This is a genomic window from Acidobacteriota bacterium (assembly GCA_022340665.1).
Taxonomy (GTDB): domain Bacteria; phylum Acidobacteriota; class Thermoanaerobaculia; order Thermoanaerobaculales; family Sulfomarinibacteraceae; genus Sulfomarinibacter.
The window spans coordinates 1-47382 of sequence record JAJDNM010000032.1 but is presented as its reverse complement, the minus strand read 5'-3'; the positions used below and the strand labels follow the sequence as shown (position 1 = coordinate 47382).

Genomic DNA, 47382 nt, shown 5'->3' with positions numbered 1-47382 from the left:
GATGAGGTGATGGGCGCAAGTTATGAGTTTTGAATTATGAGTTTTGAGTTCCCGCCCGCTCCTAAAACCCGGGTGGGTGGGTGTTTGGAAACTCAAAACTCAAAACTAAGAACCCAAAACTTGCGATGATGTGATGACAAGGAAGTGGCCAATGAGGAGCACATTGTTGAAAGTCCTCGTCGCGATCGGTGTTGTGATGGTCATCGCGATCATCGCGAGTGTGTGGATGGTCTGGAAGCGGCCACTTTCGGTGGACGCGAGATTCAGCCGCTTCGCGCTCGGCAAGCTCGGGATGGAGGAGGTTTCGGTCCCGTCTCCGGACGGCCACGTCAACGTATGGATCGGCGGTGAGGGCCCGTGCATGGTGATGCTGCACGGTGCCGGTGACCAGGCTGGAGCCTGGGCGCGGATGCTGAAGCCGCTGCTTGACGATTACCGCGTCGTCATTCCGGACCTTCCCGGCCACTGGAAGAGCGACCCGCGTGAGGGCCCGCTCGGCATCGATCAGCTCCTGTCGGGTGTCGAGGTGGTGATGGATTCGGTGTGCGCCGGTGAGGAGGTGATGCTGGTCGGTAACTCGCTCGGCGCCTGGCTCGGGATGCTCTACGCCCACGACTATCCGGCCCGGGTGTCGCGGCTGGTGGCAATCAACGGTGGCGCGATCAAGGAGGACGATCCTGCCGTCAATCTCTTCCCACAGAACCGCGAAGAGGCGCTGGAGACGATGAAGGGCCTGATGGGTCCGGCCACCCTGCCGCCGCCAGACTTCGTGCTCGACGACATGGTTCGCCACATGAATGAAGGTCCTGCGAGCCGCCTGGCGGGGCGTCTCGCGGATCCGAACGAGAACATCGAAACCTATCTGCTCGACGATCGCCTCGATGAGGTCGTCGTGCCGGTGGAGCTGGTGTGGGGTGATGCCGACGCGTTGTTCACCCTGGATTACGCCCAGCGCCTGCTCGACGGTCTGCCGAGGGCGCGGCTGCACCTCGTTCACGGGTGCGGCCACGTGCCGCATCGCGAGTGCCCCGACAAGACCCTGGAGGCGCTCGAGGCAGCGCTGGCGATGCCGCCGCCTGCAATTGAACCCGAGGAGGAAGCCGGAGAATGATCTGTGCAGATATCGTCGGTGAGCGGAGCCGGTTGTCACCGGACCGTACGGCTCTCGTCGATGTGGCTACCGGTCAGCGCTTGAGCTACAGCGAGCTCGACCATCGGGCGGCGACCTGCGCACGGGCGTGGCTCTACGGTCTGGGCCTGAAGCACGGGGACCGCATCGGCATTCTGTCGGGCAACCGGCTCGAATTCCTCGACGCGTTCTTCGCCGCCGCCAAGTCGGGCGTCATCCTGGTCCCCCTCGGCACTCGGCTGACCGCGGGCGAGCTGAGGGGGATCGCGGCCGATGCCGAGCTGTCAGCATTCATCTACAGTGGCGAACATGCCGAAACCGTGCGCGATCTGCGAACCTCGGTAGACCTGGGCCTGGTGGTGGCGCTCGACGACCCGAACGACCCGAGCGATCTCTCGTGGCACGAGCTGCTCGGCGCGGTGGGCGCAGCCGACCACGTACCTGCGCTCTGTAGTCCGGAGGATCCCTACTGCTTGCTCTACACCTCGGGCACGACCGGCAAGCCGAAGGGCGTCATCATTCCGCACCGGATGGTGGCGTGGAACGCTTACAACACGGCAGCCTGCTGGCAGCTGTCCGAGGATGATGTGAGTTCGATTTTCACGCCGCTCTACCACGCCGGCGGTCTCGGCGCCTTTCTGACGCCGATTCTGCTCGCCGGCGGCACGATCGTGCTCCATCGCGATTTCGACGCCGCCGAGGTGTGGCGAGTGATCGAGGAGGAGCGGTGCACAGTGGTGCTTGGTGTACCGACGATCTGGAAGATGTTGGCCGACGCGCCCGAGTTCGAGACGACAAATCTCAGCCATGTACGCTGTTTCTTTTCCGGCGGCGCGCCCCTGCCCCGTCATCTGATCGACATCTATCGCGACCGCGGCGTGGTGATGCGCCAGGGCTACGGTCTGACCGAGGTCGGGGTCAACTGCTTCGCGATGTCGAACGAAGAGGCGTGGGCCAAGGCCGGCTCGATCGGCCGGCCGCTGATGTTTACCGAGGCGAGGGTGATCGGCGAGACCGGGCAGGAGCTGCCGCCGGGAGAGGTCGGCGAGCTCTGCTTTCGCGGCCCCCACGTCAGCGCCGGCTACTGGAAAAACCCGACCGCAACCGCGGATTCGCGTGACAGCGAGGGCTGGTTCCACACCGGGGACATGGCGCGCACGGATGAAGATGGCTTCTTCTATATCGCCGGCCGGGCCAAGGACATGTTCATCTCGGGTGGGGTCAACGTCTATCCGGCCGAGATAGAAAATATCCTGCTGCAGCACACCCTGCTCGCCGACGCTGCAGTCGTCGGCGTGCCGCACGGTACCTGGGGCGAGGTCGGGGTCGCGTTCGTGGTGCCGGTCGAGGGCCAGAAGGTGACCGCCGATGAACTCGCGGATTTCGTCGGAGGGCGGCTCGCGCGCTACAAGATCCCGAAGGAGTTCCGGATGGTCGATGCACTTCCCCGCACGCCGTACGGAAAGGTCGTCAAGGGGGAGCTCGTCGAGCAGTGGAAGAAGGAACATGAGAGTTAGGAATTCGGAATTAGGAATGAGGAATTGTCACCCGGTCTCCCCTTTGTGTCATCCCGACCGAGGCCGAAGGCCGAGCGGAGGGATCTGTGGTTCTCCGGCAGCGCGATTCCGTGCGGCCCACAGATTCCTCGACTCGGCCGCTTCGCGGCCTCGCTCGGAATGACAAGAAGGGGGTGGGCCCTTTCGGCTTCGCCTCCGGCTACTCCGGGGAGGAGTCGGGCCCTCGGCCGGGATGAAAAAAGATCTGGCTGGTCCAAGGGAAATGCATGAGGAGTTACGAATTAGGAATTCGGATTTCCCGCCCAATCTCCCGTTTCTCGGGTGGGTGGGGGCAATTTCGCAATTCGAAATTTCAAATTCGAAATATGAATAGAAACGTGGATGGGAATCTGATCAGGGAGGTCACGTGAAAAAGATCTATATCGCCGCTTATCACCAGTCGAAGTTCGGCAAGCTCTTCGACATGACCGTGCCGGAGATCATCGCCAATGCGGTCACCGAAACCTGTGCCGAGATCGGCGCGGAGCCATCGACCATCGAAGTCGGGTCGATCGGCGCCACCTGCAACTTCTCACTCAACAAGCAGGGGCTGCTTGCCGGTTTGGTGGCGATGGTGCCGGGGCTCGGGGCCAAGCCGATCGAAGCGGTCGAAAATGCCTGCGCCTCCGGCGGCCAGGCGGTGCTGAGCGTGGCGCAAAAACTGCAGCTCGGTCTCGGCGATATCGGCATTGCAATCGGCTACGAAAAGATGCGTAACGACGAGGGCAAGATGGACGGCGCCCTGATCGGTGAGGTGCTGGGCTATTTCTCGCACCCCGACGAGCGCGAGGGCAAGGTTTACATCTTCCCCCACCTGTTTGCCGAGGTCATGCGCGATTACATGGCCGCGCACGGCACGACCGAGCGCGAGCTGGCCGAGATCTCGGCCCGCGAGTACGCCAACGCCAACCACAACCCCTACGCGCAGATGCAGAAGATCCAGGTCTCGCTCGACGAGGCGGCGACCCCGGAGGGACGCAATCGCTACATCGTCGAGGGCCTGCCGCTCAAAACCTACGACTGCTCGCAGATCACCGATGGGTATGCGGGTTTGATCCTGGCCACCGAGGAAGGTCTGGCGAAGCTCGGCGTCGCCAAGGCGGACTGTGTCGAGATCGCCGGCTACGGTCAGGCGACGGACCCGTTGATGAAGGAGGGGCGTGACATTCTCAAGCCGGCCGGGGCCTTCCGCGCGATGAACGACGCCTACGAGATGGCTGGCGTGGGACCGGATGATGTCAACGTCGCAGAGATCCACGACTGCTTCACTGTGATGGGCGCGATCGGCACCGAGGTCATCGGCAAGGCGAACTACGGTGAGGGCGCGCGTTTCTGGGTGGACGGCAAGGCCGACTCGAAGGGTGAGTGCGCCATCAACACCTCCGGCGGTTTGATCGCCAAGGGCCATCCGGTCGGTGCGACCGGGGTGGCGATGATCGGCTGGAGCGCCTGGCAGCTGCTGGGCAAGGCGCCGGACGAGCTGCAGGTCCCGGATCCGAAGATGGCGGCAACATTCAACATCGGCGGACCGATATGCGCGTCCGTCTGCACAGTTCTCCGCCGTGCGGAGAACTGAATGAGGAATGAGGAATGAGGAATTCCCACCCGTCCTCCCAAAAACCGATTAGGGCGGGTGGGCGGCATTCCTAATTCCTAACTCCTAATGCCTAATTGGAAACAGGGGGGCTCATGAATCAAGAGACCACGCCAGACTGCAGTGGTCACCTGGAAGTCGACGGGCAGCGGATTTGGTGGGAGTACCACGGCAAGGGCGACCGCGAGGCGGTGTGCCTGCTCAACGGCCTGGCGATGCACACCAAGGCCTGGTACGGGTTCCTGCCGATGTTGATGGACGAATACGATGTCATCCTCTACGACTTCCTCGGCCAGGGGGAGTCGTCGAAGGAAGACATTCCCTACTTCATCGATGAGCTCGCCCGCTATCTGGCGCTGATCATGGACGAACTCGGGATAGAGAAGGTGCACCCGATGGGCATCTCCTACGGTGGTTTCATCGCGCTCGAGTTCGCCCGACTCTACCCGGAGAGGCTGCACACGCTGGTGCTGTCCGGAATCCTGGCCAGCCGCGAGAAGCTCTTCCAGATGTATCAGGACATTTCCCTGCGCTTCTATCGCGGCACCAAGGACGAATTCGAGCTCTACACCCACTACATGTACGAGAAGATCTTCTCCGAACGCTTCGTGAAGAACATCTCGGATGAGCAGCTGGCCGCCATGAGGCAGCGCTTCTACGACCGCTACATCGACTATCGCTACTGCCTGATCCGCCTCACCGAGGCGCAGGATCCGTTCTTCGAGAACATCGAGGAGCGGGTGGAGGGATACCGGAAGGTCGAGGCGCCGACCCTGATCCTGGCCGGCGCCCACGATCGCGCGATTCCACTCTGGCAGCAGGAAAAGCTCGCCGATATCTTCCCCAACAGCCGTTACGAGCTGGTGCCGGAGAGTGGGCACGTGGTGTACATCGAGCGGCCGGACGTCTTCTTCCCGGCCCTGAAAACCTTCATGGCCGTCAAGTCGGTCGACTTCGAGATGCCGGACGGCGAGGCGACGGCGTGAGCGACCGGGAGGAGGCGATACTTTTCCACCAGGTCGAGGGCGAGGGCGAGCCGCTGCTGCTCCTGAACGGGGTCTTCATGACCGGCGCCTCGTGGCAGCCCGTGGCAGAACCCCTCGCGGAGAGCTTCCGGCTCGTGCGCTGCGACTTTCGCGGGCAGCTCATGATGCCGGTGCCTCCGCCCGGTGATCTGGAGGGGCACGCCGACGATGTGGTCGCGCTGCTGGATCATCTGGAAATCGAAACCGCCCACATCGTCGGCACCTCGCTCGGCGGCGTGGTCGGCGCGATCATGGCCGCTCGCCATCCCGACAGGGTGCAATCGCTGATCACGATTGCTTCGGCAGACGGTTTTCACAGCCACAGAGCTGAAGAGCTGGACCGCTGGAAGGCGGCCTGTCGGCGAACCCTGGACGGTGGCAATCGTGGAGAGCTCTCGGACGTCATCGAGCCGGTGGTCTTTTCGCCGGAGTGGGTCGAAGCCCACAGGGATGATCGCGCCGAACGCCGTGCTCAGATCGCTGGGTTGCCCGACATCTGGTTCGAGAACGCGATCGGTCTGCTCGACGGCGCGCACTCGGTCCTCCTGCGCGACGAGCTTTCCGCGATCGGATGTCCGAGCCTGGTGGTGGCGGCTGAGCGCGATGGTTTCGTGTCGGTGGCGGAGGTGCGGGACATGGCGGACCGCATAGAAGGGGCGCGCTTCGAGGTCATCGAGGGTGCGGGCCACGCGGTGGTCGTCGAGCAGCCGCAACGAGTCTCCGATCTGTGCCTGGAGTTCCTGAAGCTTCAAGAAACTCACCGTGCATGAGTTCAGAGTTGAGAGTTTAGAATTTAGAGTTCCCGGCCGGTCACCCGGACTTCCAGTGATGGCGGGGGTAAACTCTCAACTCTCGACTCGAACCGCCTTACCGACCAGTGATCTTCTCCATCTCTGCCATAATCGAGAGGGCGCCTGTTGGAGAGACAACTGCATGAGCGATTTCCAGACATATTTGTACCACCAGAGTGAAGGATCGGGCCCGCCCCTGATTCTCCTCAACGGGATCGCGATGTCGGCGCCCGCGTGGGAGCCGGTGGCACGACCGCTGGCACGGCATTTCAGAGTCATTCGTTGTGATTTTCGTGGCCAGCTCCTGACTCCGGTACCACCGCCCGAGAGCGTCGACGAACACGCCGACGACGTTGTGGCGCTACTCGATCATCTCGGGATCGAGTCGGCGCGGGTGGTTGGGACGTCCTTCGGCGGGGTCGTCGGCACCCTGGTGGCGGCACGTCACCCGGATCGAGTGCGGGCCCTGGTCACGATCGCATCGGCCGACGGATTCGACGGTGCGATGGAAGACGAGGTGGCTCGCTGGAGAGCCGCATGCATTCGCTCTCTGGAGGGGCCGGATCGGGGGCACCTTGCAGACGCCTTCGCAACCGTCGTGTACTCACCGTCCTGGGTGGCGGCGCACAGGGCCGAGTTGGCGCAACGACGCGAGCAGATTGCGGCCCTGCCGAACAGCTGGTTCGAGGGACTCATCGGTCTCCTCGACTCCGTTCGATCGGCAAGGCTTCACCGGGAGCTGCAGGGGGTCCGTTGTCCGACGCTGGTGATCGCGGCGGAGCTCGACGGCTTCGTGCCCCCGGACAGGGCGCGCGGGCTCGCCGAGGGCATCGGCGGTGCGTGCTTCGAGATCCTCGAGGGAGCAGGCCACGCGGTCGTCGTCGAACGGCCGCGTCGACTCGTCGAGCGGTGCGTGAAGTACCTGAACACTGTGGGAGCCTAGCCCGGTCTGTTCGTGAAGCTCCTGCTGCGGCCTGCGATGCACCATACCCAGCGGTATCCGCGCCCCTCGGGCCGCTGATCCCACTGGGCACGGCACCGCGCCGCCCTCGCCACGAGACCTCATGAATATTGCGGGCTTGCCGGCTCTGCCATAATCGGCACAATGCAGAGGGTCGCGTCGTCACGGTGGGGCACCGCGTGCTGATTTCGGTCGTCACGTGGTGGGCGCTCGCGGGAGTCGCCGGTGTCGCGATGACGGCCGTGCCCATCCTGTGGTACGTGGCGCGCCTGATGCCAGCCAAGAAGGGCGCCGGCTCCTGGATGGCATGGCTGGTGGTAGGAATGGGAGCGGTGGTCGGCCTCTGCGGGCTCCTGTGGGCAGGTGCCCCCTTCGCCGTCGGGGAGGCGCTGATCGCTGCAGGGCTCGTGATGCTGGCCCTCGTCACGGAACCGTCCGACTCGGATCTCGGCCGTCACCCGTACCGCTGGACGGCTTTCACGGCCGTCGCCCTGAGCGTCGGCGCGCTTGTCCTGCCCGCGGTCGCATGGCGAGGCCTTCTCGGCATGGTGCTGTTCCTGGTCGCCATCTGGTTGGCCGTACGCGCACGCGGCGCTGATCGGCGTCCGGTTTTCGATCTTGCAGTCGCGCCGATTGCCTTTGCCGGCGTGGGACTCATGCTCGGTGTGATCCGGCCGTCGTTCGCGAGCGCGTCCGATGCAGCCATCGGTTTGCTGATGGTAGGTGGCTGCGGAGTTCTCGCGGCGGCGACGGTCATCTCGTTCGCGGGGACCGAGATCGCAGTGCTCCGCGAGTCGCTCGATAGCCTCGAAGATGAGCATGAGCATCTCCTCAGACTGGCGGAATCCGATCCGCTCACCGGCTGTCCGACCCGCCAGGCGCTGCGTGCGTGGTTCGAGCGATGGCGCGGTGACGAGCCCGTTTCAGTGGTGTTGATCGATGTCGACGAGCTCAGGCGCATCAACGAGCGCCACGGCCACGGAGCCGGGGACGAAGCTCTGAAGCTCGTTGCAGACGTGCTCAAGCAGTCGACGCGGCCCGGAGATCTGGTGGTGCGGTGGGGGGGTGACGAGTTCGTGGCGGTTCTGCAGGGTGCAGATCACGAAGCCGCCAAGCGGCGGTTCGCGGGCCTCATCCGTGTGCTCGAGGAAGCAACCGCCGCCTTTCCCTACCCGGATCCCCTGCGCGTGAACTGGGGGGTCGCCTCGTGTGCAGCGCCGTCGGATATCTCTCACGCCCTGGCCGAGGCCGACGAGCGCATGTACGCCATGCAACGCCGCCGCCGTGACGACGCCACCTGAAGCCACGCCCCGCTTCGCGCGCGATTACTGCCGCCGCCTGTAGCCGGTCAGATGAGCACGACGTGCTCGAACAGGATCCAGATACCGATCGAGATCAGGACAACTCCTCCGACGACGGCCATGCGTGAGCCGAAGCGCGCTCCCAGCGCGCGGCCTCCGAGGGTGCCCAACAGAGTCATGGCAGCGGCCGTGATGCCGATGACCGCGGCCGGCATCCACACCTGAATTCCAAGGGCGGCGAAGCTCAGGCCGACGGCAAGCGCGTCGATGCTGGTCGCCAGGGAAAGTACGACCAGGGACCATCCCCGCGTGGGGTCCGTTGGCGTCGTCACGGCGGCGTCGCCGCGAACCGACTCCAGGATCATTCGTCCACCGACAGCGCTGAGCAGGACGAAGGCGAGCCAGTGGTCCCAACCCTCGATCAACGGTCGGACGGAGGTGCCGGCCAGCCACCCGATGACCGGCATCATGGCCTGAAATAGACCAAAGTGCCACGCCAGGCGGAAGGTCTGTCGCCTCGATGTGCCACCGAGGGCGATGCTGACGCCGATTGCGACTGAGAACGCGTCCATCGCGAGACCGAGCGCGATGCCGAGCAGCATGACGAGATCCACAATTCTCCTTGCCGCGTCGGAGGATAGCGGGCCGGAAGGTCTCTGTCGACTGTGTCGGGCTCAGGACCGGGAGCTTTGTGTCGCGGGGTGGTGGGCCCTGAAATCCGGGAGGATCGAAGACAATTGGCCACAGGCCGCAACGTCCACGAGGTCGGTGAAAAGGGAGGGGTGCGACGCGAGGGTCTGGACCACGCGGCGTTTCAGCCAACCGTGGCGCTCGATGCCGAGCAGTAGTCCGGTGATAAGCCTCGGCGCCCGCTCGATGCGCCTGTGAGCCGCCGCATATTCCCCGATGCGCCCCCGTTCGAGCGCTCGAATCAATGAGTGGGCCTGGGCGAAGGCAATCGAAAGACCCTCACCGGTGATCGGGTCGAGGCTGCCCGACGCGTCCCCGAGAAGGGCGAGATTACCGCGGGCGACTGCGAGAGGGCGGTGGCCGAAGGGTCCCGCGCCCCGGTCCCGTGAAATCGATTCGGCTCCCTCGAGCCGCGCTCGGAGGTCGGGGAAGCTCTGCAGGAGCCGGTCGAAGTCGACGGGCAGCTCGCTCGACATGAGGGCGACACCGACGGTGTCCGGCCCGATCGGCGTTACGTACGCCTCCGCCGAATCGGCCCAGTGAACCTCGACGAGGTCCGACCAGGGGGCGACCGCATAGTGGCGACGTACGCCGAAGCGCCGGCGCTTCGGGGCGCTGCCCTCGAGACCTGCCCATTTTCTGACCATCGACAGTCTGCCGTCCGCCGCCACCATCCACCTCGCGCTCAGGAGACCCCTGCTGGTCTCGAGGCCGCGGGGGCCGAGCGCGACCGCTCTCTCGCCCCAGCGGATCTCGACGCCGACCTCCATCGCCCTCCGATGGAGCGCGTCGTGCAGGATCGAGCGACGGATACCGAGGCCGACTCCCCTCTTGAATAACGACTCGGCGGTCAACCTGCCGTCAAGGTAACGAATACCCCGAAATACGGCCCGGTCCAGCTCTGGAATCTCCACCCCGAGATCCCGAAGGCGCTCGACCCCCATCGGCATCAAGCCCTCGCCGCAGGCAGCGTCGACCGGAGGTCTGCATCGTTCGATGACCAGGGCGTCGAACCCCGCAAGCCGCGCCTCGATCGCCGCCGCGAGCCCGGCCGGACCGCCGCCGATAACCAGCACGTCGGTGATACTAACCCGCATTATTCATGATCCTTCTGCTGCAGGTCGCGAAGCGCCGCGCGTGGCGGCGCTGTCTCGATTCGCTCGCTCGACGTACCGCAAGTGCGCCTCCGCTCGCTCATCTTTCGAGATCGCCACCACGCTTGCACCTCGCGCCTTTCGCTACGAATCCTCATGAATAATGCGGGCCACTCGACGGCCATCTCGACGTACTCGCGCGAGCTCGAAAGACGAGCGGACGGCAGCCCCGAACAGGTGAAACGGCGTTACCCGGCGTGGCGGCGTGAGCTCGCCGTCGAGATGCCGGCGCAGGGCTTCCTGGCGTCGGAGCTTTCCTGACGACGTGCGCGGGAGCGTCCCCGGGCTCAACACCTCGACAGTGTTGGCGCTGAGCCCGGTCGCGGCACGCACGGCGTCGCGGCACTGCTCGGCGATTTCTCGATAACCGTCTTCGGGAGTTCCGCGCCTCGCTTCAACGAGCAGCAACAGCTCTTCGCCGTCCGCCCCGTCGGGTATCCAGGACACGGCCACCGAACAGCCGGTGCGCACACCCTCGACGCGGTCCACCGCCTCCTCGACCTCGGTCGGGGAGTGAGATCGGCCCCGTATCATCAACACGTCTTTCGCACGACCCGTCAGATACAGCTCGCCCCGGTAAAGGAACCCGAGGTCGCCGGTGTCGAGCCATCCACCGATGAGAGCTTCGTCGGAAGCCTCGGGCCGGCCGAAGTAACCCTCCATCACCGAGGGTCCACGGATCAACAGCCGCCCGACCTTACCTGCACGCAGGTTGCGGTATTCCGGGTCGACCACCCGCACCTCGAAGCCGTCGACCGGCGTTCCGAGGGAGACGATCTCGATTCCTTCGCGACACTCGATGGCGAAGCCATGCCGGCCGAGGGTTTCGCGGTGGAATTTGCGCGAGGTGAAGGGCTCGTCGATTCGCGAGAACGTGACGGCGAGGGTCGCCTCAGACAGGCCGTACACCGGAGTCAGCGTTTCCGGTCTGAGGCCCCACGGCGCGAATCGGCGTTGGAACGCGCGCATCACCCGCGGCACGACCTGTTCGGCGCCGTTGAGGCCGATTCGCCAGCTCGACAGATCGACGCCCTCGAGTTCCTCGTCGCGGACCTTCAGAGTGCAGAGTCCGTAGCCAAAGTTCGGCGCCACGGAGATTGTCGCGCGGTAGCGGGAGATGGCCCGAAGCCACGTTGCCGGCCGGGCCAGGAAGGTCTCGGGCGGAATCATGGTCATGGTCCCTGGCCTCTCGAGCGCGGTGATCACGCACCCGACGAGGCCCATGTCGTGATAGAGGGGCAGCCAGCTGACGCCGCTGTGGACCTGATCGCCGACGTCCGGCCAGTGTGCGTTCAGGGCCGCAGCCTGAGCAACCACCGCGCGATGGCTGAGGGCAACCGCCTTGGGGTCGATCGTGGTGCCGGACGAGAACTGGATGAGCGCGATATCATCCGCGGATTTTGCGGCAGGTTGGCCCGTTTCGACGGCGATCTCTCTCGGAGACCGGCAGCCGAGCTCGAGTGCCGCGCCGCGCAACGCCGTGCCGACGAGTCGGAGAATGCGCGCATCCGAAAGCACGAGCCGAGGAGATACCGCCGACAGCATCCGGGACGTACGCTCGAGGTACTCTTCGAGTCGCCCGAGACGGACCGGCGGGTAGAGCGGAACCGGAATGGCGCCCACGAGGAGGACTCCGAAGAAGGCGTCGAAGAATTCCACACAGGTGGGGAAGATCAGCGCGACCCGATCCCCCTGCCTGAGACCGAGGCGCTGCAAACCTCCGCAGGCATTTTCGGCCCGCTGGTACACGTCGGCCCAGGAGAACCAGGATTCCGTCTCCGAGTGGTCGAGCAGCCGGAGCCCGGCCTCGGTGCAGCCCGATGCTCGTCGCAGGAGATCGATGAGGGTCAGGCCGTCAGGGTGCAAGCTCCCTCCGTACCGTGTCCACGAGGTCGCCGACAGTCGTGAGTGCCGTTTCGATCTCCGGTTCGAGACACACCCGGAACCTGTTCTCGACCTCCACCGCCAAGGTCAGAGCTTTCAATGAATCCAGGTCCAGATCTTCGATGAGGCGCAGATCCCGACTGAGCGCACCATCCCACAGGCCGTGGTCTCGGGCCACCTCCGCGATCACCGCGAGAACCTGAGCCTCGGTCATTTGTGCCCCGGGTGGAACCGTGGACGGTCGCGCATGAGCCGGAGGTATGCGCCGCCCTCGGACAGTGCCGCCTCCTCGGTTCGTATCCGAGATGTCAGCACGAGCCCGTTGGCGATGCCAAAGACGACAGCGGTCAACCACGCCGTGTGCACGAGGGGCAGCGCCAGGAACTCGAGGATCACCGCGAGGTAGTTGGGGTGGCGAATCCGTCGGAACGGGCCGTCGGTCACCGGCGGCTCCCCGGGCACGAAGACAACCCGGGTGCTCCAGCGGTCGCCGAGGGTCGAGATGACCCACCAGCGGAGGCCGGCTGCCAACGCCATGGTACCGAGCATGGGAGCCGCGAGCAGCGGCACGAATGGCCGTTCCAGCGTCCAGACCTCTGCCACGCAGGAGACGAGGAGACCCGCGTGAACCACGACCATGAGCGGGTACAGAGAACGACCGGCCTCTGTCGCCCCACGTTGTAACAGCCGCGCGATGTTTCGCCGCGAAACGGAGAGCTCCACCACTCGCATGATGGCGACCGCCGTTACCAGGGCGGTGTACAGGATCCGTGAGTCAGGCAATTCCATGCGCATCTCCTGATCTCTTTCCCAAAAGTCCGGCATTCGTTACCACTGCAGCAGCACCAGTTCGGAACAGAAGCCGGGCCCCATGGCGAGCATCACGCCGAACGATCCCGGCTCGGGCTGTTGCCGCTCGATGGCGTCCTGAAGCACGAGCAGTACCGAGGTCGACGACAGGTTGCCCACCTCTCGCAGGCTGCGCCACGCCGCCGCCAGCGCTTCTTCCGGCAGCTCCAGCGCCTCCTGCATCGCCTCCAGGACCTTCGGACCACCGGGGTGGGAGATCCATATCGCCACATCCTCACGGGTCAGGCCGTGCTCATCGAGGAACGCATCGACGTCGTTGCGCAAATACTTTCGAATGACCTCCGGCACGTCGGCCGAGAGCACGATACGGAATCCGTCCTCGGAGATGTCCCAGCCCATCACGTCTTCGGAGTCCGGGTAGAAGATTGAGCGACTGTCCACGATCGCCGGACCGGCGGCCGCGCGCCCGTTGCCGATGACCACGGCCGCAGCGGCGCCGTCGCCAAACAGTCCCGAGGCGATCAGGTTCGGGATCGACAGATCCTGCCGCTGCAGGGTCAGCGAGCAGAGCTCGACCGACAGCAGGACAGCGACATGATCGGGGAACGCGCGCACGTAGTCGGCGGCGCGGGCTATCCCCGCGGCGCCGGCGACGCAGCCGAGACCGAAGATCGGCACCCTCTTGACCCTCGGCGGCAGCCCGAGCCTGTTCATCAGCCGGGCATCGAGCGAGGGGGTGGCCACCCCGGTGACCGTGACGGTCATCAGTGAATCGACGTCTTCGGTGGCGAGGTCGGATTTCCGCAGAGCATCCTGGACCGCCCGCTCACCGACCTCCTGGGCGACCCTGATCCAGGCGTCGTTGGACTGTCCCCAGTGCTCCAGGCGCTCGTACTCCTCGATCGGCAGTGCGAGGTGGCGACCGCCAACCAATACGTTCCGATGGAGGGCCTCGAGCCGGTCGAGGTTGTAATGGCGTTGCGCCCAATGACGCTTGAACGCGTCGAGCAGTGTGTCCTGGTCGTAATAATGGGGCGGAAAGGCTGATCCGACCGCGGCGATTCGCATGGTTTCCTCCGGTGTCGCTCCGATACAACACCCGGATGGAGCCAGGAAATCCCTGCTGGATTGTCCGAATCACCGGCAGCGCGAGAAACTTCATGGATAATGCGGGCAGGCAAAGGAGAGTGTTCTTGCTTCACGAACACCACTTCAGTCAACACCTACTCACGCCGCCCGAGGTCAAGGAGAGAATCCCGGAGGATCTCGGTATCGCTCACGTAACGGTCGAAATCCGTCACATGGGAGTTGCGCCGGGCCCGAGAGAAACGGGTGGCGCCCGGTGAGACAGCTCCACCTGCTCACCGAACGTCGCTTCTGGCCGCTCTTCTGGACCCAGTTCCTGGGCGCCTTCAACGACAACCTGTTCAAGAATGCTCTCGTCATCCTGATCGCCTACCGCTCCATGACCCTTCTCGGCGTCACGTCGAAGACAATCGTTGTCGCCTGCGCCGCCATCTTCATCTTCCCCTTCTTTCTCTTCTCGGCCACCGCCGGTCAGCTTGCCGACCACTTTCCCAAGTGGAAGCTCATGAGGTGGGTGAAGGTGTGGGAGATCGGTGTGATGGCGCTGGCGAGCGTCGGTTTCGCCACCAATAACCTGGCGCTCCTGCTGACGGTCCTGTTTCTGATGGGCATGCAGTCGACCTTCTTCGGTCCGGCGAAGTACGCCATCCTGCCGGAGCTTCTCGATGACGAGACCCTTGTCGGTGGCAACGCACTGGTGGCGATGGCAACCTTCCTTGCAATCCTTCTCGGTACGATCACCGGTGGGTTGGTGATCGCTGGCGGCGAGCTGTGGGTTTCGCGGCTCGGACTGATGGTGGTGACGGTTGCAATCCTGGGCTTCCTGACGAGCCTCTACATCAACAAGCTGTCGGCGGCGAATCCGGACCTCCCGGTGGATTTCAATCCGGTGACGCCGACGATAGATATCATTCGGGTGGCCCGTCGCGTTCGCCCGGTCTTCATTTCGATCCTCGCCGTCTCGTGGTTCTGGTTTCTCGGCGCCTCCTTTCTCTCGCTCCTGCCCAACTTTTCGAAGGATGTTCTTTCCGGGGGAGAGACGGTCGTTACCCTCTGCCTGGCCACCTTCTGCGTGGGTATCGGCACCGGATCGATGCTCTGCGGCCTTCTCTCGCGGGGCCACCTCGAGCTCGGTCTGGTGCCCCTGGGCTCGATCGGCATATCCCTCTTCGCCGTCGATCTGGCCCGATCGGGCTGGGCCTTCAGCGCTCCGGTCGCTGGCGAGCTGTCGACCGCCGCCCAATTCCTGCAGGCGCAGGGAGGCATTCATGTCCTGTTCGATCTTTTGATGATCGCGGTCTTCTCGGGCTTCTACACGGTGCCGCTGATGACCTTCATCCAGCAGCGGTCGGCGAGCGAGGAGCGCTCGCGGGTCATCGCGGGGAACAACATCCTCAACGCACTCCTGATGGTCGTATCGTCGATCATGCTGGTCGGGTTGCTGGCGGTGCCGGTGTCCATCCCGGGGATATTCCTGATCCTCGCCCTGCTCAACGCAGGTGTGGCGGCGTGCATTTTCATCGCCATGCCGGAGTTCTGGAATCGCTTCGTGGCGTGGGTTAGAAGTACCTTGCGAATTCGGAGTTCGGAAGTCTGAATTGAGAATTTCAATGGCCCTTCTCACCTTGTCATTCCGACCGAGGGCCTTTCCACCTTTTGTGTCTTTCGACCGAGTGAGCGACTTGTCACCGCGGAGCCAACAGGCGAAGCCGGGAGCGAACGAGTAGAGAAATCTGTGGCCCGGGCAGAACCGCACCACTACTTTGCCCATAGATCCCTCCGCTCGGACCCTTCGGGTCCTCGGTCGGGATGACAAAAAGTGGACCGTCTTCTGTTGGCTCGATCGAAATGACACGAGGGGTAGAAGGCGGTCGCTCGGGATGGCAATCAAAAAACCGCCCTCCGTTCTTCGGGAGGGCGGCTCGTAATTCCGGATTCCGAGCTCAGAATTCCGAATTCATCACCACATTTTGACCGCGACGCGGACTCCGTCATCGGTGGTTACGGTCACAAAGTCACCGTTCTCGGCCGCGTGCAGGACGTCGAAGACCATCTTCGGGTCGAAAGTCTCCCAATCCCAGTCTTCGAGCGCTTCGAGGACGCCGTCAATCGGTAGGTTGCACCGGACGACCGCATCGTCGGCGTCGACCTCGATACGCAGAATGTCGCCCTCCTTGTAGATATCTACGTTGGCATCGTCAGTCCTGACCTTGACGAACTCGGCGTCGGGGGTGTCAAGCAGTTCGCGCATGGTGGCCAGGACGAGTTCTTTCTGAGCTCTCGCCTCGGGCGGGATCTCCGCCTCTGCCAGTGCATCTTCCGGGATGAAGCTGGCGGCCACGTCGGCGATGATGAGCGGGAAGGGCACCTTGACGTGGACCGGTTGGTCGTCTTCGATGACGTGCACGTCGACCACCATCCAATCCATCATCAGGGTGGCGGTGAGCACCCCCGCCGTAGCGGCGAGCAACACCGCACCCACGGTAGACATGCCACGTTGGTTCTTCATCACTCGATCCAGACGCGAACGTTGGCGTCGGTCGAGGTGACCTTGACCAGCTCACCGTTTGGCAGTGCCTCGAGGCTCTGAAGCAGGGCGGCGACATCGAGGGTGTTCTCCTCGCCGAAGCTGACCGCGTCCATCAGCTCCATTGGCATCGTGACCTCGACCTGTGCCATTTCGTCTTCCTTCTGGTTGACGGTGACGTAGAAGAAGCCCCCTTGCTTGTGGACGTTGACATCGGCCTCATCCGAGGTGACGGTGACGAACTTCCCGTCGGGGGCGTCCTTGACCGCTGCCAAAATCTCGGGGAAGTTGATCTCCATGTCGTCGTCGATATCGAGGTCGACATGCCCGCCGTGAAAATTCTCCACGTCGACGTTGCGCAGCACGGTGAGGACCAGGTTGAGGGGCAGGTGCACCTCGACGTTGGTGTTGCTCGAGTTCTCGGTCACGTGGACGTTGACCCAGCGCGTATCGTCGGCCGCGCTTGCGGCGGGGGCCGCCAGGAGTGCCACGATGGCTGCGATGGCGAAAATTGCTTGTTTCATCTGCTACCTCCGTTCAGTCATCAAAACGGTTGATCGTCGTTTTTGTTAACAACCGTCTCATTCATGACAACGAATGGCGGAGGGAAAAGTTCGCTGATGAATGAGGAATTGGGAATTAGGAATGAGTAATGCCGCCCGCCCACCCATGGCAATCCGGGTCAGTGGGAGGAGGGGAGGGATTCAGAATTCAAAATTTCGAATTTCTGATTTTCCACCCGTCCAACCGAAAACGGGGGTTGGGAGGGTGGGAACTCAAAACTCAAAATCCATAATTGGGACGGGGGCCGTCAGGCCGACGTTCCTTTCGGCATCACGATCCAAAGGATGATGTAGGCGAGTGTGCCGGGAAAGCCGACCGAAAGCACCGAAATGACCACGTACAGAATACGCACCAGGGTCGGGTTCCAGCCGAGCCACTCGGCGAGCCCGCCGCAGACGCCGGCGATGATGCGATTGCTTGATGAACGATGGAGCGATCCAGCCATTGTTCCTCCTCTTGTCTACCCTACGCATGGTACTGCGATCTTGTTCCAAAATGATCAGAACGATGCTCGTGACTCGTCACTCGATGCTGGATGCTCGATGCTGGATACTCGATCCGTCCGCCCACCCGATCCTCGATACTGGATACTCGATCCGTCCGCCCACTCAATACTCGTTTCTCGATCCGCCCACCCGGCTTCGCCCTGGCTAGCGCGTTGACAATTCAGACAGCCGATATATCGATTTGAAGCATCCAGCATCCAGCATCCAGCATCCAGCATCCAGCATCAGAAAAACTTCGTCCTGAAGTACAAGGCGACGTTCACCAGCCCGATGAGTACCGGCACCTCGACCAACGGACCGATCACCGCGGCGAAGGCGGCGCCGTGGTCGATGCCGAAGGTGGCAATAGCGACGGCAATGGCGAGTTCGAAGTTGTTGGAGGCAGCGGTGAAGGAAAGGGTTGCCGATCGGCTGTAATCGGCGCCGACCTTGAACGACATGAAGAAGGAGACGAGGAACATCACGACGAAGTAGATCAGCAGCGGAATCGCGATACGGATGACGTCGAGGGGCAGCTCGACGATGACCTCTCCCTTGAGCGAGAACATCACGATGATGGTGAAGAGTAGCGCGATCAACGTGAGCGGGCTGATCTTCGGAATGAAGACCCCGTGGTACCACTCCTTGCCCTTGAGCGAGATCAGCGCGAACCGGGTCGTGATTCCGGCCAGAAACGGAATGCCGAGGTATATGAACACGCTCTTGGCGATCTGGGCAATGGTGACGTGCACCTCCGTGCCCTGGAGGCCGAAGTACGGTGGCAGCACGGTAATGAAGAACCAGGCGTAGACCGAGAAGAAGAGCACCTGGAAAATGGAGTTGAACGCGACGAGGCCGGCGCAGTACTCGCTGTCGCCCTGAGCCAGCTCGTTCCAGACGATGACCATGGCGATGCAGCGGGCGAGACCGATCAGGATCAGACCCACCATGTACTCGGGCTTGTCGGCGAGCAGGGCGACGGCGAGCAGGAACATGAGAACCGGACCGACGACCCAGTTCTGCATGAGGGACAGACCGAGAACCTTCCAGTCCCTGAAGACCCGGCCGAGTTCTTCGTACCGGACCTTGGCCAGCGGCGGATACATCATGAGGATGAGGCCGATGGCGATCGGGATGTTGGTGGTTCCGACCGTGAAACGGTTCCAGAAGCCGGCGATGCCCGGCCGCATCCAACCCAAGCCGACGCCCACTGCCATGGCGATGAAGATCCACAGCGTCAGGTAGCGGTCGAGAAGGGAGAGACGTCCCGCGATGTGCTCACCGGGGGTCATTCGCGGCATCCGTCGTGGGTGTCGCGTCGGGGGCTCGCGCCGGCCGCCTTCTTCCTCGCCGCCTCGTAGCCGTGGCGACAGAGGTCCTCCACCGGCAGGCTTCGCAGCTCCTCCACCAGGAGCCGATCGGATTCGAGCTGCGGATCACCGGAGAGAGGGGAGAGGGCTGCCTCGATCCACGATCGGGAGGCCTCGGAGTCATCGAGGTCGATGTAAACCCAGCGTCCGTCCTTGCGCTCGCCGATCAATCCGGCCTGCTTGAGCTCCTTCAGATGCGCCGACACGGTGGACGGAGCCAGCTCGAGCACCTCGGTGATCTGGCAGACGCAGAGCTCTCCAGAGGCGAGCATTGCGACCGTTCTCAGCCGGGCGGGATGGCCCAGGGCGCGGGCGGCGGCGACGGAGGAATCGAGGGTTGAGTATTTCATTTCGTCATCTCGCGAAATGTAGTATTATTCGTCCACGAAGTCAACGGGGAGCGAAGATGGCGACCAAAAAACGAGTCCTGATCCTGTGCACGGGCAACTCCTGTCGTTCTCAGATGGCCGAGGGCTGGATCAACTCCGAGCTCGGTGACACCTGGGAGGCGAGGTCGGCGGGCACCGAACCTGCCGAGGCAGTTCATCCCCTGGCTGTGCGGGCGATGCGGGAGGCCGGGGTCGACATCACCGGCGGTCGACCGAAACACGTCCGAGCGGTCTTCGACGAACCCTGGGACCTGGTGGTCACGGTCTGCGACTCGGCGAGGGAGAGCTGTCCGGTCTTTCCCGGGTCCGTCGATACTGCTCACGTCTCGTTTGCCGACCCGGCCATGGCGGAGGGAACCGAGGAAGAGAGGATGACCGTCTTCCGCGAGATCCGCGACCGGATCCGTGAACGATTGCTGCCGTTGTTGACGGGTTGACATATCCACCCGGAATGCGGATCATCCCGAGATGAATCCAGAGCATTGAGGGAGTCGAGACCTGGCGAGGCGGAGCCTCGCTCGACGGTGTCAGCAAGCTCTCGGCAGAATCGTGTCGAACTGAACGGAGGGGAGTGTCATCGATGAATGAGCTCGAATTCGAACCCCGGCTGCGGCAGCTGGTGGACTGGAGCGCCGCTGCCTGGGCGGCCCTGATCGGCGGCACGCTGTTTCTCCTGATCAACCTGATTCTGACCACCACAGCGCTCGACGGAAACCCCTGGATCGTGATCCGGCTGATCGCCTCGATCGTGATGGGGGATGGCGTTTTGGCGCCTCCGGCGACCTTCGACGCGGGTATTCTGGCGGTTGCGCTGGTGATCCACTACGTCCTGTCATTTGTGTTCGCGGCGGTGTTGGTCTTCGCCCTCCACCGCTGGGGCCTGATCGTCGGCATACTCGGAGGCGCCGTGATGGGCCTCTTCCTGTTCGCCATCAATTTCCTGTCATTCACATACTTCTTTCCCCAGTTCTTCGCCATGGCGACATGGGTGATGGTGCTCTCCCATGTCCTGTTCGGGGCCTCAGTCGGCGGCATCTACGAAGCGCTGGAGGTCGTCGTCTACGTCACTACGGACGGCGAACGAGTGACCGAGGAGGCCTGAGCCATGCGACGCCGCAGCCCAAACGTTCCGACTGCCTCGTACTACCGTCCGATGCGAAGGAAGCCCGCCCCTCGCAGCAACGGACACTGGCGTCTCTGGATCGCGTTGGCGATCGCCGGTTTCGCCTTCTTTTCCTACCAGTGCTCGACGGAGTACAACCCGGTGACCGGTGAGGAGATGCACATCAGCCTATCGCCGGACCAGGAGATCGCCCTCGGTCTCAGGGCGACCCCCGAGATGATGGCCCAACACGGTGGCGAACATCCGGATCCGCGAGCGCGGGCCATGGTCGATCGGGTCGGCACCCGGGTCGTCGAGCAGAGCGCGGCCGGCACCACTGGGTGGAATTTCGACTTCCACCTGCTACGCGATCCCCGCACGATCAACGCCTTCGCTCTTCCGGGAGGCCAGATCTTCATCACCGCCGCCCTGATGCAGCGCCTGGAGACCGAAGGCCAGCTGGCAGGCGTCCTCGGCCATGAGGTGGGTCACGTGGTGGCGCGCCACTCAGCCCAGCGCATGGCCAAGCAGCAGCTGACCCAGGGCCTGACCGGCGCGGTGATGGTCGCTTCGGGCACGCCGAGCGAGGCGAAGATGGCGGCGGCCATCGGCCAGATGGTCAACATGAAGTACGGCCGCGAGGACGAGCTCGAGTCCGATGAGCTCGGGGTGCGATTCATGTCGGAGGCCCACTACGATCCGAGGGCCATGATCGGGGTACAGCAAATCCTCGACGAGGCCGCCGGAGGGGCACAGCCGGTAGAGTTCCTCAGCACCCACCCCAGCACCGGGAACCGGATCGAGACGATCCAGGCGGCGATCGACCGCCAATTCCCGAACGGGGTTCCGCCGGGCCTGGATCCTTGACCGAGAACCGGGGCGCGCTCGCGAATACCTGCGCTCGACAGGTTTGACATCGCCGCCTTCGGAACCGATCATGGTCTGGTGAAGGCCGGCGTTCGGTGTGGACGTCAGAAGCGGGGTGTGTCGCTCTGAGGTAATGGGTATTTGTGGCGGAGAGGGAGGTCGTGATGAGGCGAAGGCATCTGGTGTTGGGCGTGACCGTTCTTTTGGTACTGAGTTGTGCGGGTCCGTCCGAGGAGCCTGTCGCGGTCGAGGAGGTGGCGGAGGTTCAGTGGGAAAAGGTCCTTCCAGGCTTGATGAGCGACACTCAGAAGGCACAGCAGGAGCTGGTGGCGACCGCCGTCAACGCGTTGGCCGCCGAGATGATGGGTGAGCTCACCGCCGCCCTCGATGCCGGTGATCCGACTGCGGCAATCGGTGTGTGCAAGGACAAGGCGCCGAACGTGGCGGCGCACGTGAGCGGCATGTACGGCGTTAAGATCGGGCGGACCTCCTACAGGCTGCGGAACCCGGCCAACGTCGCGCCGAAATGGGCCGAGGAGTACGTGTCGGAACTGGTCGACGATCCAACATTCGTTGCGGGACCCAACGGCGAGCTCGGCGCCCTTCTGCCGATCAGGCTCAAGGCTGAGTGCCAGATGTGCCACGGCCCTGCGGAGGAGATCGACGACGGCGTGATGGCGGCAATCTCGGACGTCTATCCGAATGATCTGGCGACCGGATTCGTCGAGGGCGACCTTCGGGGCTGGTTCTGGGTCGAAGCACCCCCTGGCGAGGCGGAAACCGCAGCGACCGAAATGTAGCCCACCGCCCAACCTTGAGCCCGATGCTCGGTCCTGGATCCTCGATCCACCCGCGCTGTCGACGAGGTAGCCTGAAACCGAAAATACCGGCGCATCCAACATCGAATATCCAACATCCAGCATCCAGCATCCAGCATCCAGCATCCAGCATCTAGCATCTAGGATTGAGAGTCTGTTGGGCGAGTGGAATTGACACGGGAATGGATTCGGGGTAGGTTCGCGTTTGGATTGCATATGGCAATGACTTGTCATCACCACCACCACCATCATGGACATACTCCAGCTGGGGCCAGGTGACGGTGTAGGTACATTCAGACCGAAACCACGACGCCGGCCCCGCCGGCGTCTTTTTTTGTCGGCGCCGCGCGAGGTCGGGAAAGGAAAAACATGGTTCCGACCACTCTGAAATTGGCAGTGCCAAAGGGCAGGATGTACGACGGCGTCTTCTCTCTCCTCGACGAGGCCGGAATTCACATCAGCCAGACGGCGCGGAGCTACAGGCCTCACATCAGCCTCGCGGGATGCGAGCTGAAGATCCTCAAACCACAGAACATCGTCGAGATGCTGCACGCGGGCTCGAGAGATCTCGGCTTCGCAGGGGCGGATTGGGTCGCCGAGCTCGACGGCGACCTCGTGGAGCTGCTCGACACCGGACTCGATCCGGTGCGCGTGGTGGCAGCTGCGCCGGCGTCCCTGCTGGTCGATGGTGAGCTTCCTCTGCGGCGCCTGGTGGTCGCTTCAGAGTACGAACGGCTGGCGCGAAAATGGATTGAAGGTCGTGGGCTCGACGCGCATTTCGTCAGGTCGTACGGAGCGACCGAGGTCTTTCCACCTGAAGATGCCGACTTGATTGTCGACAACACCGCAACCGGTTCGACCCTCGAAGCCAACGACCTCGAGGTGGTCGATGTTCTCGCCGAGTCCTCAACCAGGCTCTATGCCTGCCCGAGGGCACTCGATGACCCCGGCCTCAGATCGCAAATCGAAGATCTGGTGCTGCTGGTTGAATCCGTTCTCGAAGCGCGGCACAGAGTGATGGTCGAGGTCAATGTCTCCGAGGAGAAGCTTCCCGACCTGCTCGAGGTGTTGCCCTGCATGCGCCAACCGACGGTGTCGCCGCTGGCCGGCGGTGAGGGGTATGCCGTCAAGGCGGCTGTGCCGCGGGTAGACCTGCCGGGGGTCGTTCCGCGGATCAAGGCTGCGGGCGGATCGGATATCGTCGTCACTCGCCTGGCTCAGATCGTTGCGTAGGAGGTCAGATGGGAGACAAGGAATTGTTGGTCCGGCCGAACCCCATAGTCCAAGGGCTCTTCCCCTACGTCGTCGACCGCCCGGGGATCGACCCGGACCTGGTGCTCGATTTCAACGAAAGCCTTGCCCCTCCACCTGCACTCGCCGGGGACGAGCTACAGATCAATCGGTATCCCGAGTATCGGGAGATCGAAGCGGCGATCGCCGAATTCTTGGGAGTCGATTCGGAATGGGTCCTGGTCACCAACGGGGCGGACGACGCCCTCGAGAGAACCGTTCGCTGTGCGGTGGCACCGGGGCGTCGAGCGGTTCTCGCCACACCCAGCTACGGGATGATCCGGCGGTTCGCTGTTCTGGCCGGTGCCGAGATCAGCGAAATCCCTTGGTGGAGCGGCGACTACCCGGTCGACGAGGTGTGCCGCCTGGCCGGAGATGACTGCGGCCTGGTGGCAGTCGTCAGTCCTTCGAACCCGACCGGCGCCTTCGCTTCACCATCCGCGTTCAGGTCCCTGCTCGAGCGCCTGCCGGAAACCCTCGTGCTCCTCGACCAGGCGTACGTCGATTTCACGGACCCGGAAAACGACCTCGCGCCGGTTGCGAAGGAGTACCCGAACACCGTCGTCGTGAGGACCTTTTCGAAGGCGTGGGGCTGTGCGGGCCTGAGAGTGGGCTGCGCGATCGCCGACCCCCGGGTGATCGACTGGCTGCGGCGTGCCGGCCTGCCGTTTCCGGTCTCGACCCTGTCCGTGGAAGCCACGCTGTTTGCGCTCCAAGGTGGCCCGGACCGCGCCCGCGTGGCGTTGATCCGAGAGCAACGCGATGCCCTGACCGAGTTCTTGGTTGATCTCGGCGTCGAGGTACTGCCGTCGGAAGCGAGCTTCGTGTTCGCGCGGTTCGAAAATTCGGAGCTGGTTTGGCGGAGTCTCGGCGCGTTCGGAATCTCGGTGCGCAGATTCCCAGGGCGGACCGATCTCGATGGCTGGCTGCGGATCACCATGCCGGGTGACGAGGCGAACTTCGATCGTCTCAGGCGAGCTTTACAGACCGTTCTCGCCCCGGGTGCTCTGCTCTTCGACATGGATGGTGTTCTGGCTGATGTCTCGCAATCCTATCGGCGCGCCATCATCGAGACTGCGGCCGCATGGGGTGTGGATCTCTCGACCGAAGATGTAGCTCGGGCCAAGACACGTGGTAACGCGGCCAACGATTGGGAGCTGACGCGACGCCTGCTGGAGGAACGTGGAGTCAGTGTCCCGCTGGCCGAGGTCACCGAGCACTTCGAATCCCTGTATCAGGGGACTGAGGACGCACCGGGATTCCGCCGATACGAGACCTTGCGGATTGGCCGCGCCGGCCTCGAGCGGCTCGCGGCAGAGTTTCCGCTCGGTGTGGTCACCGGACGCCCCCGGTCTGATGCCCTGCGTTTCCTGGAGGAGCAGGGCGTAGAGGACCTGTTCTCGACGGTCGTGTGCATGGAAGACGCGCCGCCGAAACCGGACCCGGCGCCAGTGCATCTCGCGCTCGAGAGAATGGGAGTCTCGAGCGCATGGATGGTCGGTGATACGCCCGATGATCTCCGCGCTGCCGGTGGGGCGGGCGTGCTTCCGATCGGCCTTGCCGCGGCCGGTGACGATCCGGGGTCGGCTGAGCACGCGATGCGGACCGCGGGAGCGGCATGGGTGATGGGCGATCCACAGGAGATAGAGGAGCTGATGCCATGAAAAGGCGAACCGCGAAGATAGAACGTGCAACAGGGGAAACGATTGTCAATGGAGCGGTCACAATTGACGGTGGGCGCCAGATCTCGGTCGCCACCGGAATCGGCTTTCTCGACCACATGCTGATGAGCCTCGCGTTCCATGCAGGCTGGGATCTCGAGCTCGAGTGCAAAGGAGACCTCGAGGTCGATGATCACCACACCGCCGAGGATTGTGCCCTCGCCCTGGGCGCGGCGCTCGATCGTGCACTGGGTGACCGCGCCGGTATCGCGCGCTTCGGCTCGGCGCACGCGCCGCTCGACGAGGCGCTGGCGCGCGCAGTCGTCGATCTCTCGGGGCGCCCGTGGCCGGAAATCCATCTTGGCCTCGAGCGGGAGATGCTGGGCGGTCTGGCGAGCGAAAACGCCATTCATTTCCTGGTCTCCCTGGCTATCAGCCTGCGAGCTGCAGTGCACGTCGATGTATTGCGGGGCGAGAACGATCACCACCGTGCGGAGGCCGCGTTCAAGGCCCTGGCCCTGGCCTTCGGAGCGGCAATGGCCGCGGCCGATGACGGCAGAGTGCCCAGTACGAAGGGCGTTCTCGATGCGGGCGGCTGACGATGAGCGCAGACGTTTTGATCGTGCGCACAGGTGCGGCCAATCTCGCCTCGGTGGTGGCGGGCTTTGAACGGGTCGGCCGATCGGTGCAGGTCACGGACAACGCCTTTGCGGTGAGAAATGCGAAACGGGTCGTGCTGCCGGGCGTCGGGGCATTCGCGCCTGTCGCCGAACGCCTCGGGAAGAACGGTCTCGGCGAGGCCATCCGCTTTCGGGTCACGGAAGACCTGCCCACGCTCGCCGTGTGCCTCGGACTCCATCTGCTGGCGGAGGGCAGCGACGAGGGGATGGACACCGGCGGGCTCGGGATCCTCGAGGTGCGGGCGTCACGCTACCCGGATTCGGTCGTCGTGCCTCAGCTGGGGTGGAATTCGATAGCTGCCGACAGTAACTGCCATCTTCTGAGCGATGGAGTTGCCTACTTTGCCAACTCCTACCGGATCACCGACCAACCCCCAGGCTGGAACGTCGCCTGGAGTTCCCATGGCGGCCAGTTCGTTGCCGCTGTGGAGCGAGGCAACGTGCTCGGATGTCAGTTTCACCCGGAGCTTTCGGGGGCGTGGGGAGAGCGGCTGATCACGCGCTGGCTTGCCTGTAGGAGTGAGACGCAATGTTGATGCGAAGGGTCATTCCGTGCCTCGATGTCCACGCCGGGAGGGTCGTCAAGGGTATCCAGTTCCAGGCCTTGCGCGATGCGGGCGATCCGGTGGAGCTGGCCGAAATGTACGCCGACCAGGGAGCGGATGAGCTGGTCCTGCTGGACGTCAGTGCGACGCCGGAGGGACGGGCCAACGCGCTGGAAACCGTGCGCGCGGTGCGGCGGCGGCTGCCGATTCCGCTCACCGTCGGCGGCGGAGTTCGGGCTCTCGCCGATGCGAGGGAGCTGCTCGAGGCCGGTGCCGACAAGGTCGGCGTCAACACGGCTGCAGTGTCCCGTCCGGAGCTCTTGACCGAGATGGCGGAGGAGTTCGGTTGCCAGTGCACGGTTCTGGCGCTCGACGCGGCTCGGGTGGGCGACGGCTGGCGGGTGGTCGTCCGCTCCGGACGTGACCGGTTGGAGCTTGACGTCGTCGATTGGGCAACGACCGCGGTAGCGGCCGGTGCCGGCGAGGTCCTTCTCACCAGCTGGGATCGCGACGGTACGCAATCGGGCTACGACCTCGAACTCCTCGAGGCGGTCTGCGGCGCGGTGGGCGTTCCGGTGATCGCGTCCGGCGGAGCCGAGACTGCGGAGCACATGGCCCAGGCCCTGTTGGCGGGAGCGGACGCGGTCCTGGCGGCTTCGATCCTGCACGATGGCCACACCACAGTGTCGGCCATCAAGCGGCGGCTGGCGGCGCTCGGCATGGAGGTGAGGCTGTGATCGTTCCATCGATCGACATCATGGACGGGCAGGCGGTGCAGCTCGTGGGTGGCCGGGAAAGGGCACTTGAGGCTGGTGATCCCCTCGCGGTGGCCGAGCGTTTCGCAGTCGCTGGTGACCTGGCGGTGATAGACCTCGATGCTGCGCTCGGGCGCGGTTCGAATGCCGGCGTGATCGGCGAGATCGTGCGCCGGTTCCCGTGTCGCGTCGGCGGTGGCATCCGCACTGTGGAGTCCGCGCAGGACTGGCTCGACCGGGGCGCCCAGCGGGTGATTCTCGGGACCATGGCCACTCCGGACGTCCTCGGCCAGCTGCCCCGTGAGCGGGTCATGGCCGCCCTCGACGGTGTGGACGGTGAGGTGGTTGTCGAAGGCTGGCGGCGTGGCACCGGCGCCAAGGTCCTCGACAGGTTGGAAGAGCTGAAGGCGGACGTGGGCTCCTTTCTCGTGACCTTTGTCGAGAGAGAGGGCCGTCTCGGCGGGATCGATCTGGATGCGGCCCAACGGGTGGTCGACGCCGCAGGTGGCACACCGGTCACGATTGCCGGCGGCATCACGACCGCCGAGGAAGTAGCGGCCCTCGATCGGATGGGCGCCGACGCCCAGGTGGGAATGGCAATCTACACCGGCCGGCTCGGATTGGCCGAGGCGTTTGCAGCGCCGCTCGGCAGCGACCGGCCGGACAGCCTCTGGCCGACGGTCGTCGTCGATGAGCTCGGGGCGGCCCTCGGCCTGGCCTACTCGAGCGCTCGAAGTCTGCAGACGGCATTCGATATGCGGCGCGGCGTCTACCAGTCTCGATCGCGAGGCCTGTGGATAAAGGGGGAAACCTCGGGCGCGACCCAGGAGCTTCTGCGAGTCGATGCCGACTGCGACCGCGATGCGCTTCGCTTCACTGTTCGCCAGCGGGGAGACGGCTTCTGCCACCTGGGCACCCGAAGCTGCTGGGGGAATGACAGAGGCCTGAACGCCCTCGAGCGGCGCCTCGTATCGAGGCTCGAGCACGTCCCGGAGGGATCGTTCACCGCCCGTCTCGCTGCAGACCCGGATCTGCTTGCGGCCAAGCTCATCGAGGAGGCGGGAGAGCTGGGTGAAGCGATGAGTCAGGACGAAGTCGTGTGGGAGGCAGCAGACCTTTTCTATTTCACCGCTGCTGCGTTGGCCTGCCGCGGTGTGAGTCTGGCCGAGGTGATGGCCGAGCTCGATCGCCGCTCTCTCCAGACTCGTCGCCGCGACGGGAGCACGACGTTTGCCTCTGGAGAGAAATCATGAAGCTTCGACGAATCCGACCGGAAGACGTGAGGCACCTCGACCGCCAGCCCGTGAGTCGGGAGAGGCTTGAGGCTGCCGCCGAGATCGTGGAGGCGATTCGATCGGAAGGGGTGGCCGCGGCGCGGCGATACGCCGAGCAGTTCGGGGAGATCCGCGAGGGTGGAGCGATGGTCGTCGACCGCACACAGCTGGTCGCTGCACTCGAGGGCATCCCGCGGGCCGATCGCGACCTGCTCGAACGAACGGCTGACCGAATCGAAACCTTCGCGCGCGCCCAGCGCGAAGCCCTGTCGGAGGCCACGATCGAAATCCCGGGCGGGCATGTCGGCCATCGCATCGCTCCGGTCGGGCGGGCCGGATGTTACGCGCCGGGAGGACGATACCCTCTGCCGTCGTCGGTCCTGATGACGGCGGTGACGGCACGGGTTGCGGGCGTCAAAAGCGTGGTGGTGGCGTCTCCACGTCCGTTGCCGGTGACTCTGGCCGCAGCGGCGGTGGCGGGCGCTCACGAGGTGCTTACCCTGGGCGGGGCGCACGCGATCGCCGTGCTCGCGGTCGGTATCGACGGTTTCGAGCCGTGCGATCTTGTGGTCGGGCCGGGCAACACCTGGGTGACGGCTGCCAAGCAGCTGGTTTTTGGAACCGTCGGAATCGACATGCTGGCCGGGCCGTCCGAACTTGTGATTCTGGCTGACGACAACGCCGACGCGGCGACGGTGGCCGCCGATCTCCTGGCCCAGGCTGAACACGACCCCGACGCGCTGCCGGTGCTGGTGTCCACCTCGGAGGAGTTGGTGGCGAGTGTCGATGCCGAGATAGAGTGCCAGCTCGAAACCCTTCCAACGAGAGCGATCGCGGAGCAGGCCATGGTGAACGGTTTCGCGGTGGTCGTACCCGATCTGGAGACTGCGGCTTCGATCTGTGGCCGGTTGGCGCCCGAACACCTCCAGGTGATGACGGAACGGCCCGAAGACGTGGCATCGCAGCTCGACTGTTGGGGCGGCCTGTTCATCGGCGACGGCAGCGCCGAAGTGCTCGGTGACTACGGCGCAGGGCCCAACCACACGTTGCCAACCGGCGGTGTGGCCCGATATCGCGGCGGGCTATCGGTCTTCGATTTTCTCCGGGTTCGGACGTGGATGGAGATTGATAATCTCTCGGAGGCCGGCGAGACAGTCGAAGACTCGATCGCGCTTGCTCGCCTCGAGGGGCTGGAGGCCCATGCCCGCGCGGCCGAGTTGAGGCTGAAAGAGAGAATACGCGCGTCATCACGTTCAAACGTTTAAACGTTGAAACGTTTTAACTGCTACGTGTAGAGGCGCTTGGCCACGTACTCCTTGACCACATCGCGGGCGTACTCAAGGACCTGCTCCGGGCCTTCTCCAGGCTCGGCGTAGTCCGGAGTTTCAATGATGTCGGTCGCCATGTCAGACCACCAGTCGGATTGCAGGGTCAGTTCGACGGCCTCGGGGGTAAACCCGATCGCCTCGAAATCGTCGGCGTTCGGTTCATCGAAGGTGATTGCGATCCCGTCAGTGGCGTCGGCGAGGTGTATCCGCCCCTGGATCCACTCGTACATTCGTCTGATTTCGTCAGCGTCCATCGTGACCTCCGCGCGGCACAGCAATTGTAGCTGGTCGAGAGGAGGGCTCAACGGCCCGACGGGTTCCCCCATCCACCCGGCCACGGCGCGACGGCTCCTGCTCCCCAAATCGCCAGCGATGTACTTTGCCGTCTCGCCGTCCTGCCGTCGAGCCGTCTCGCCGTCTCGCCGTCCTGCCGTCGAGCCGTAAAGCCGTATGGCCGAAGGCATTGTTACAGTGGCGGCATGGAGAAACTGCCTTTTGACGTGAGGATTGAGTTGGACGGCTGGGAGCTGTTCTGGGCCTTCCTGACGGTCGGAGAGGACCAGAGCGGACTCGCCGGCCTGAAAACCGATGTCGTGTCAGCCGTGAGAGAGAGGTTTGCCGACACGGCCTCCATCGGCGGCCACCCGACGGTAGTGGCGATGCGTAAGCTCTTTCGCGCCGCGGGGTGCGACCCGACGCGCTATCGGCCGGCATCGGAAGCCTTATTGCGACGGCTGGCCAAGGGTTCCGACCTGCCCGCGATTCATCCACTGGTTGACGTCAACAACTGCCTGTCTGCAGAGCTCGCGGTGCCGTGCTGCGTGATGGCCGAGGGTAGTCTCGGAACCTCGCTGGTCTTTCGATCCGGAAAGGAGGGCGAGAGCTACGAATCACTGCGGGGGCCGTTCAACGCCGAGGCAAAACCTCTGCTGGTGGATGAGATCGGGCCAATCGACACGCCGATCACCGGCAGCGAGCGGGTCAAGGTGCAGTCCGGCACCACGTGTGCCTGGCTGGTGGCGTATTTGCCGAAGGACGTGGTCCCGGTCGAGGCCGCCTGGACGGCGCTCACGACCATCGCCGGCGAAGCCGGAGTCGGAGTTGTGCGCTTCGAAAGTTCCTGACGGTTTCTGTCGGCCTGCGCGCAAGTCACATATTGCCAACAGGTTTGACATCAGCAAGGCTGGGGTTCATCATGGTTCCGTGAGGCCGTTGGCCAAAATGACCGTGGTTCTCGTTGCGGCCACGCTGTTGGCGTGGCACGGGGTGATGCTGGCAACGCCCCACGATCATGCCGACACCAAGGTTCCGCAGGAAGAGCTTGCCTGCTCGGCCTCTCATCCTTCGTCGCAGACCAGCCACTTGCACCATTCGGGTCGGATGCTGTCGCGCCAAATCTGCCTTGCCTGTCTCGCCGGTACGACAGTTGCAGAAGCGCCCGAGGTCAGTGGTGTCGAATCGATAACGATCGGTGGATTGGCCACCAGCGCGGCCTCACCTGATCTGCGGTCCAGGTTGCGCACCGAGCTTCCCCTGTTGCGAGGCCCCCCCCGCAGCGCCTGAATCGGATTTGGAACCCGACCGATTTTCAGACGACAGGGGAGAAGACAATGAAAAGACAATTCAATCGTGTCGCGAGCCTCTGGCTGGCGGCTCTCATCGTGGTCGTGGGCACAACCGTCGCACAGGAATCGGAACCGACACCGGTACCGGGGCCGGCAGCGACTCCGACCGCAGAAGAGCTGCAGCGACAGATCGAGGAGCTGAACCGTCAGCTGCAGGTTGTCCAGCGACAACTGGAGGAGCTCAAAAAACAACAGGAGCTGGAGCGGAAGCAGGCCGAACTCGAAGAACTTCGCAGGGCAGCCGCGGCGGAGGCCGCGAAAACAGGGGCTTCCGACCAGGTGGACACGGCGACCAAGTTCGCGTCGGGTACCCGCATGCAGCCCCAGCTCAATCCGGAACTCTCGGTCACGGGTGACATCTTCTTCGTCGGTGGGGAACACGAGAAGGAAGAGGTGCTGGCCGATCACTTCGAGCTCGACATCCAGTCGTATCTCGATCCGTTCACGAAGATGCATGTGGTCATCGGTTACCACGGCCCCCACCACGAGACCTCCTTCGGCATGGACGACCATGAGCACGAGGGCGAGGAGAACGGCGCTGAAGCGGACGAGCATGACCACGAGGGCCTCGGGCTGGGAGAAGGCTACATCACCTGGCTCCAGCTTCCCGGCAACACCTCGCTCACCGTCGGCAAGAAGCGCCAGCAGTTCGGGGTTCTCAATCGGTGGCACAAGCACGCCCTCGACCAGACCGACTTCCCATGGGTCATCCAGGAGAGCTTCGGCCCGCATGGTCTGGTTGGCACCGGCGTGTCGGTGGACTGGCTGATGCCGAGCTTGTGGGCAAGCAGTAATGAGCTCACGGTCGAAATCATGAACGGCGACAACGAGGTTGCCTTCGCCGGGTCCGACTGGAAGCGACCGACCTTCCTCGCTTCATTGATGAGCTACTGGGACCTGAGTACGAACACGTACCTGCAGGCCGATCTCACCGCCCTCCACGGTGTCACCGACCACGACGGCGACCTCGACCACAACTTCCTGGCCCTCGACCTGGCCTACGACTGGTACCCGGCAGGACGTGAGCACTACCGCGGCTTCACCATCCGCGCCATGCTCCTACGATCGTGGCTGGACCTCGCGGAAGGCGCCAGCCTCAACACGTGGGGTTCATACCTTTACGGACAGTACAGGCTGACGTCGCGCTGGATCGCCGGCGTACGCTGGGACTGGGTCGAGGACCAGCGTCAGGCTGGCCACGACACCTGGGGGTTGTCGCCCTACCTGACGCTCTGGCAGTCGGAGTTCGTGAGGCTTCGAGGACAGGCAACCTACGAGAAAGACAACTTGTATGGGACTGATCGGCGGTTCCAACTCCAGATTACTTTTGCGGCCGGCCCGCACAAGCACGAAAGCTATTGAGGGGGTTCCATGAGAAGAACGAAACCAACCCTGGTCCTCGTGGTGGCGACCTTGCTCGCCTTTCCGCTGGCGGGCGAGGCGACTGTCAAGGTGGTCACGACGCTCCAGGACTACGCGGCCATCGCGCGTGATATCGGCAGGGAGCGCGTCGAAGTCGAAGCCATTGTCACTGGAAATGCCGATGCCCATTTCATCAAGCCAAAACCTTCTTACGCGATCATGCTGAAGGAGGCCAATCTATTCGTGAGCACGGGCCTCGACCTCGAGCTCTGGGCTCCAGTGCTGGTCAACAAGTCGGGGAACCGGGCAATCGTCGATGGCGCGGATGGCTACGTTTCCGCCTCCCACGATGTGGCGCTCCTGGAGAAGCCCGCGTCGATGGATCGATCGGCCGGGGATGTTCATATCTACGGTAACCCCCACATCACCACATCGCCAGTCAATGTCTCTGTGATTGCCCGCAACATCGCCACTGGCCTGTGCAAGGTGGATCCCGCGGGGTGTGAGGCCTACAAGGTCAACCTCGACGATTTCAATGATCGGCTCGCCCGGCGCCTGTACGGCGACCGATTGTTGGAAGCCCTCGGCACCGAGACCCTCGACTCGCTCGCCCAGAATGGTCGTCTGGTGCCGTTTCTCGAGGAGCATGGGCTGCTCGGCGAGCTTGGTGGCTGGCTAGGTGAAGCGATGCCGTTTCGAGGCCAGAAGCTCGTGTGCTATCACAAGAATTGGGTCTATTTCACAACCCTTTTCGGTCTTTCCGTGGTCGACTATGTCGAAGTCAAGCCGGGCATCCCGCCAACTGCACGTCACGTTGCGGATCTTGTCGAACGCATCAAAGACGAAGACATCCGCGTCCTTCTCACCGCCAATTACTTCGAACGGCGAAAGCCGGAGCTGATTGCAGAGCGTACCGGGATTGTCCCGGTAGTAGTGCCGATGTTCGTCGGTGGGGAGGAGGGCGTCGACTCCTATTTCGACCTTGTCGATCTGTGGATTACACGCTTGCAGAAGGCGTTCGCCGAAACGGGGTGATGTGATGATCGATATGTTGAGCTTCATGGCCGCGCCGTTCGCCGCCTGCCTGGTTCTGGTGGGCCTTCACGCCTATTTCGGGATCCACGTCATCGAACGGCGGATTCTCTTCGTCGACCTCGCGGTCGCACAATTTGCCGCGTTGGGCGCGGTGGTGGGCTTCGCTTTCGGTCAGCACCCCGGCGAGATCGGGTCGACCCTTTTCAGCCTCGCCTTCGCGACAATCGCGGCGGGCCTCTTTGCGCTGACCAGGGTGCGGATCGAAAAACTGCCGCAGGAGGCGATCATCGGCATCACCTTCGTCGTCGCCTCGGCGGCGACGATCCTGGTCGCGGACCGCGCACCGGAGGGCGCCGAGCACATCAAGGAGACCCTGGCAGGGTCACTCCTGTGGGTGACCTGGCCGACCGTGATCAAGGTGCTGGTGATCTATGTCGGCATTGGTCTTCTCCACTGGTTTCTTCGCCACCGTTTCATGCTCATCTCGACCGATCCCGAAGAGGCCTACGAGCGTGGTTGGCGGATTCGCTGGTGGGACTTCCTCTTCTATCTCAGCTTCGGTGTCATGATCACCTTTTCGGTCGAGATCGGTGGCATCCTCATGGTCTTCGCCTACCTGGTCATCCCGGCCTGCGTCGCCATTCTGTTGCATGCCGGGATGCGCTCACGTCTGGTCGTCGGCTGGATCGTGGGCGTCGTCGGGTCCGGTCTCGGCCTAATCGGTTCCTACTACCTCGATCTGCCGACCGGACCGGCAATCGTCGTCATCCTCGGTTTATTGCTCGTGGCGGCCTGGCTCGTCGAAAGACGCTTCTCATGATCTTCACGTTTCGAGGTGTCTGAACGTCGGCAGGACCCTCTCGAAGATCAGCAGCAGAATGAAGGGGATGAAGAGGATCGCCAACGCCGCGAGAATGCCCTCCTTTTCAAATAACCCGGGGACGTAGGTCTCCCGGAAGCCGGTCATGCTCTTCGAGAACATCTGGCCGCCGATGACTACGTTCCAACGCATGGCCAGAACCTGAAGCAGCAGCAGGAGCGAGGAAACCATGGTCAGCGTGTTGAGGATCCGGTCGTCCATGTAGCGACCCATCAAGACCACGATGCCGAGCAGAATGAGCGGGATCAGCCCGCCTCCGACCATCTGCAGCGAGATGAACGAGAAGGAAAGCTGGTGAGTGAGGAGATGGCCAATAACCTCCCACTCTTCGGCCCTCTCGTAGGCCAACATCATGATTTCGAGGAGTTCCATGGTCAGCGACATGATCATGAAGAGCCACAGCCAGCGCGCCATTGCCGAGATCGCCGGGCGGTCGATTGGCATGCCTTTGAGCTTCATCGCGATCTGGTAAAGCACGATCAACAGGGCGATGCCCGACACCATGGCCGAGAAGAGAAAGATCACCGGCATCAGTGGCGTCGACCACCACGGGTTGGCCTTGAGGGCGCCGAACAGGAAACCGACGTACCCGTGCAGCAGACAGGCCATCGGAATGCCGATCGCTGCGAGCACCCGAATGATCTTGCGATCGATTGCCTGTGCCTCCGGAGAAGTGTCATAAACGCCGAGGGCGAGGGCCGCGAACAGCCAGCGTTTGATTCCCCGAGAGTGGGCTGCGGTTTCGATGATATCGACCCGAAAGACGAACCACACCTCGAGGAGAAGGACGATGAAGTACGAGGCGTAGAGAATCCCGAAGCCCGCCATCGCCGAGGTGAAGTTCGGGGTCACGATGATGTTGATCGCACGTTCCGGATGACCGAGGTGGTTGAGCAGAGGCAGCCCGGCGACCACGAGGAAGCAGAGTGCCGTAGCGAGCGCGAAGCGACCGAGTGGTTCGAGATCTTTGCGCCCGAAGACGTGGTACAGAGATGAGACGAGGAATGCGCCGGCCACCAGCCCGGTGATGTACGGGTACAGCACGATCATCAGGCTCCAGTGGATATGGACATCATTCGGAAACAGGTAACCTGTCAGCTCCGGGAACATCAACACACCTCCATGTCGAGGCCGAGGTAGAAAGCCTGTGGACGGGTGAGCAGCTCGGGTTGGAGTACCTGGATAGGGCGGGTGGCGAGGATCTCCATAACGTCGTCATCGGGGTCGTGGCGGTCACCGAGACGGCGCGCCCCGACCGGACAGATCTGAACGCAAGCCGTCTTCTGTCCCGCGGTGATGCGGTGATAGCACAGGGTGCACTTGTCAGCAGTGTGGGTTTCGGGGTTGATGAACCGGCTGCCGTACGGGCAGGCCTGGACGCAGTAACCGCAACCGATGCAGTGTTCGGGATCCACCAACACGACACCGTCACGGGTGGCGAATGAGGCGCCGACCGGGCACACCTGAATGCAGGGCGTCGCTCGGCAGTGATTGCACAATTTCGGCACGAAGAATCCCTTGCGAACGTCGAGGCCGGTCGGAACGGCATCGAATCCGTGTTCGGCACCGTTGGGAGATTCGATGAAGGCCTCGCCTTCAACCGCGATCTCGTAGCGTTCAACCCACGTTCGGTACATATGTGGCGGGACCGAGTTTTCTGCTCGGCAGGCTCGGACGCAGGAGCCGCAGCCGATGCACTTCGTGGTGTCGATGAGATAGACCCAGCGGTGCCGGTTCCAGTCGTACTCGGCCCCATCGACACCAGCCGACGTCCCCTCGGGGAGGACGAGGGCTATGACCATGCTGCCGGCAAGAGCGGTGCTCGACCGGCTCAAAAACTGGCGGCGAGAAATCGTGGCGGGCGGCTGAGCAGGTTTTTTGTCATGAGGTGCCATGATGCCTCCTCGAAATCAAAGCGGTGAGTGGGGATCGTGACATTGGAAGCAGGCGTCGACGGTCAGTTCACCGCCGTTTTCTGCCACATGTTCGCGAACCTCTATCTGCGGGAAATCGGCCGGGCGCGCTTCAAGCCTGAGATGGCAGAGCTCACACAGTTCTCGGCTGCGGCGTACCGGCATCTCGGCCAGCATCTCCCCATCGTCGAGGTTGACGTGGAGTGCCACCGGACCGTGGCACAGCTCGCACTGCACGGAGACGTGCGCTCCCGCGGCGTGATCGGCGAACTCGACGTCGTGGCACATCGCGCACGAGTCGTTGCCACCGTGGCGGATCGGTTTGTTTCGGTGCTCGGCGACGGCATCCCCTCTGTACCAGCCGTACTGGCCCCAGGTCTCCGGGACGAAGAGCAATCGCCCGAGGACCATGGCAATCAGCACGGCGAGCAACAAAATGGCCGCCCGAAAAACGTGCTTGGTGTGAGTGAGAGGACTCTCAGGGTTCATCGGGCGGAACCTCCTTGGTCAACAAATGGTTCTCGAGACGTTCATGGGAATCCAGCGTGAAGAGCCAACGGAGGAAACACCGTTGTGGAGGTGCGTTGTCTGGCGGCTTCGCCGGCAGCCGCTCGAGCGAGATCAGCCCCGAAATGGGACCATCGTGTCGGCGCGGCCATGTGGGCAGACTTGGGAGCTCGTCACGCGAGGCCAACCAGACAAGGGGATTTCGAATCTGGCGCGGGGGATCCGCGTGGTCGGAACCTGGTTCGTTTGACGCCATACGCCGAATTTGAGCCTGCTCAGCTGGTCGGTTAGGCGACCGCTCTGTGGCTTCCAGCAGCTCCTCGCGCTCGAGGAGCCATCTCCCGAGCGTCAGACAACGCTGCCAGAATCGGTGGCGTTCGGCTGTCGTAGGTGGTGAAGGTTTCACTTCAGAATCAAACCTAATCGTGATCAAATGAGCATTATCGCAATTATGGTATCTTCGAAGCCGGACAGTTTCAAGACCCTTTTATCATTTATAGACTCTGTCTCAGGAGCAATACATGGAGGAGCGTCTCGAAAAATTGGAAGAGGCGATCAAGGCTCTTGAGAAAGCGTTCAGCCGGCTTGAGCGCCGGATCGGTGTCATCGAGAGCGGGAATGTCGAGGGTTGGGAGCCTGATGCCGGCGACGACGGTTTGATCGAAGCTGACGAAACCGCGCCGGCACCGGACCCACTCGCTGATCAGTGGGCGTTGTCCGCTATCAAAGGCACGCCGGCGCTGGTTGGCAGAAGCCTGTTGGTTTTGGCCGGCGCATTTCTGCTGCGAGCGTTCACCGAGGCGGGGAAACTGGCAACCGGGACTGGAGTCGCCCTTGGGCTTGCGTATGCGGCGAGCTGGATTGTCGCCGCTGCTTTGGCTGCGCGCAAGGGCGCTCGGGCGAGCGCCGGTTTTTTCGGGGTCTGTGCGGCGTTGATCGCTGGCCCGTTGATTTTCGAGGCATCTACCGAGTTTGGGGTCTTGTCGCCGACCGGTAGTGCGGTCACGCTCGCTATCATGACCGCGGCGGGTCTCGTAGTGGCCTCGCGATGGCGATTGCCGGAATCGGCATGGGTCTTCGTCATTGGTGCCATGGTCACCAGCGCCGGCCTGGCCTTCGGGCGTCCTCCAGGAGAGGCGGCGACCGCTGTGCTGGTCGCGGTCGGACTCGCGGTGGCGTGGTCAGCTGGTGTTCACAGATGGGAGTCCCTGAGGTGGATAACCGCCGTTGGCGCGGATGTCGGTGTGCTCCGCCTGACCGCGATGGCGACAGTTCCCGAGGGTCCACATGGAATCGACCCTCCTGATGTACTCCTGGTAGTCATTCTCCAAGGGGCTCTGTTATTGGGTTACGCCGGATCGTCGTTCGCTCGCGCGGTCCGGGGACGCCATCAGATTCGGACCTTCGATTACCTGCAGACGGCCCTCGTGTGGACCATCGGTTGGGGAGGCACGATCGCGCTTGCCGAATTTCACGGAATCGGGACGCGGGGTTTGGCGGCATTTGCTCTTTGTATCGGCCTCGTGTTTTACGTGGTGGCATTCTTTGTTGTCGAGAGGCGACCGGGTGGCAATCAATCGTTCCTTTTCCTCTCGTCGTTCGGTCTGGCCCTGGTGCTGCTCGGTCTCGCCGAAACGATCGGGTCGGCGAGCTCGGTTGCGTGGGCAGTGCTGGCCTTGATCGCCGCCGCAGCCGGCAGCCGATGGGACCGTTTGGCGCTGCGAGTGCACGCCGTCGTTCTGCTGCTGGCGGCGTGGATTTCGAGCGGTGTGGTCACCGAAATGGTGGGAGATCTCGGCGGTCAATCGAGGCTCGAGGCGATTCCGAACGTCGGAGCGATACTGGTTGCTCTCCTGACTGTCCTCGCGGCGCTGGTCCTCCTGTTTGACCGCAGGCGTGAGGAGTCCGGGTGGCTGGAGCGGTTGCCACTGACCGTCCTGCTCGTGATGAGCGGATTGGTGTTGGCCTCGATGATGGTGTCGGTGGCAGAGTTGATGGCGCCGAACGCAGCGGGTTGGATGGGAACGGTCGCCCTGTGTATGATGACCATCCTCTGCGCGGTCCTCGCCTCGCGTTGGGGAGTACGAGAAGCTGGCTGGCTCGTGTATCCCCTGTTGGCCGTGACAGGGCTTCGAATTGTTCTTGTCGACCTCGTTTCGGGCCGGACGGTCGTTTTCGTGATCGTGCTAGCGGCCTACGGCGCGACTCTCATCACATCAACGAAAATTCTTCGCTCGAGACGGTATTCGACCGAAACATGAGTGGACTGGCGGGCGATTAACCCTTTTGATTCGTCGGGTCCTCGGCTTCGCGCCGGAGGTTGTTGGTGCAGTCCTCGTAAGCGTGCTGCACCCCGGTTCGGATCAGTGTGCGGAGATGATCGTCGGCGAGGCTGTAGTAGACGGAGCGCCCTTCCCTGGCCGCCTGCAGCATGGCTCGGTCGCGGAGCAATCGCAGTTGGTGGCTGACTGCGGAGACAGAAAGTCCCGTGTGCTCGGCAATCTCGGAAACGTTCAATCTGTCCTGGGTGGTGAGGGCGTGGACGATGCGAATACGCGTGTGGTCGGAAATTGAGGAAAAGAGTCGACTCAGGCACTCGACAACCCACTCCGGAAGCGATTCAGGAGCAGTCGGAGAATCCTCTAATTTGTTCATGCATTCATATTCTCAAGAATTCTGACCGCCGTCAAATATTGAGATTTTCATTTGTTTTCAAGACTCGATCTCTGTGAATAGACCCTCCGAGATCCAGGTGCGAAACCACCGGAACACCTTCGCCTGCTGCCGCGGGGACTTCGACGCGGCTGCGGCAGCAAGGGCGTCTCCGAGGGGGGCCGCAGCGACGATCTCACGCAGAAGATCGTATTCCGCGCGGCTCAGTTCGAGGCGGAGAACCGAGTAATCGCGGCGATACAACGCGACCCAGCTTGCGCGGCGGCGTGGACTTGGCGCCGGTCGGTCCTCGTGGAAGGCGACCAGGTGCGGGATGACCGCGTGCTTGAAATCCAATAATCGGAATGCGGAGATAGGGCGCAGCCGTGCCGTTTCCCAGGCGTCGGGTGGTACCGCTTCCAACTCCTCGGAGCCGAGAATGGGAGATTCCTCTTCGTCGAAGACTTCTGTCATGGCCAGCTCGAGCCTGGCGAGGTCGTAAAGAAAGGCGGCCTGGGGCCACTCCGGCTCATCGACGAAGAACTGCGGAAGGTGGTCGCCGAGCCGGTTGAGCGTGTAGCTGGTGGACGGAAAGCGCTGAACGTACTCCGCCACAAGGTGGCCGAACTGGTGGTCGCCCAGGTGATAGCGGATCACCGGGTAGTCGGTCTCGAGCGCCTCCTCCATCCGCATCATATACATCCCGTGGTAGACGCCGACGCGTTCGACGGCGGTCATTGAATGTGATGGAAGTACTACGTCGGTCAGCCGGCCGCTGGTGATGTGTCGAGTGGCGTCGTCGGCCTCGATGGCTTCCTCGACGGCTCCGGGGTGAACGACGACCTCCTGCATCCAGCGTTGCAGGCGTGCGAGCCCGGGCCGTTCAGGCGACATCGGCGACCTCCTCGCGGCGCCAGCCTTCAGCCTTGAGCACCTCCCGGTGCACGATCTCGAAGGGGGGAATGTCGGCATCCCATTCGAGCAGGGTGGCGCGCAGCCCGACGTTGCGAATCGTGTGGCCGAAGAGCTCCCACACCGGGTCCACGACGTGATCCGAGTGGGTGTCGATGATGTGGGTCCCCTTGTTGGTGTGGCCGGCCAGATGGTACTGGCAGACGCGGTCGGCCGGGATGGCATCGATGTAGGCCACCGGGTCGTAGCCATGGTTGTAGGCCGAGACATAGACGTTGTTGACGTCGAAGAGCAATCCACAATCGGCCTCCTCGGCGAGACGGACGACGAATTCCCACTCGGTCATGTCGTTGTCGGCGAACTCCAGGTACGTCGAGGGGTTTTCGAGCACCAGGGGCCGCTCGAGAAACTCTTGCACGATTTTGATGCGGTTGATCGAGTGGACGAGAGTCTCCTCGGTGTAGGGGAGGGGCAGGAGGTCGTGCGTGTTGCGGCCGAGCACCCCCGTCCAGCAGATATGGTCTGAAATCCAGAGTGAGCCGGTGCGTTCAGCCAGAGCCTTGACCTTGGCGAGGTAGTCGAAGTCTATCGGATCGGTGGAACCGATCGACATCGACACGCCGTGCATGACCGTCGGGTAGCGCTCGGCAATCTGATCGAGCATGAAAAGCGGACGGCCGCCGGTGTCGAGGTAGTTCTCGGTCAGGATCTCGAAGAAGCCGATGTCGGGTTTCTCCGAGAGGATGTGCGCGTAGTGAGTAGTGCGGAGACCGACCCCGAGTCCGAGGTCCGGAAATCCCCAACGGTTGTCTTTCATTGATGACCCCCTTGTGTCTTCGAGCCAGCGCTCGCAGCGAGAGTGCTCGCTCCAAGTCGCGGGCCCCGGAACCCGAGTCCGGGGCCCGCGTCACGTGGTTTCTCAGGCGTCCTTGACGGGGACGGCGCAGCCGCCCTTGCCCTTGCAGGAGTTCTTGGCGGCGCAGCCATTGTCACCGGACTTGCAGCCACCGAGGCCCTTGCAGTCGTTCTGGCCCTTGCAGGAGTGCCTGGCATCTTCGGACGCGCAGCCGCCCTTGCCCTTGCAGGAATTCTTGCCGGCGCAGCCGTTGTCACCCGACTTGCAGTTGCCCTGGCCCTTGCAGTTATTCATGCCCTTGCAGGCATGGCGCTCGGAGTCCTTCGCCTGGTCGGACTTGCCGCCACAACCGTCCTTGCCGCCGCAGCTGTTCTGGCTGACCTCGGTGGTGGTAGCGGCCGAGCTTGCAGCCGGCACCATCACGCCCGCTCCAGCGATCATGCCCGCCATCGCCGCGTTGACCAAGAGCTTTTTCATTTTCTGAGAGTTCATGATTTCCCCTTTCTTTCTTTTTCGAATTCCTGCGCACATATTAATATTCCGGATTGAGTCTGCGTCTCGATGAGTTTCTATGTTTCAAAGTTGCTCTTTGCGGCCTGTTGGTTACAGCGGGGTTAGAGATTGTCGGGATTCAGCGAGCCGACAGGGGTCTGATGTGAGAGCAGGAATTTCTTCATCAGCGCGTCGAGGCTCAACTTGCCGGCGCCGTAGAAGACGAGCCACATCAGGAAGAGGAGAAAGGTGAAGGCCGTGACGTCGGTCGGTGAGATCTGGGACGCGCCGCTCCAGGCAGCCAGCAGATCGGCAGTGTCGGCGGTCAATAGCGCAACCACCATGGTGACGGCCAGGCCCGAAGCGAAGAAACGGGTGAAGAGACCGACAATCAACATCAACCCGCCGACGGTTTCCATCGAGGCCACCAGACCGGCGTTGAAGGCCGGGAATGGGATCCCGAGCGAGTCGAAGAAGCCGATCACATTTTCGAAGTTGCGAAACTTGCCGGAACCGGCCCGGAAGAATGCCAGCCCGATGACCAGCCGGGTGGCCAGCGGAGCGATGAAGGCCAGACTGGCCGTTATCCGGTCGACCATGCCGCTCGCGCGTTGCAAAGTTTCTCTGAATTCCATGGTTGCCTCCTGAGCGTGGATTCAGACCCTTTTATGCGCATCGCCGGCGATCGGTTTCATCGTGTCCAACCGTCCGCGTTGACGCACGGCGCCTCGAAGCTGATGCGGTTTACTCGAAGTCGATTGGAAATCAGATGATCAACCGAACCCCACCGAGTTCTTCCAACCGGTACGGGAAATGATCCCCGGGGGATCCGATAAACATGAAGTTCTTGGGCACCTGCCAGCGCTTCGAGAGCTTGTCGATCAATTCGGGACCGAACTCTCCCTCCACCTCGACGTACTCGATGTCGATCTCGGGGTAGGCCTCGTCGAGGAACTCGAGGTCCTGCGCGAGCCTTTCTGGTATTTCCTTCTTGTCGGTGTACGCAATCGCCACCCTGATGCGGTTGGTGTGTTCGTTACGCCGCACATAGAGCATGGCCTGGTTGAGGTTTGCGATGCTGTCGCCGCGGGTGAAGAAGACGAAACGCTGTGAGTTGATCTGGTCGATTTTGTCAAGAATGGCCTTCGCTGCCCGCGAGGTGTGTTTCTGGATCGACTCGCTTACAGACTGGATCGCAAATAGCATGATCCGCATGATCTCGATTCGGCTCAGCATGACGCCGACGATCAGGATTGCCGGCACGAAGTATCCGAGAAAGACTCTGAGGTAGGCGGGGTTGAGAAGGATGTTTCCGACCAGTGCAGCCACCACGGCGGCGATAGCCACGAGGACCGAGGGCCACGACGCGATGGTCGGTCGCGGAAGGCTCGCCCTTCTGATCTTGAGCAGGATATTACCGACGCCAAAGAGCGCCATCACCGCCAGGAAGGAGATCGTGTAGACGCCGGCCAGCTCGCCAAGGTTTCCCTGCGTCCACAGAAGCACCGACACCGCGAGCAGGAAAAAGGCAATGATGATCCAGTGAGTGGTACCCAACCGGTTGGTTCTGAGGAGGAATTGCGGCAGGCACCGATCGAGGGCCATGCGTTTGACGAGCCCGGTCACACCGACGTAGGACGTCAGAACTGCACCGGACAAAACCAGCGCGGCGTCAACTGACACCAGTACCGACAGCCATTTTCCACCCGCGATGAGTCCCATGTGGGAGAGCAGGGCTTCCTGATTGTGGGCCACCGCGGAGATTGGCACCAGTGCAAGCGCCAGCAAGGCCATCGATGGATTGAAGAAGCTGACCGCTGCCCACATGTTGCGCAGGGTTTTTGGGAACACGCCGCGTTCCTGTTCCTCGACGAAGTTGGCGGAGCTTTCGAAGCCGGAGATCCCGAGCATCGCCGCCGCGAAACCAAAGAACAGTGCCTGCGGAACGCTGATTTCCATCGGCGCGGTGAGATTTTCACCCAGGGTCGCCGGCCCGCCACGCAGCACGAAGAAAACACCCACTCCGAGGAGCAGGACGAGGGTCGTAATGTGTGTGATGAAGATCAAGACCGCGACCCTGGCCGACTCGCCGATACCCATGATGGTCAGGAACATGAAGGCCGCAAGGAGGACAATGGTCGCCGCGATCACCGGCAAGCCATGCCACAGTGAATGCACGTAGTGCATCGCTTCGGAAGCCGAGATCACCGCGGTCGCCATGTAGGACAGGAGAGTCAAACAGGCCGCCAGCGATGCGACCCTCTTGCTGGTAGTGTTGAGGAGCGCGTTGTAGGCGCCTCCGTTGAGCGGCAGCGCGCCGACAACCTCCGCATAAATCTTGCGGTAGAGGAAGAGAACCGCGGCGACGATCAGGAGCGCAACCGGCGCCCATTTGCCTGCCTGGAGGACGGTCAAGGCAGACACGTAGAGGCAGGACGAGGTGATGTCGTTGCCGCAGATCGCGGTCGCCTCGAGCTGGTTGAGTTTGTAAGCCGGATCCCTGTGCTTATCTGTCATCGCTTCCCCTACAGGATGCCACGTTCCGCCTCGACAGGTCTCCTGCGGCGAATGCCAGCGTGACCCGCCGACCGAAAGACCCGTTGCTGAAATCGGCCAAATCGAAACAAGACACCCGTGGGTTACCCCTTCTTTCGCATCTGTACCAGCCCGATCACTGCGATGACGAGACCCACTGTGAAGCCCGTGATTTGCCTCCATCCAATCCCGGTTCCCTCACCGATACCGATGACATCGGCCGTCAGGCTGATGAGGGACAACATGACTCCGACGACGAGAAGAACGACCGGTTTGTTCATGACTCTTCCTCCATTTCAGTCACCTGGTGGCCAATTGCCGGAACGGAAGTCCTTGCGTCCTGCACCTTCGAGTCCGAAGTTAGCCGTCGGTACCACCACCACGCCGCCGCAACTACCACCAGGCCACCGATCACCGAGCCTGCCGCTGCGCCCGGATACGGGCGAATGATCGCCTCGCGGAACGCCCCGAGCGCGCTGCCGGCGGCGGTGACGGTCGGAACGATCGTCGGCTGGTACCGCAGAACGAGCACCCAGACAGAGAGGAGGACGACACCCGTGAGCCCGCCCTCCACGAGCCACATTGGGATGCTCTCGATGCCCTCGCTTCCGGTCACGACGAGGCCGAAGAGCACCAGCACCGTGGAGGCCAAACCCTTTCGTCTCCGCCAGCTGTCGGTTGCCGTGTTGAGGGTCAGGACCGCGAGCAGGAAAAGCGCAGTGCCGGTGATCCACGAGGTAACGGTACCGAACGCAGTGCCGAGGAGCGGGAGAAAGTCGCCTGCTGAGGAGAGGTCTGGCCACGACGGCATGGTCGAGGGCGCGAGGCTCTGTCCAACCGCTCCGAGGGCCGCGAGCAGCGCTCCGAGACCGAATCCGGCCGCGATTGAGGCGCGGTCGGCATTGCCGGATTGCTCCGGCACCATCCGGTGAGCGAGTCCGATCAACAGGGATGAAACCGCGGCGATCCCGGTCATGGCGATGAGGCCGCCGACGATCAGGATGGCGGTCTGTAGCTTGAATGGTTGGGCGGTCACGAACTGCGCACTCGCGGAGCGGAAGCTGTTGAAGATCTGGAGACCACCGACAACCGCCAGGAAGGCGAAGAAGACGGCAAAGGTCGAGGAGGCGAATCGGTGCCGGCTCCAACGGACGATGGCGAAAACCGCTCCGGCGAGGTAGAGGAGGACTAGGAGAATGACAGATGCGATCTGGGCCACGCGGGTGACGCCTCGACGATTCCGCCATGCACGCTCCCACTCTTCGGGAATATGGACAAAACGACCGGTCGCCACGACCTCATCGCCCGCGATATCGATCGCGATCCGCGCCTCTCCGGATTCCAGCGGATAGCCTTCACGGTCTTTGAAAACGAAGGACCAGTCGCGACGGTCTGGGAGCTGCGCCGGCTCCGCAGACACCTCCTCGACCTCATCCGGGGAGAGTTCGTACCGGTTGCGAACCGCCTCCTGGGCTATTTTCCGGGCGGCCTCTTCATCGAGTTCGGGTCCTGGGCGGCTTTCGGGTAGCTGATGAGTCATTCGCTGGATCTCACCGTCCGGTCCGATGAAGACGCTGTATTCCTCCGCTCTTTCGGCGACATCGCCTTCGAATCTCGCGTAGCGAACGATCCTTCGTGGGATCGGCAGGTACCGTCCGACCAGCTCCCGATAGGCTTCGGGCCCGCCCTCCTGCCATACGAATCGATCCTGCAGACCCAGTGGTGCGTCCGCCATGCTCAGCTCGCGCCATTCGGGCTCGAGCTCGATCCCGCGCTCGGCAAGCATGGCGCGCGCTGCGGATCGGGCCTCCCGGTCCCTGTGCGAGAGGCCCGGGACATCGGTCGTGAAGTTCGACGTCAGGCCCCAGACGACGATCCCCGCAGCGCCGAGCCAAATGAGGTAGGAGCGCACCTTCGGAGCAAGGTCAGAGGTGACAACTTCAGATCTCGCCGGGGTTGGCGCCGGAGCAGGCGGCGCCTCCCACGCGCGGTTGTAGTCGTCTTCGGGAACTTCTCCGAAGGATCTCGTATACCCTCGCGCGAGCATCACCATCCACAACGGAACCATCGCGAGGACGATGACCAGGCTACGGTCGACCCAGATCCCCGGAGTGTCCGCGGCGAAGAGGGGCAACGCGAACCAGACGACGTCGAAGGCGAAGTGGAGCACGATTGCCGGCACCAGGCCAAAGACCAGGTAGAGCCCCCCGAAACCGAGCGCCGGGATGATCAGCTCCACCAATCGGGCATAGGCTGGTTGGGCCGGGTAGTTGGCGTGACCGGCTCCGAAAATCACCGCCTGCAGCACCATTGCTGCGGCGATCCACAGCCAGGTCTTGCCGAAGCGACGTCCGAGGAGTGCCGCGCCCGCGATCGGAACCGCCCGGAACAGACACTCTTCCCAGAAGCCGGCCTGCAGGGAGTTGGCGATCGAGGTCAGCCACGGGAGGTAGTGGGCGAGCACGTTCGGATCGGTAAGTGCGCTCGACGGCGACCACCAGCCGAAGTTCTTCGCGGCATAGGCGTAGAGCCAGACGTCGTAGGCGAAGAACACTCCGATCAACAGGAAGCCCGCGACCGTCTGGCCGAGGATCGTCTTGGTTGGTGTCACCTCAACCGACCATGTTCGCCAGAACTGAACGTGGTGCGGGAATGCGCGTCTGCCGAGGCTTTCCGCGGCCATAAACGAGAGCGCGAGAATCGCTCCCATGCCTACCAGCTGTCCAAGGGCGATGGCGATCTGCTGGAGGACAAAGGTCTGCTGAGATATCGCGGTGTCGTACCCCATCCACAGAAGCGGCCACCGATTGAGAAATACCAGCGATTGGAGTCCGGCGATCAGTACGGCCCATATGACCGCCGGCTTCCATATGACCCACCTCTGCCTCATCAGAAAGAAGAGACCGATGATACACCCGCCCGCGAAGTAGAGGATGACGACTGCGAAGCCGGCGCCTGCGGCAATGCCATCGTTGGC

49 protein-coding genes are annotated in these 47382 nt (G+C 63.0%); 26 read left to right on the top strand and 23 right to left on the bottom strand.

From position 1 onward, the window contains the following. The first annotated feature begins 151 nt into the window (after positions 1-151). The 7 genes from LJE93_04940 to LJE93_04910 all read left to right on the top strand — a co-directional run bounded on the left by LJE93_04940 (position 152) and on the right by LJE93_04910 (position 8357). Positions 152-1111, top strand: coding sequence for an alpha/beta hydrolase (locus tag LJE93_04940; protein MCG6948247.1), 960 nt, complete (start codon positions 152-154; stop codon positions 1109-1111). Then, on the top strand, positions 1108-2646 hold the full coding sequence (locus LJE93_04935; protein ID MCG6948246.1) for a long-chain fatty acid--CoA ligase: 1539 nt from the start codon (positions 1108-1110) through the stop codon (positions 2644-2646). Before LJE93_04940 ends, LJE93_04935 begins: the two co-directional genes overlap by 4 nt. 406 nt (positions 2647-3052) lie before the next feature. After that, positions 3053-4261, top strand: a complete 1209-nt coding sequence (locus LJE93_04930; GenBank protein ID MCG6948245.1) for a thiolase family protein — start codon at positions 3053-3055, stop codon at positions 4259-4261. Between the two features lie 113 nt (positions 4262-4374). Then, the gene (locus LJE93_04925; protein ID MCG6948244.1) at positions 4375-5265 is read left to right on the top strand and encodes an alpha/beta hydrolase; all 891 of its coding nucleotides are present in this window, start codon (positions 4375-4377) and stop codon (positions 5263-5265) included. Further along, on the top strand, positions 5262-6074 hold the full coding sequence (locus LJE93_04920) for an alpha/beta hydrolase (protein ID MCG6948243.1): 813 nt from the start codon (positions 5262-5264) through the stop codon (positions 6072-6074). The genes LJE93_04925 and LJE93_04920 overlap by 4 nt, the downstream gene beginning before the upstream one ends. Positions 6075-6237: 163 nt before the next feature. Continuing rightward, positions 6238-7038 carry an alpha/beta hydrolase gene (locus LJE93_04915; protein MCG6948242.1) on the top strand — a complete coding sequence of 267 codons (801 nt, stop codon included), beginning with the start codon at positions 6238-6240 and terminating at the stop codon, positions 7036-7038. Between the two features lie 197 nt (positions 7039-7235). Next, positions 7236-8357 (top strand): diguanylate cyclase, encoded by a 1122-nt coding sequence (locus LJE93_04910; protein ID MCG6948241.1) that lies wholly within the window; start codon positions 7236-7238, stop codon positions 8355-8357. Positions 8358-8404: 47 nt separating this feature from the next. Here LJE93_04910 and LJE93_04905 read toward each other — a convergent pair whose 3' ends face one another. The 6 genes from LJE93_04905 to LJE93_04880 form a co-directional block, all read right to left on the bottom strand. Further along, complete coding sequence (locus tag LJE93_04905) at positions 8405-8971, bottom strand: manganese efflux pump MntP family protein (GenBank protein ID MCG6948240.1); 567 nt, start codon at positions 8969-8971, stop codon at positions 8405-8407. A gap of 60 nt (positions 8972-9031) precedes the next feature. Beyond that, positions 9032-10144, bottom strand: a complete 1113-nt coding sequence (locus LJE93_04900) for an NAD(P)/FAD-dependent oxidoreductase (protein MCG6948239.1) — start codon at positions 10142-10144, stop codon at positions 9032-9034. A gap of 141 nt (positions 10145-10285) precedes the next feature. Next, positions 10286-12067, bottom strand: a complete 1782-nt coding sequence (locus tag LJE93_04895) for a fatty acyl-AMP ligase (GenBank protein ID MCG6948238.1) — start codon at positions 12065-12067, stop codon at positions 10286-10288. Beyond that, positions 12057-12299 (bottom strand): acyl carrier protein, encoded by a 243-nt coding sequence (locus LJE93_04890; protein MCG6948237.1) that lies wholly within the window; start codon positions 12297-12299, stop codon positions 12057-12059. The genes LJE93_04895 and LJE93_04890 overlap by 11 nt, the downstream gene beginning before the upstream one ends. Continuing rightward, entirely contained in the window at positions 12296-12874 is a 579-nt protein-coding gene (locus LJE93_04885; GenBank protein ID MCG6948236.1) for a hypothetical protein, read from the bottom strand. The genes LJE93_04890 and LJE93_04885 overlap by 4 nt, the downstream gene beginning before the upstream one ends. 39 nt (positions 12875-12913) lie before the next feature. Further along, positions 12914-13963, bottom strand: a complete 1050-nt coding sequence (locus tag LJE93_04880; GenBank protein MCG6948235.1) for a type III polyketide synthase — start codon at positions 13961-13963, stop codon at positions 12914-12916. 125 nt (positions 13964-14088) lie between these two features. Here LJE93_04880 and LJE93_04875 point away from each other — a divergent pair, with 125 nt between their 5' ends. Together LJE93_04875 and LJE93_04870 are read left to right on the top strand one after the other, a co-directional pair. Further along, entirely contained in the window at positions 14089-14241 is a 153-nt protein-coding gene (locus LJE93_04875; GenBank protein ID MCG6948234.1) for a hypothetical protein, read from the top strand. Further along, positions 14238-15578: an MFS transporter gene (locus LJE93_04870; GenBank protein ID MCG6948233.1), complete on the top strand. Its 1341-nt coding sequence runs from the start codon at positions 14238-14240 to the stop codon at positions 15576-15578. Before LJE93_04875 ends, LJE93_04870 begins: the two co-directional genes overlap by 4 nt. Positions 15579-15941: 363 nt before the next feature. On the opposite strand, the gene LJE93_04865 is transcribed toward LJE93_04870, so the two are convergent. The 5 genes from LJE93_04865 to LJE93_04845 all read right to left on the bottom strand — a co-directional run bounded on the left by LJE93_04865 (position 15942) and on the right by LJE93_04845 (position 19277). Next, complete coding sequence (locus tag LJE93_04865; GenBank protein ID MCG6948232.1) at positions 15942-16490, bottom strand: hypothetical protein; 549 nt, start codon at positions 16488-16490, stop codon at positions 15942-15944. Continuing rightward, entirely contained in the window at positions 16490-17032 is a 543-nt protein-coding gene (locus tag LJE93_04860; protein ID MCG6948231.1) for a hypothetical protein, read from the bottom strand. Before LJE93_04860 ends, LJE93_04865 begins: the two co-directional genes overlap by 1 nt. 287 nt (positions 17033-17319) lie before the next feature. Beyond that, positions 17320-17517: a PspC domain-containing protein gene (locus LJE93_04855; protein MCG6948230.1), complete on the bottom strand. Its 198-nt coding sequence runs from the start codon at positions 17515-17517 to the stop codon at positions 17320-17322. Between the two features lie 285 nt (positions 17518-17802). Then, a complete protein-coding gene (gene arsB / locus LJE93_04850) occupies positions 17803-18849 on the bottom strand; it encodes an ACR3 family arsenite efflux transporter (GenBank protein MCG6948229.1) in 1047 nt (348 codons plus the stop codon). Beyond that, positions 18846-19277, bottom strand: a complete 432-nt coding sequence (locus tag LJE93_04845; GenBank protein ID MCG6948228.1) for a metalloregulator ArsR/SmtB family transcription factor — start codon at positions 19275-19277, stop codon at positions 18846-18848. The genes arsB and LJE93_04845 overlap by 4 nt, the downstream gene beginning before the upstream one ends. Positions 19278-19333: 56 nt before the next feature. Here LJE93_04845 and LJE93_04840 point away from each other — a divergent pair, with 56 nt between their 5' ends. The 11 genes from LJE93_04840 to hisD all read left to right on the top strand — a co-directional run bounded on the left by LJE93_04840 (position 19334) and on the right by hisD (position 29573). Then, positions 19334-19753 (top strand): arsenate reductase ArsC, encoded by a 420-nt coding sequence (locus tag LJE93_04840; protein ID MCG6948227.1) that lies wholly within the window; start codon positions 19334-19336, stop codon positions 19751-19753. A 143-nt stretch (positions 19754-19896) separates the two neighbouring features. Beyond that, positions 19897-20418 carry a hypothetical protein gene (locus LJE93_04835; protein ID MCG6948226.1) on the top strand — a complete coding sequence of 174 codons (522 nt, stop codon included), beginning with the start codon at positions 19897-19899 and terminating at the stop codon, positions 20416-20418. 51 nt (positions 20419-20469) lie between these two features. After that, positions 20470-21285, top strand: coding sequence for a M48 family metallopeptidase (locus LJE93_04830; GenBank protein MCG6948225.1), 816 nt, complete (start codon positions 20470-20472; stop codon positions 21283-21285). Positions 21286-21449: 164 nt separating this feature from the next. Further along, positions 21450-22085 (top strand): DUF3365 domain-containing protein, encoded by a 636-nt coding sequence (locus LJE93_04825; protein MCG6948224.1) that lies wholly within the window; start codon positions 21450-21452, stop codon positions 22083-22085. A 387-nt stretch (positions 22086-22472) separates the two neighbouring features. Continuing rightward, positions 22473-23336 (top strand): ATP phosphoribosyltransferase, encoded by an 864-nt coding sequence (gene hisG, locus LJE93_04820; protein ID MCG6948223.1) that lies wholly within the window; start codon positions 22473-22475, stop codon positions 23334-23336. An 8-nt stretch (positions 23337-23344) separates the two neighbouring features. After that, positions 23345-25057, top strand: a complete 1713-nt coding sequence (locus LJE93_04815; GenBank protein MCG6948222.1) for a TIGR01548 family HAD-type hydrolase — start codon at positions 23345-23347, stop codon at positions 25055-25057. Further along, entirely contained in the window at positions 25054-25653 is a 600-nt protein-coding gene (locus LJE93_04810; protein ID MCG6948221.1) for an imidazoleglycerol-phosphate dehydratase, read from the top strand. Before LJE93_04815 ends, LJE93_04810 begins: the two co-directional genes overlap by 4 nt. Before the next feature lie 2 nt (positions 25654-25655). Then, on the top strand, positions 25656-26270 hold the full coding sequence (gene hisH / locus LJE93_04805; protein ID MCG6948220.1) for an imidazole glycerol phosphate synthase subunit HisH: 615 nt from the start codon (positions 25656-25658) through the stop codon (positions 26268-26270). Then, positions 26264-27016, top strand: coding sequence for an imidazole glycerol phosphate synthase subunit HisF (gene hisF, locus LJE93_04800; protein MCG6948219.1), 753 nt, complete (start codon positions 26264-26266; stop codon positions 27014-27016). The genes hisH and hisF overlap by 7 nt, the downstream gene beginning before the upstream one ends. Next, the gene (hisE, locus tag LJE93_04795) at positions 27013-28287 is read left to right on the top strand and encodes a phosphoribosyl-ATP diphosphatase (protein MCG6948218.1); all 1275 of its coding nucleotides are present in this window, start codon (positions 27013-27015) and stop codon (positions 28285-28287) included. Before hisF ends, hisE begins: the two co-directional genes overlap by 4 nt. Next, a complete protein-coding gene (gene hisD / locus LJE93_04790) occupies positions 28284-29573 on the top strand; it encodes a histidinol dehydrogenase (protein ID MCG6948217.1) in 1290 nt (429 codons plus the stop codon). The genes hisE and hisD overlap by 4 nt, the downstream gene beginning before the upstream one ends. A gap of 20 nt (positions 29574-29593) precedes the next feature. Here the strand turns inward: hisD and LJE93_04785 are convergent, their stop codons facing one another. After that, positions 29594-29890 (bottom strand): hypothetical protein, encoded by a 297-nt coding sequence (locus LJE93_04785; protein MCG6948216.1) that lies wholly within the window; start codon positions 29888-29890, stop codon positions 29594-29596. Positions 29891-30115: 225 nt separating this feature from the next. Between LJE93_04785 and LJE93_04780 the strand changes: the two genes are divergently transcribed. From LJE93_04780 to LJE93_04760, 5 genes are all read left to right on the top strand, one after another. Next, the gene (locus LJE93_04780; protein MCG6948215.1) at positions 30116-30760 is read left to right on the top strand and encodes a hypothetical protein; all 645 of its coding nucleotides are present in this window, start codon (positions 30116-30118) and stop codon (positions 30758-30760) included. 79 nt (positions 30761-30839) lie between these two features. Then, positions 30840-31199, top strand: coding sequence for a hypothetical protein (locus LJE93_04775; GenBank protein MCG6948214.1), 360 nt, complete (start codon positions 30840-30842; stop codon positions 31197-31199). A 47-nt stretch (positions 31200-31246) separates the two neighbouring features. Next, entirely contained in the window at positions 31247-32623 is a 1377-nt protein-coding gene (locus tag LJE93_04770) for a hypothetical protein (protein MCG6948213.1), read from the top strand. A gap of 9 nt (positions 32624-32632) precedes the next feature. Continuing rightward, positions 32633-33658: a metal ABC transporter substrate-binding protein gene (locus LJE93_04765; protein ID MCG6948212.1), complete on the top strand. Its 1026-nt coding sequence runs from the start codon at positions 32633-32635 to the stop codon at positions 33656-33658. Between the two features lie 4 nt (positions 33659-33662). Further along, positions 33663-34478, top strand: coding sequence for a metal ABC transporter permease (locus LJE93_04760; GenBank protein MCG6948211.1), 816 nt, complete (start codon positions 33663-33665; stop codon positions 34476-34478). Between the two features lie 3 nt (positions 34479-34481). On the opposite strand, the gene nrfD is transcribed toward LJE93_04760, so the two are convergent. From nrfD to LJE93_04745, 3 genes are read right to left on the bottom strand one after another with little or no spacing between them, the layout of a single operon-like run. Next, positions 34482-35648: a polysulfide reductase NrfD gene (nrfD, locus tag LJE93_04755; GenBank protein ID MCG6948210.1), complete on the bottom strand. Its 1167-nt coding sequence runs from the start codon at positions 35646-35648 to the stop codon at positions 34482-34484. Then, a complete protein-coding gene (locus LJE93_04750) occupies positions 35648-36433 on the bottom strand; it encodes a 4Fe-4S dicluster domain-containing protein (GenBank protein MCG6948209.1) in 786 nt (261 codons plus the stop codon). Before LJE93_04750 ends, nrfD begins: the two co-directional genes overlap by 1 nt. 15 nt (positions 36434-36448) lie before the next feature. Then, positions 36449-36940 (bottom strand): cytochrome C, encoded by a 492-nt coding sequence (locus LJE93_04745; protein MCG6948208.1) that lies wholly within the window; start codon positions 36938-36940, stop codon positions 36449-36451. A 539-nt stretch (positions 36941-37479) separates the two neighbouring features. Between LJE93_04745 and LJE93_04740 the strand changes: the two genes are divergently transcribed. Further along, on the top strand, positions 37480-39219 hold the full coding sequence (locus tag LJE93_04740) for a hypothetical protein (protein ID MCG6948207.1): 1740 nt from the start codon (positions 37480-37482) through the stop codon (positions 39217-39219). Positions 39220-39235: 16 nt separating this feature from the next. Here LJE93_04740 and LJE93_04735 read toward each other — a convergent pair whose 3' ends face one another. The 8 genes from LJE93_04735 to LJE93_04700 all read right to left on the bottom strand — a co-directional run. Continuing rightward, the gene (locus tag LJE93_04735) at positions 39236-39613 is read right to left on the bottom strand and encodes a metalloregulator ArsR/SmtB family transcription factor (protein ID MCG6948206.1); all 378 of its coding nucleotides are present in this window, start codon (positions 39611-39613) and stop codon (positions 39236-39238) included. 57 nt (positions 39614-39670) lie between these two features. Further along, a complete protein-coding gene (locus LJE93_04730) occupies positions 39671-40504 on the bottom strand; it encodes a DNA-binding domain-containing protein (GenBank protein ID MCG6948205.1) in 834 nt (277 codons plus the stop codon). After that, positions 40494-41339, bottom strand: a complete 846-nt coding sequence (locus tag LJE93_04725; protein ID MCG6948204.1) for a DUF692 domain-containing protein — start codon at positions 41337-41339, stop codon at positions 40494-40496. The genes LJE93_04730 and LJE93_04725 overlap by 11 nt, the downstream gene beginning before the upstream one ends. Before the next feature lie 102 nt (positions 41340-41441). Further along, entirely contained in the window at positions 41442-41870 is a 429-nt protein-coding gene (locus tag LJE93_04720; GenBank protein ID MCG6948203.1) for a hypothetical protein, read from the bottom strand. 122 nt (positions 41871-41992) lie between these two features. Continuing rightward, positions 41993-42505 (bottom strand): DoxX family protein, encoded by a 513-nt coding sequence (locus LJE93_04715; protein ID MCG6948202.1) that lies wholly within the window; start codon positions 42503-42505, stop codon positions 41993-41995. Between the two features lie 130 nt (positions 42506-42635). Then, positions 42636-44387: an APC family permease gene (locus LJE93_04710; GenBank protein MCG6948201.1), complete on the bottom strand. Its 1752-nt coding sequence runs from the start codon at positions 44385-44387 to the stop codon at positions 42636-42638. Positions 44388-44509: 122 nt separating this feature from the next. Further along, positions 44510-44686, bottom strand: coding sequence for a hypothetical protein (locus LJE93_04705; GenBank protein ID MCG6948200.1), 177 nt, complete (start codon positions 44684-44686; stop codon positions 44510-44512). Then, a partial coding sequence (locus tag LJE93_04700) for a CPBP family intramembrane metalloprotease (GenBank protein ID MCG6948199.1) occupies positions 44683-47382 on the bottom strand: 2700 nt, incomplete at its 5' end. The genes LJE93_04705 and LJE93_04700, both read right to left, overlap by 4 nt.

Coding starts and splice junctions, on each gene's coding strand:
- LJE93_04705 (MCG6948200.1), bottom strand. CDS start 44,686: ATGAACAAACCGGTCGTTCTTCTCGTCGTCGGAGTCATGTTGTCCCTC.
- LJE93_04890 (MCG6948237.1), bottom strand. CDS start 12,299: ATGACCGAGGCTCAGGTTCTCGCGGTGATCGCGGAGGTGGCCCGAGAC.
- LJE93_04750 (MCG6948209.1), bottom strand. CDS start 36,433: ATGGCACCTCATGACAAAAAACCTGCTCAGCCGCCCGCCACGATTTCT.
- LJE93_04840 (MCG6948227.1), top strand. CDS start 19,334: ATGGCGACCAAAAAACGAGTCCTGATCCTGTGCACGGGCAACTCCTGT.
- LJE93_04915 (MCG6948242.1), top strand. CDS start 6,238: ATGAGCGATTTCCAGACATATTTGTACCACCAGAGTGAAGGATCGGGC.
- LJE93_04725 (MCG6948204.1), bottom strand. CDS start 41,339: ATGAAAGACAACCGTTGGGGATTTCCGGACCTCGGACTCGGGGTCGGT.
- LJE93_04760 (MCG6948211.1), top strand. CDS start 33,663: ATGATCGATATGTTGAGCTTCATGGCCGCGCCGTTCGCCGCCTGCCTG.
- nrfD (MCG6948210.1), bottom strand. CDS start 35,648: ATGTTCCCGGAGCTGACAGGTTACCTGTTTCCGAATGATGTCCATATC.
- LJE93_04860 (MCG6948231.1), bottom strand. CDS start 17,032: ATGAAACAAGCAATTTTCGCCATCGCAGCCATCGTGGCACTCCTGGCG.
- hisH (MCG6948220.1), top strand. CDS start 25,656: ATGAGCGCAGACGTTTTGATCGTGCGCACAGGTGCGGCCAATCTCGCC.
- LJE93_04745 (MCG6948208.1), bottom strand. CDS start 36,940: ATGAACCCTGAGAGTCCTCTCACTCACACCAAGCACGTTTTTCGGGCG.
- LJE93_04785 (MCG6948216.1), bottom strand. CDS start 29,890: ATGGACGCTGACGAAATCAGACGAATGTACGAGTGGATCCAGGGGCGG.
- LJE93_04810 (MCG6948221.1), top strand. CDS start 25,054: ATGAAAAGGCGAACCGCGAAGATAGAACGTGCAACAGGGGAAACGATT.
- LJE93_04900 (MCG6948239.1), bottom strand. CDS start 10,144: ATGCGGGTTAGTATCACCGACGTGCTGGTTATCGGCGGCGGTCCGGCC.
- hisD (MCG6948217.1), top strand. CDS start 28,284: ATGAAGCTTCGACGAATCCGACCGGAAGACGTGAGGCACCTCGACCGC.
- LJE93_04720 (MCG6948203.1), bottom strand. CDS start 41,870: ATGAACTCTCAGAAAATGAAAAAGCTCTTGGTCAACGCGGCGATGGCG.
- LJE93_04880 (MCG6948235.1), bottom strand. CDS start 13,963: ATGCGAATCGCCGCGGTCGGATCAGCCTTTCCGCCCCATTATTACGAC.
- LJE93_04770 (MCG6948213.1), top strand. CDS start 31,247: ATGAAAAGACAATTCAATCGTGTCGCGAGCCTCTGGCTGGCGGCTCTC.
- LJE93_04730 (MCG6948205.1), bottom strand. CDS start 40,504: ATGTCGCCTGAACGGCCCGGGCTCGCACGCCTGCAACGCTGGATGCAG.
- arsB (MCG6948229.1), bottom strand. CDS start 18,849: ATGACCCCCGGTGAGCACATCGCGGGACGTCTCTCCCTTCTCGACCGC.
- LJE93_04740 (MCG6948207.1), top strand. CDS start 37,480: ATGGAGGAGCGTCTCGAAAAATTGGAAGAGGCGATCAAGGCTCTTGAG.
- hisF (MCG6948219.1), top strand. CDS start 26,264: ATGTTGATGCGAAGGGTCATTCCGTGCCTCGATGTCCACGCCGGGAGG.
- LJE93_04885 (MCG6948236.1), bottom strand. CDS start 12,874: ATGGAATTGCCTGACTCACGGATCCTGTACACCGCCCTGGTAACGGCG.
- LJE93_04825 (MCG6948224.1), top strand. CDS start 21,450: ATGAGGCGAAGGCATCTGGTGTTGGGCGTGACCGTTCTTTTGGTACTG.
- LJE93_04710 (MCG6948201.1), bottom strand. CDS start 44,387: ATGACAGATAAGCACAGGGATCCGGCTTACAAACTCAACCAGCTCGAG.
- LJE93_04855 (MCG6948230.1), bottom strand. CDS start 17,517: ATGGCTGGATCGCTCCATCGTTCATCAAGCAATCGCATCATCGCCGGC.
- LJE93_04845 (MCG6948228.1), bottom strand. CDS start 19,277: ATGAAATACTCAACCCTCGATTCCTCCGTCGCCGCCGCCCGCGCCCTG.
- LJE93_04830 (MCG6948225.1), top strand. CDS start 20,470: ATGCGAAGGAAGCCCGCCCCTCGCAGCAACGGACACTGGCGTCTCTGG.
- LJE93_04715 (MCG6948202.1), bottom strand. CDS start 42,505: ATGGAATTCAGAGAAACTTTGCAACGCGCGAGCGGCATGGTCGACCGG.
- LJE93_04940 (MCG6948247.1), top strand. CDS start 152: ATGAGGAGCACATTGTTGAAAGTCCTCGTCGCGATCGGTGTTGTGATG.
- LJE93_04815 (MCG6948222.1), top strand. CDS start 23,345: ATGGGAGACAAGGAATTGTTGGTCCGGCCGAACCCCATAGTCCAAGGG.
- LJE93_04935 (MCG6948246.1), top strand. CDS start 1,108: ATGATCTGTGCAGATATCGTCGGTGAGCGGAGCCGGTTGTCACCGGAC.
- LJE93_04765 (MCG6948212.1), top strand. CDS start 32,633: ATGAGAAGAACGAAACCAACCCTGGTCCTCGTGGTGGCGACCTTGCTC.
- LJE93_04780 (MCG6948215.1), top strand. CDS start 30,116: ATGGAGAAACTGCCTTTTGACGTGAGGATTGAGTTGGACGGCTGGGAG.
- LJE93_04925 (MCG6948244.1), top strand. CDS start 4,375: ATGAATCAAGAGACCACGCCAGACTGCAGTGGTCACCTGGAAGTCGAC.
- LJE93_04735 (MCG6948206.1), bottom strand. CDS start 39,613: ATGAACAAATTAGAGGATTCTCCGACTGCTCCTGAATCGCTTCCGGAG.
- hisG (MCG6948223.1), top strand. CDS start 22,473: ATGGTTCCGACCACTCTGAAATTGGCAGTGCCAAAGGGCAGGATGTAC.
- LJE93_04865 (MCG6948232.1), bottom strand. CDS start 16,490: ATGAAGAACCAACGTGGCATGTCTACCGTGGGTGCGGTGTTGCTCGCC.
- LJE93_04835 (MCG6948226.1), top strand. CDS start 19,897: ATGAATGAGCTCGAATTCGAACCCCGGCTGCGGCAGCTGGTGGACTGG.